Here is a 50,604-nt window from a genome sequence, read left to right as displayed (position 1 = left end):
TGCAGGGGGGACCCTGTGGGAGAGTAGGACACCGCCGAACAATTTTTGAGAAAACCCCCGTGCCATTCGGCACGGGGGTTTTCTGCGTTTAGGGTTCAGTTCTTTTCCTCGAGGGGCGCGATGCGCCCCCTTTTTCGTGGTTACAGGCGCCCCGCTGCTTTCAATGCCAGGTATGCGTCGGCCAGCGCTGGAGCCAGGTCGTCCGGCGTCGCGTCGACGACAGTCACTCCGTGGCGGCGTAGTTGTTCCGCCGTGCGACTGCGTTCCGTCTGGGCCTGGGCAGCGGCAGCGGCCTCGTAGATCGCATCGGTATTGCCGCGGGCCGCGGCCATGCGGGCAATGTGGGGATCCGCCACTGAGGCCAGAAGGACCGTGTGCCGTTGGGTGAGTTGAGGGAGTACGGGCAGCAGGCCCTCCTCGATGGGCGCGGCGTCGAGGCTGGTGAGCAGCACGACGAGGGAGCGGCGTGGGGCCGTACGCAGGGCTGTGGCCGTGAGACCACGTGCGTTCGTTTCGACGAGTTCGGGCTCGAGGGTGGCCATCGCGTTCACCAGCGAGGGGAGCAGGTCGTTGGCTGTTCGGCCTTGGACCAGGGCGCGTACTACGCGGTCGTATGCGAGGAGGTCCACGCGGTCGCCGGCGCGTGAGGCGAGGGCGGCCAGGAGCAGGGCCGCGTCCATGGAGGCGTCGAGGCGGGGGGCGTCGCCCACGCGTCCTGCCGAGGTGCGGCCGGTGTCGAGGACCACGAGGATGTGGCGGTCGCGTTCGGGGCGCCAGGTGCGTACGGCGACGGAGGTCTGGCGGGCGGTGGCTCGCCAGTCGATGGAACGGGTGTCGTCACCGGGGACGTATTCGCGCAGGCTGTCGAATTCGGTGCCTTCGCCGCGGGTGAGGACGCTGGTGCGGCCGTCGAGTTCGCGCAGGCGTGCGAGCTTCGAGGGGAGGTGCTTGCGGCTGGTGAACGGGGGCAGGACGCGCACCGTCCAGGGGACTTTGTGGGTGCCCTGGCGGGAGAAGAGCCGGAGGGGGCCGTAGGAGCGGATCGTCACTCGGTCTGCCTGACGGTCACCGCGGCGGGTGGGGCGTAGGCGGGTGGTGAGGCGTCGGCGTTCGCCCGCCGGGACCGTCAGGCGGTGGCGGGAGGCTTCCACTTCCGTGCCAGGGAGCCAGCTGCTGGGGGGCCAGGCGTCGCGGACGTGGGCGCGGAGCGGGCGGCCGGACGGGTTGGTGACGGTGAGGGTGACGTCGGCCGCCTCGCCCAGCCGGGCGGAGGTGTCGCCGGACCGGGTCAGGCCGAGCCGTCGTACGGGTGCCGCCAGGGCGAAGTCGCAGGCGCAGGCCACTGCCAGGGGGGCGTTGACCGCGAGGATGCCCGTCCAGCTGGGGTCCCAGATGCCTACGGGGAGGGAACCCAGGGCTGCGAGGAGCGCGGCGCGTCCGGTGAGGGCCATCAGCGGGGGACCGGTACGTGGGCGAGGATCGCGTTGATCACGGAGTCGGCCGTCACGCCCTCCATCTCGGCCTCCGGGCGCAGTTGTACGCGGTGGCGGAGGGTGGGGAGGGCCAGGGCCTTCACGTCGTCGGGGATGACGTAGTCGCGGCCGGTGAGCCACGCCCACGCGCGCGAGGTGGCCAGGAGGGCCGTGGCGCCGCGCGGGGAGACGCCGAGGGTGAGGGACGGGGACTCGCGGGTGGCGCGGCAGACGTCGACGACGTAGGCGGTGATCTCGGGGGAGACCGTGGTCTTGGCGACTGCTGCGCGCGCGGCTTCGAGGTCGGCGGGGCCTGCTACGGGGCGTAGGCCGGCGGCCTTGAGGTCGCGGGGGTTGAAGCCCTCGGCGTGGCGGGTGAGAACGTCGATCTCGTCCTGGCGGGAGGGGAGCGGGATCGTCAGCTTGAGGAGGAAACGGTCCAGCTGGGCTTCGGGCAGGGGATAGGTGCCCTCGTACTCCACCGGGTTCTGCGTCGCGGCGACCAGGAACGGGTCGGGGAGGAGGCGGGGGGTGCCGTCGACCGTGACCTGACGCTCCTCCATGGCCTCCAGGAGGGACGACTGGGTCTTGGGCGGGGTGCGGTTGATCTCGTCCGCCAGGAGGAGGTTGGTGAAGACCGGGCCGGGCTGGAAGGAGAACTCGGCGCTGCGGGTGTCGTAGACCAGGGAGCCCGTCACATCGCTAGGCATGAGGTCGGGGGTGAACTGGACGCGCTTGGTGTCGAGTTCCAGCGCGGATGCGAGGGCGCGGACGAGCAACGTTTTGGCGACCCCAGGGACTCCTTCAAGTAGTACGTGCCCGCGGCAGAGGAGGGCGACGACGAGACCGGTCACGGCGGGGTCCTGGCCGACCACGGCTTTGGCGATCTCGGCGCGCAGGGCTTCCAGGGAGGCCCGGGCGGTGTCCGGGCTCCCGGTGGTCCCGGCGTTGTCAGTGGTCGGGTCCATCATGAACGGCGTACCTCTCTTTCGAGGGCGTCGAGTTGGTCGGCTAGGGAGATGAGGGCTGCGTCGTCGCCGGGCGGCGGGCCGAAGAGCAGGGAGTGCAGGGACGGTCCGTCCCCGTTGCTGTGGAGATGGGCGGACAGGGCGGGCAGCAGTGCTTCGGGCGCGTGCGCCTGGGTGACGGGGACGCCTACGAGGGGGGCGAGGCGGGTGCGGGTCGTGGAGCGAAGAGCGGAGGCCGCGCGGTCGCGGGCGCCCGCCTTGCGGTAGAGGCGGGCGCGGCCTTCGACGGTCTCGGAGGCGCGGATCGCCACGGGGAGTTTTTCGGGCACCAGGGGGCCGAGTCGGCGTGCTCTCCACAGGGCGGCGAGCGCTGCCGCGAAGAAGAGCTGAAGTGTGCCCCAGAGCCAGCCCGAAGGGAGCAGGTCGAGGAAGCCCTTTTCCTCGCCCGGGTCGGTGGCGGAGGAGTCGGAGAGCGAGGGGAGGTACCAGACCAGATGGGGGCGGGAGCCGAGGAGTTGGAGGGCGAGCGAGGCGTTGCCCTGCTCGTCGAGGGTGTCGTTGTAGAGGATGTCCGGCGCGCCGAGCACGACGGTGTCACCGTCCCCGGAGGCCGCCGGGACACGCACCAGGGTGGGCAGGCGCTCGCTGCGGTAACACTCGTCGTTGCCGGGGTGGGTGACGGTGTACCGGATGCCGCCGGTGTCGGCCCTGCCCGCGCGATGGGCCGCCGGCAGGCCGCAGTCGGGGGAGAGCGTCGAGTCGAGGCTGGTGGCGGGGTCTGCGACGACGCCCGGCGCCAGCCGCTCCACGGACCAGCTGCCGGGGGCGACGAGGACGGTGCGGCCGTCGGAGTCGGCGGTCGCGGAGCGCAGTTCACTCTGCTGGCGGTGCGTCAGGAGGTCGGGTATGGCGACCAGGAGGGTGGTGTCGGGGCCGGCCGCGGCGCGTGCCTCGTCCAGGGTGGTGACCACGCGGGTGTCGACGCCTCGGTCGGCGAGGAGTTCGGCGACGGCGCGGCTGCCGTAGGGGTCTGGGGAGCGCGGGTCGAGGCTGCCGTGGCGTTCGGTGGAGCGGATCGCCGCGATCGCCACGGCCGCGACGAGGAGGAGCACGAAGGCGAGTACGACGCCTCGCGCGCGGGTCCACACCTGGCGGGCGGTGGGCGAGGCCGAAGTGGACGGGAGCGTGGCCTCGGTGGTCATCCGGCGGCTCCCTGGCGGGCGTTGGGGTCCGCGCTGTGGCTGCTGCTCGTGCTGTTCGCGAGCACTGGCTTGGTGCGTTCCAGGTCGCGGTCGAGTTCGGCGATGCGGTGGTACGACTGCTCGGTCGCGGCCCGGCCGCCGTACGTGACGTCGTCGAAGTCCCGGGCCGCGGAGCGCAGCCGGTCCGTGTGGGAGGGCAGGGCGTGGCCCGCTTCCGCGGCGGCCTCGTCCGCGGTGCGGCCGGGACGGACGTCGAGGAGGGCGCGTTCCTCCAGGGAACGGACGATCGCGCGCATGCGCTCCTGTACGGCCTGGTTCCAGTGGCCCTGGGCCGCGTGTGCCTCGGCGGCCGCGCGGTGGTCGGCGGCGCTGCGGGGGCGGTCGTCGAACAGGGTGGCGGAGGAGGCGGGCCCGCGGCGCGGGGTGCCCAGGCGCCACCACAGTGCGCCGACGATCAGGACGATCGCGGCGATGACGACGACCAGGCCGAGTGGTCCGCCCGGCGTCGCTGACGAGGCGGCGTTGAACAGCTTGTCGACCCAGTCCCAGAAAGCGTTGAGGGCGCGCTGGAACCAACTGGGGTCGTTCTCGTGGTACATGCGCTTGGACAGTTCGCGGCGGGCCGCCTCCCGCGCGGGGCCGCGCGGGATCGTCAGCGGCGGTTCGTCGGCGGACCGTGCCGGTGACAGCACGGAGGCGTCGACGGCGCGCAGCATGGTGAGCACTCCCCCCGGCAGGTTCACCGCATCAGCTCCCGGGAGTGGGGCCGGTGCCGTAGCCCTGGACGCCTGCCGCGCGGGCCAGTTCGAGGTCGAGGGCCTCGCGGCGGATGCGCTGGTCGATGTAGAGGAGCACGGTGACGCCCGCCGAGATCGGGAAGGTGATCATGGAGCCGATCACCGAGCCGATGCCGCTGATGATGAGGAACGTCCAGCCGAGGTCGCCGGTGCCGTGGACGAAGCCGCCGACGCCGTCGCCGCTGAGCGCCGCGGCGAGGAAGGTGAAGGGGATGACGACGATCGCCGCGACGATGTTCGCGATGATCCCGGCCAGCATCTGGATGCCGAGGACCCGCCACCAGGAACCGCGGACCAGCTTCGTGGAGCGGCTCATCGACTTCACGATGGTCTGCTTCTCCAGCATCAGCGCGGGCGAGGCCAGGGAGAAGCGGATCATCAGCCACAGAGCCACGACGCCGGCTCCGAGGACGCCCAGGACCACGAGGGCGATACCACCGCCTTCGGAGCCCGCTGCGGCCACGAGGATGCCGGGCAGTGCCCCTACGGCGAGCACGCCGAAGGTGATGAGCAGCAGCAGGAAGATCAGGCCGAACAGCCTGGGAACCTGCGGGCGGGCGTCGCGCCAGGCCTCACCGGTGGTGACGGGCCTGCCGAGTACGGCACGGCTGGTGACGGTCGTCAGCAGCGCGGTCGCGGCGACCGTGCCGATGAGGGAGATCAGGAAGACGACGGTGGAGCCGATCATGGTCTCGCCCAGGGCGTGGAGCAGCTCGTCGGCGCTGGCGCTGGGGTCGTTGAGGGCCTCGGTCCCCGCGCTGTCGTTCAGGACGAGGCCCTGGAGCAGGATGACGAGGACCTGGGTCACGACGGCGACGGTCAGCGAGATGCCGAGGACTGTGCGCCAGTAGGTGCGCATGGTGGAGACCGCGCCGTCGAGGATCTCGCCCACGCCGAGCGGGCGCAGGGGGATCACGCCGGGCTTGGCCGCGGGCGGGGGACCGCCCCAGCCGCCGTAGCCACCGCCCCAGCCGGGGGGAGGGCTGTATCCGCCGGGCGGGCCGGCGGGCGGCTGGGTTCCCCAGCCCTGGCCGGGTGGTGGGGGCGGCGGGGTCTGGCTGGGAGCGGCGGGGCCGGTGGGGGCGGACCACTGACCGGCCGGGGGCTGCTCCTGGGACCACTTCGAGCCGGCGTCCTGCGGGTTGTCCTCCGGTTGCTGCGCGGGCTTCGCAGTGTCGGGACCGGCGGCGGGACCGGACGTGCCGGGCTCGTGCCCGTCGGACGGGGCGGATCCGGGCGAGGCCCAGCCCGGAGTGTCGTTCATCGTCGCTCCTTCACGGTGCCCGTCCGCGGTCGCGGCGGCAGGTTGGCAGCCATCGTGCCATGGGGTGGTCGGCGCAGGACCAGCCGCGGTATGGGCTGCACACCTTCAATACTCCGGCGCACAAGGGGCAGACTGATCGCATGGCTGATCAGTACGTGCAATCCGGCGATGACAGCAAGCCCACCGAGATCCCGGCGATCCGCTGGGAGGAGCCACCCGAAGGCCCTGTGCTGGTGCTCCTCGACCAGACGAGGCTGCCGGCGGAGGAGGTCGAACTGGTCTGTACTGACGCGTCCGCGCTGGTGGAGGCGATCCGTTCGCTCGCCGTGCGGGGGGCGCCGTTGCTCGGCATCGCGGGGGCGTACGGGGTCGCGCTCGCCGCCGCGCGCGGGTTCGACGTGGACGAGGCGGCGGCCGTGCTGGCCGGCGCGCGTCCGACCGCGGTGAACCTCGCTGTCGGAGTGCGCAGAGCGGCGGCCGCTTACCAGGCAGAGCTCGGCAAGAGCGGTGACCAGGAGACGGCGGCCGGGGCGGCGCTGGCGGCGGCGCGCAGCCTGCACCGTGAGGACGCGGCGGCCAGTGCGGCGATGGCCGAGCGGGGGCTGGCGCTGCTGGACGAGCTGCTGCCGGGCGGCGGGCACCGGATCCTGACGCACTGCAACACCGGTTCGCTGGTGTCGGGCGGCGAGGGGACGGCGTTCGCGGTGGCGCTCGCGGCTCACCGCGTGGGGCGGCTGCGGCGGCTGTGGGTGGACGAGACGCGTCCGCTGCTCCAGGGCGCCCGGCTGACGGCGTACGAGGCGGCTCGCAGCGGGATGGCGTACACCTTGCTGACCGACAACGCGGCGGGTTCGCTGTTCGCGGCCGGGGAGGTGGACGCGGTGCTGATCGGGGCCGACCGGATCGCGGCCGACGGCTCGGTGGCGAACAAGGTGGGGAGCTATCCGCTGGCGGTGCTCGCGCGGTACCACCATGTGCCGTTCATCGTGGTGGCGCCGCTGACCACGGTGGATCCGGACACACCGGACGGGGCGTCGATCGAGGTGGAGCAGCGGGCCGGGCACGAGGTGACCGAGATCGTGGCGCCTCAGGCGCCGGTGGCGGGGGCCGAGGCGGGCGGCGGGATTCCGGTGGCGCCGCTCGGGACGCAGGCGTACAACCCGGCCTTCGACGTGACGCCGCCGGAGCTGGTGACGGCGATCGTGACGGAGGAGGGTGTGGTGTCGCCTGTGACGGCCGAGGCCCTTGCCGAGCTGTGTGCGAGGTCGCGGGAGGTGACGATCAGCTGATTTCGATGCGGTGGCCACGCATTCCGCCGACACCGGCGGCTCGCGTCCATGGCGGCGGTCGAGGCAGACAGTGACGGTCCAGTACGACTAAGGTCACTGGTCGGTGAGCTGTCTCACCACTGCCTTCACCACTGTTATGAGAATGGGATGATGTCGTTTATGAAGGGACGAGTCCTTGTCGTCGACGACGACACCGCACTTGCCGAGATGCTGGGCATTGTGCTGCGTGGTGAAGGTTTTGAGCCGTCTTTCGTAGCCGACGGTGACAAGGCGCTGGCCGCGTTCCGTGAGGCCAAGCCGGATCTGGTGCTGCTGGATCTGATGCTGCCCGGGCGGGACGGTATCGAGGTGTGCCGTCTGATCAGGGCGGAGTCCGGGGTGCCGATCGTGATGCTGACGGCCAAGAGCGACACCGTCGATGTCGTCGTGGGCCTGGAGTCCGGCGCCGACGACTACATCGTGAAGCCGTTCAAGCCGAAGGAGCTCGTGGCCCGGATCCGGGCGCGGCTTCGCAGGTCGGAGGAGCCGGCTCCCGAGCAGCTCGCCATCGGTGACCTGGTCATCGACGTGGCCGGCCACTCCGTGAAGCGGGAAGGGCAGTCGATCGCGCTGACGCCGCTGGAGTTCGACCTGCTGGTCGCGCTCGCGCGCAAGCCGTGGCAGGTGTTCACGCGTGAGGTGCTGCTCGAGCAGGTGTGGGGTTACCGCCACGCCGCCGACACCCGGCTCGTCAACGTGCATGTGCAGCGGCTGCGCTCCAAGGTCGAGAAGGACCCGGAGCGGCCCGAGATCGTGGTGACCGTCCGTGGTGTGGGTTACAAGGCAGGGCCCAGCTGACATGTCCGGAGACAGTGCCGCTTCGTCGCCCGGGCGGACCGGGGTGAGTGCGGAGCGGCCTGTCGGGCGGACGAAGGCCCGTTCCCGGTGGGGGCGGTTCCTGGAGGGCGGCCTGCTCCAGGGCGGAGTCCAGGGCAGCCCGGTCCTGAGGCTCTTCATGCGCTGGGTGCGCCGGCCGCTGCTGCCCGTGATGCGGCTGTGGCGGCGAAACATCCAGCTCAAGGTCGTCGCCACGACCCTGCTGATGTCGCTCGGCGTGGTCCTCCTACTGGGCTTCGTCGTCATCGGCCAGGTGCGCAACGGGCTGCTCGACGCCAAGGTGAAGGCCTCGCAGAGCCAGGCCACCGGCGGGTTCGCGGTGGCCAAGCAGAAGGCGGAGGAGGCCGATGCGGGGACCGACGACACGGCACCGGCCGACGGTCGGTCCGACCAGTTCGTCATCGAGTGGATGAGCAACCTCGTCTACTCGCTCTCCAGCGGCGGTCAGGGCGCCTTCGACGTGGTGACCCTGCCCGTGGGCGGCGACAGCGGAAGCGGGCGCGGGCCGCGTGCCTCGGGCGACGTCGACCCGACGGCCAGTGTCCCCGAGGCTCTGCGCGAGAAGATCGACGAGAACACGACGGCCGCTCAGAGCTACACCCGCATCGTCTACGACCCCTACCAGGAGCCCCAGCCGGCCCTGGTCATCGGCAAGCAGGTCAACGACCCCAACGGCGACCCGTACCAGCTGTACTACCTCTTCCCGCTCACCCAGGAGGAGAAGTCGCTCAGCCTGGTCAAGGGCACCCTGGCGACCGCCGGGCTCTTCGTCGTCGTACTCCTCGGAGCCATCGCGTGGCTCGTGGTGCGGCAGGTCGTCACGCCGGTACGGATGGCGGCCGGGATCGCCGAGCGGCTGTCCGCCGGGCGGCTGCAGGAGCGGATGAAGGTCACCGGCGAGGACGACATCGCGCGGCTCGGTGAGGCCTTCAACAAGATGGCGCAGAACCTTCAGCTGAAGATCCAGCAGCTCGAGGACCTGTCGCGGATGCAGCGGCGGTTCGTGTCGGACGTGTCGCACGAGCTTCGGACACCGCTGACGACCGTACGGATGGCCGCCGACGTCATCCATGACGCGCGCGAGGACTTCGATCCGATGACCGCGCGGTCGGCCGAACTGCTCGCCGACCAGCTGGACCGGTTCGAGACGCTGCTCGCGGACCTGCTGGAGATCAGCCGGTTCGACGCGGGTGCGGCGGCGCTGGAGGCCGAGCCGATAGACCTCAGGGAGGTCGTGCGGCGGGTCGTCAGCGGGGCCGAGCCACTGGCCGAGCGCAAGGGCACGACGGTCCGGATCGTGGGCGACCAGCAGCCCGTCGTCGCCGAGGCCGACGCCCGGCGGGTGGAGCGGGTGCTGCGCAATCTCGTCGTCAACGCCGTCGAGCACGGCGAGGGCAGGGACGTCGTGGTCAAGCTGGCGTCGGCGGGCGGGGCGGTCGCGATCGCGGTGCGCGACTACGGGGTCGGGCTCAAGCCCGGCGAGGCCACGCGCGTCTTCAGCCGCTTCTGGCGGGCCGACCCGGCACGCGCGCGTACCACCGGCGGTACCGGCCTCGGGCTGTCCATCGCCCTGGAGGACGCGCGGCTGCACGGCGGCTGGCTCCAGGCGTGGGGTGAGCCGGGCGGCGGCTCGCAGTTCCGGCTGACCTTGCCCAGGACGGCCGACGAGCCGTTGCGGGGCTCGCCGATACCCCTGGAGCCCAAGGATTCGCGGCGCAACCGTGGACTCGACGACGCCGGCCTGCCGCGCGGGGGCGGCGACAAGGCAGCCACCGTGCCTGTCCAGCCGAAGGGCGACAAGGCCACCGCGCGGGACCCGATATCGCCCCGGGCGGGCGCGGTGACCCCCACGGCCGATCCGACGGCGTTGCCCGGCAACGGCGCGCGCGTGGTCCCCCGGCCGACATCGAGTGCGCGACAGCCGGACGGTGCGTCGGCCGGCGACACGTCCGGCGGGGACGCCTCCGGCGGTGAGACCGTGAGCCGCCCGGACGCCGGGTCGCAGGAGTCGTACGAACAGCAGGGGGAGGCATCCCGTGGTCGCTGACCGCGAGGGGAGCGGCCGGCGCACGCCGGGGCGCGCGGCGGCGTACGCCGCCTGTGGTGTCGTACTGCTGGCGGGGTGTGCCTCGATGCCGGACAGCGGGGATCTGCGCGGGGTCGACTCCACGCCGCGGCAGGACACACCGGTGCGCGTCTTCGCGATGCCGCCGCAGGAGGACGCTGAGCCCACGGACATCGTGCAGGGCTTTCTCGAGGCGCTGACCAGCGACGATCCGAACTACGAGACGGCCCGCAAGTACCTGACGCCGAGCGCGGCGAAGCAGTGGCAGCCGGGGCTGTCCACCACGGTGCTCGACGACGGGCCCGGTGCCGACGTCGTACCGCCCGCGGACCGGCAGCAGACCGACGACAAGTCTTTCACGCTGGTCGGCACCAAAGTGGCCGTGGTGGACGCGCAGCAGTCGTATGCGCCGGCCTCGGGGGAGTACCGGGAGACCGTGCACCTCGTGCAGGACAAGAAGACCAAGCAGTGGCGGATCGACAGTCCTCCGCAGGGCGTCGTCATGGGGAAGTCGGACTTCCAGCGGAACTACGTGTCCGTCAACAAGTACTACTTCGCTTCGAACACCAGGGCGGCGACGGCTCCGCAGACCGTGGCGGTCGCCGACCCCGTCTATGTGCGTGAGCGCGTGGACCCCATGACGCAGTTGGTGCGGTCCCTGCTCAAGGGGCCGACGAGCTGGCTCGACCCCGTCGTCAGGACGAGTTTTCCCACCGGTACGGCCCTCAGGAGCGGCGTCTCCTCGCTGGCTCCCGACGACCGGAGCACGCTGACGGTCCCCCTCAACAACAAGGCCAGGAACGTCGGTTCGGACCAGTGCAAGGCGATGGCGGCCCAGCTGCTGTTCACCCTGCAGAATCTCACCCCTGCCGTGGATGACGTCGAACTGGAGGCGGGCGGCAAGCAGTTGTGCACCGCCGCGGAGAGAGACGCCGATGGGGAGGCCACGCGCGGTTCGGTCGAGAGCCCCGAGTTCCTGTACTTCGTCAACGGCGAGCACCGGCTGGTACGGGTCTCCGCCGAGGCGGACGGCAGCGGTACGAAGGCCGAGCCGGTACCGGTGCCCGGGGCGCTGGGCGAGGGTGACAAGGACCTGGGGTCGGTCGCCGTCTCCCGGGACGAGCACATGGCGGCCGGAGTCAGCCTCGACGGCACGGCGCTGTACGTCGGATCGATGGTGTCGGGCGGATCGCTCGGAGATCCGATGCTGGTCAGCAGCGGCAAGACGGCTGGGGACCGGCTGACCACGCCGAGCTGGGACACCGAGGGCGACCTGTGGGTGGCCGACCGGAACCCCGCCGATCCGCGGCTGTTGCTGTTCAAGGAGGGCGCGGGCAAGCCGCTGGTGGTGGAGACCCCCGGCCTGGACGGGCGCATCAAGGACCTGCGGGTGGGCGCCGACGGTGTGCGGATCGCGCTCGTCGTGGAGAAGGGCGGCAAACAGTCGCTGTTCATCGGGCGGATCGAGCGGGAGGGCAGGACCGGGGACCCGCAGAGCGTCTCGGTGCGGGAACTGCGCTCCACGACACCGGATCTGGAGGAAGTCACGACCATGTCCTGGGCCGGCGACAGCAGGCTCGTGGTGGTCGGGCGCGAGCAGGGCGGTGTGCAGCAGACGCGGTACGTCCAGGTCGACGGCTCCACTCCGGAGGGGCCGCCGCCGGCCGCGCTCACGGGTGTGAAGGAGATCGCTGCGTCCGAGGACGACGAGATGCCCTTGGTGGCCTACTCGGAGGACGGGATCGTACGGCTGCCGTCCGGGGCGCAGTGGCAGAAGGTGGACGCGGACGGGACGGCGCCGGTCTATCCGGGATGACGTGACGGGACCGCGCTGTCGGGAGCGGCCGCTTTTGCCGGGGTGAGGCCCTGGTGGGGGTGGCCGCTTTTCGTTTCTGGGGCCGGTGGGGGATTGGGGGCTGGGTGGGCGGGCCGGATTCGCCGGGTTGGAATGTCTTACGGGTGCGGATTCGCGGGCTGCGTTCGGCTGACCGATTAGCTGTATGGGGCCGACAATTCTTGGTGGGAACGGCTGTTCGTATCGGGGGCCGGAGTTTTCCACAGGTGGTTATCCACAGGGGTGGCCGGTCGGCTTCCGCGTTGGCACAGTGGTGGGCATGCGGGGGTGGTGGCAGGACCTCACTGATCTGGTGCTGCCGGCCGAGTGCGGAGGCTGCGGGAAGTCGCGAACGGTGCTCTGTCCGGAGTGCCGTGCCGCCCTGGACGGGGCCGCGCCGAGCCGGGTGCGACCGGCGCCGGAGCCGCCCGGCCTGCCGGTGGTGCACGCGGCGGCTCGGTACGTGGACTCGGTACGGGCGGTGTTGATCGCCCACAAGGAGAGGGGGGCGCTGGGCCTCGCGGGGCCGCTCGGTACGGCTCTGGCGGGGGCCGTGTGGGCGAGCGTGCGGGAGGTGTCTGAGCCGGGGGGTGGGGGATCGGCGTCAGGCTGGCTTCAGGGGGCCTGGGAGCGGGGCTGTGGGGCTTTGGACGGGCCCCTTGGGGAGTTGGATCGTGAGCCTCCTGGGCAGGCGCTGGTGGGCTTTGACGGGGCATGGACCGGTGGGCTTGGTGCGGGTGTGGGCCGGGCCGGTGGTGCGGGGGCGTGTGTGGGCCGGGCTGGTGATGCGGGCACGTCTGCGGGTTGGGCTGATGGTGCGCGGAGGTCTGGGGGTTGGGCTGGTGGTGCGGGGAGGTCTGGGGCCTCTGGCGGTGAGGCTGGGCGGGCGCGGGCGCGGGCGCGGGCGCGGGCGCGGGCGGTCGGCGGGACGGGTGAAGCGGCTTTGGCCTGGGGCGGGGACGCGGCGGGTGTAGAGGACCTTCGCGCGGGTGGGGGCGTGCCAGGTGCAGAGGTCTTGGACAGAGGGGGTGGTGCGTCGGATGCGGAGGTCTGGGGCCGAGGCGGCTGCGCGGCAGGGGTGGACGGTGTGGGCAGGGGTGGCCAGGCGGCAGGTGAAGACGCCCTGGACAGTGGCAGTGGCAATGGCAGCGGTGTGACGGGGGCAGGGGCCCCCGCCGCGGGTTGCGTGTCAGGTGGTGTGGCCCTGGTGGGAGGCGGGGTCTCGGGTGGTGCGGCCCTGGTCGGAAGCGGGGTGTCAGGTGGTGGGGCGCTGGCCGGAGCCGGTGGTCCGCAAGCGGGTGCGTTCGGTGGTGGCGGGTGGAGCGGGGAGGGGAGCGGTGTGCCGGTGCTGCTCGTTCCCGTGCCGTCCGCTCGGCGGGCGGTTCGGGCTCGGGGGCATGATCCGGCGCGGCGGATCGCGCTGGCGGCGGCGGGGGAGTTGCGGCGGGCGGGGATGCCGGCGCGGGTGGTGGCCGTACTGCGACAGCGGCGGGGGGTGGCCGACCAGTCGGGGCTCAACTCCAGGCAGCGGCTGGACAATCTCGCGAACGCGCTGACGGTGGTTCCCGGTGGCGGACGGCTCCTGGCCGAGGGGCTGGTCGTACTGGTCGACGACCTGATGACCACGGGTGCGTCCCTGACCGAGGCGGCGCGGGCCGTCCGGGAGGCGAGGGCCCGGGAGAGCGGGGAGGCGAAGGCTCGGGAGAACCGGGCGGTGCGCGCTCGGGAGAACATCGGGCACCGCGATGAACAGACGCTCACCCGACACCGTGATCAACGGCAACAGCACGGAGGAGAGCGAGGCGGTCGTCGGCAGCGGGAGACGGGTGCGTGGCCTGATGATCGACGGTCCGAAGCGGGTACACGGCAGGAGCATCGGCTGCCGGGGACAGCGGGACACTCTGCCCCCGGGCGGCGGCGCTCGGACGGACGTCATGGCGAACGGTGGCAGGACGGAGGCGGGAACCGCGGTGAACGAGAGGTGGCCGGATGTGGCGATGAACCGCCGGGCCTCGTGTACACCGCTGCAACTCGGGAAGGCATGGGGGAACGGATGATCGCAGTGACGGAGGAGGACGCGGGCCGGGAGCACTGCTTGGCGACACCGACGGGCGCCGGTCGCGTTCGTGACGTGATCTGCGCGGCAGTGGTCGCGGCCTCGCCGGACTCCTTCGAAATAAACCGGAACTGACTGCGAAGTTGCATCGTTGCAGGTTAAGAGAGAGTCAATTCACCTGAACGGAGGTACGTCGTAGTAGAGGGTGACGACATCCGTCCAGGCGAGATATGTTCGGTTGTGAGAGAAAGGCGCAGGCCACACCTCGCAAATCCGGATGCCGTGCCCGCGGGATTTCCACCATCACCCGCGACGGTGGAATGGAGATCTTGCCCGCGGGGGAGGAGGTGGAAGTCACCGAGTCCGAGGTTCCGGGGCTCACCGGAGCCTGGTGCAAAAGGGAGATGCTCCGCATCGAGGCGGAGCGATCCGGGAACGGAGTTCTGCGTGGACATCGTCGTCAAGGGCCGCAAGACCGAGGTGCCCGAGCGGTTCCGCAAGCACGTGGCCGAGAAGCTGAAGCTGGAGAAGATCCAGAAGCTCGATGGCAAGGTGATCAGCCTCGACGTCGAGGTGTCCAAGGAGCCGAACCCCCGACAGGCCGACCGCTGTGACCGAGTGGAGATCACGCTCCGCTCCCGCGGTCCGGTGATCCGGGCGGAAGCGGCAGCCAGCGACCCGTACGCGGCACTCGACCTGGCGGCGGAGAAGTTGGACGCCCGGCTGCGCAAGGAACACGACAAGCGCCACACACGCAGGGGCGCACGGCGGCTCACGGCTGCCGAGGTCGCCGACCACGTTCCGGACGCGGCGACGCTCAACGGCGACGGCCGCCCTGTCCACGATGACGAGTCGGACGGCGTGCCCACCAAGAAGATCGGCTCTCTGGAGATCCAGGGTGAAGGCCCCCTCGTGGTCCGTGAGAAGACCCACGTCGCCTCCCCGATGACCCTCGACCAGGCGCTCTACGAGATGGAACTGGTCGGGCACGACTTCTATCTGTTCGTCGACTCCGAGACGAAGGAACCGAGTGTCGTCTACCGGCGACACGCCTACGACTACGGCGTCATCCACCTGAGCACGGACCCGATGGTCGCCCAGGCGCACTCTCCCGCGGCCGGCGACACGACGGGCAGCTGACCCTCCCGGATGACAGCTGACCGGGTGCCCCTGGAGCGCGTGTGCGCCCCCAGGGGCACCCGCGTGCGACCACTTCGCGCCCCGCTCTGTCACCTCACTGTCGTCCGGGCATGAAATCATGGACCCACCGGCCCAACCGGTGGGTCGTTGCCTTGGGTTGGCGATGGCACAGGACCAGCCACAGCCTTCAGGGGAGGGAACGATGGCGGACAGCTTCGGACCGCTGCACGGCGACAACGCCGACGACGGCGTTGTCGGCATCGGCGCGGACACGGGCTCTCCACGCAAGGAGCCGATCCGGGTTCTCGTCGTGGACGACCACGCACTCTTCCGGCGCGGACTGGAGATCGTGCTCGCGGCCGAGGAGGACATCCAGGTCGTGGGGGAGGCGGGCGACGGCGCCGAGGCCGTCGACAAGGCCGCCGACCTGCTGCCGGACATCGTTCTGATGGACGTGCGGATGCCCAAGCGGGGCGGGATCGAGGCCTGTACCTCCATCAAGGAGGTGGCACCCAGCGCCAAGATCATCATGCTGACGATCAGCGATGAGGAAGCCGACCTCTACGACGCGATCAAGGCGGGCGCGACCGGCTATCTCCTCAAGGAGATCTCGACGGACGAGGTGGCCACCGCCATTCGCGCCGTGGCCGACGGACAGTCACAGATCAGCCCGTCCATGGCGTCGAAACTGCTCACCGAGTTCAAGTCGATGATCCAGCGGACGGACGAGCGCCGTCTCGTGCCGGCCCCGCGGCTGACCGACCGTGAGCTGGAAGTCCTCAAGCTCGTCGCCACCGGGATGAACAACCGCGATATCGCGAAGGAGTTGTTCATCTCCGAGAACACCGTGAAGAACCATGTGCGCAACATCCTGGAGAAGCTGCAGCTGCACTCCAGGATGGAGGCCGTGGTCTACGCGATGCGGGAGAAGATCCTAGAGATCCGCTAGCTCCTTCAGGAGGGGCTCGCGGAGTTCCGGGGCGTCCACCCGCTCCACGCGTACGTCCGTGCAGTCCACCCAGCTCGCCGCCTCGACCAGTGCCTGGGCCACCGCCGGGACCGCCTTCGGGCCGTCCAAGGTGACCTGCCTGGCCACCAGCGTGGCCCCCTCCCGGGCCGGGTCCACGCGCCCGACGAGACGGCCACCGGCGAGCACCGGCATCGCGAAGTAGCCGTGGATCCGCTTCGGCTTGGGGACGTACGCCTCCAGGCGGTGGGTGAAGCCGAAGATCCGCTCCGTGCGCGCGCGTTCCCAGATCAGGGAGTCGAACGGGGACAGCAGAGTGGTGCGGTGGCGACCGCGCGGGGGTGTCTCCAGGGCCGTGGGGTCCGCCCAGGCAGGCTTGCCCCAGCCTTCGACCGTGACCGGCACCAGGCCCGAGTCGGCGATCACCGCGTCGACCTGTTCGCCCTTGAGGCGGTGGTAGTCGGCGATGTCCGCGCGGGTGCCGACGCCCAGCGCCTGGCCGGCGAGACCGACCAGGCGGCGCAGGCACTCGGCGTCGTCCAGCTCGTCGTGGAGCAGGTCGGCTGGGACGGCGCGCTCGGCGAGGTCGTACACCCGCTTCCAGCCGCGGCGCTCCACGCAGACCACCTCGCCGTACATCAGGGCGCGCTCGACGGCGACCTTGGTGCCGGACCAGTCCCACCACTCGCTGGTCTTCTTCGCGCCGCCCAACTCCGTGGCGGTGAGGGGGCCCTCGGTGCGGAGCTGCTTGATGACCTGGTCGTAGGTGCCGTCCGGGAGCTGGTGGTTCCAGTGCGGGCGGCTGCGGTACGCGCGGCGGCGGAAGGCGAAGTGCGGCCATTCCTCGATGGGGAGGATGCACGCCGCGTGCGACCAGTACTCGAAGGCGTGGGGCCGTGCCGGAGACGCGCCGGGGGGAGCAGTGGTCCAGTAGGCGTCCTCCACTTTCTTGCGGCCCACCGCGCCGAGACGGGCGTACGGGATCAGCTCGTGGGAGCGGGCGAGGACCGAGATGGTGTCGAGCTGGACCGCGCCGAGGTGACGGAGGACGCCGCGGACTCCGGCCCGGCGGTCGGGGGTGCCGAGGAAGCCCTGGGCGCGCAGCGCGATGCGGCGGGCCTCGTCGGCCGAGAGGTCGGTGGTGGGAGACGGGGTCGTCATGGGTCCGAAGATAGGGCCCGGCACTGACAATGCGAGGTGATCCGCGGATCTACCGGGGGGCGGGGAGGTACTGCGCCGTCGACGGCGGGCCCAGGTCCGAGGGCAGCAGCGCGCCCACCCAGCAGTCGCGGCGTACGCCCTGGTGGGCGATGCCCGAGCGCAGAACGCCCTCGACGATGAAACCGGCGCGCTCCGCCACCGCGCGGGAGGGCTGGTTGCCCACTTCCGCGCGCCACTCCACGCGGTCGATCGACAGCTCGGTGAAGGCCCAGCGGGAGGCGGCGAGCGCGGCCTCGGTGACGTAGCCGTGGCCGCGGTGTTCCTTGGTGGCCCAGTAGCCGATCTCGGCCGTGCCCGGCGAGCGCATGGTCAGACCCAGCATGCCCACCAGGTCCTCCCCTTCGGGGAGGAAGAGGCCCCAGGTGAACATCGTGCCGTTCGCCCAGCCTGCCGGGGCCAGTTGCTCGGTGAAGCTCTGGGCGTGCTCCACCAGGTAGGGCGAGGGGATCGTGGTCCAGCGCAGGATGTCGGGGTCCTGCACGGCCGCGAGGACGGTCTCGGTGTCCCGCGGGGTGGGTGCGCGCAGCAGGAGACGGTCCGTGGTCAGCGTGACGGGTTCCATCGGCCGATTCTGCTCAGGTGTTCGGTGGAGACGCCATCGCCTTCGCTGTGGGTGATCGGGTGATCACAATTCGCGCAATTCGTGAGCGGGGCGCGGCACCATCGGCGTTCCCCGCCCGTTGTCCCCTTTGAAACAGATTTGAAGGAGCTGACAGTCGGCGTACCCGGCAGGCCTCCCGACGTGGTGGGGTCCTCGCATACGATGGCCGTTGCTCAGTAAGTCAAATGGAAACCGACCGTCCCAGGCCCGACCGGCAAGGAGACCAACCCCCGTGTCCGTCCTCTCGAAGATCATGCGTGCAGGCGAAGGCAAGATCCTGCGCAAGCTGCACCGCATCGCGGACCAGGTCAACTCCATCGAAGAGGACTTCATCGACCTCTCCGACGCCGAGCTGCGGGCCCTCACCGAGGAGTACAAGCAGCGGTACGCCGACGGTGAGAGCCTGGACGACCTGCTGCCCGAGGCGTTCGCCACCGTGCGCGAGGCCGCCAAGCGCGCGCTGGGCCAGCGCCACTACGACGTGCAGATCATGGGCGGCGCCGCCCTCCACCTCGGTTATGTGGCCGAGATGAAGACCGGTGAGGGCAAGACGCTCGTCGGCACGCTGCCCGCGTACCTGAACGCGCTGTCCGGCAAGGGCGTCCACCTGATCACGGTCAACGACTACCTGGCCGAGCGCGACTCCGAGATGATGGGCCGGGTCCACAAGTTCCTGGGCCTCGAGGTCGGTTGCATCCTCGCCAACATGACGCCGGCCCAGCGGCGCCAGCAGTACGCGTGCGACATCACCTACGGCACGAACAACGAGTTCGGGTTCGACTACCTGCGCGACAACATGGCGTGGTCCCAGGACGAACTCGTCCAGCGCGGCCACAACTTCGCCATCGTCGACGAGGTCGACTCCATCCTGGTCGACGAGGCCCGTACGCCGCTGATCATCTCCGGCCCGGCCGACCAGGCCACCAAGTGGTACGGCGACTTCGCCAAGCTGGTCACCCGCCTGAAGAAGGGCGAGGCCGGCAACCCCCTCAAGGGCATCGAGGAGACCGGCGACTACGAGGTCGACGAGAAGAAGCGCACGGTCGCCATCCACGAGTCCGGTGTCAGCAAGGTCGAGGACTGGCTGGGCATCGACAACCTCTACGAGTCGGTGAACACCCCTCTGGTGGGCTACCTGAACAACGCCATCAAGGCGAAGGAGCTCTTCAAGAAGGACAAGGACTACGTCGTCATGGACGGCGAAGTCATGATCGTCGACGAGCACACCGGCCGTATCCTCGCCGGCCGCCGCTACAACGAGGGTATGCACCAGGCGATCGAGGCGAAGGAAGGGGTGGACATCAAGGACGAGAACCAGACCCTCGCCACGATCACCCTCCAGAACTTCTTCCGCCTCTACAAGCGCCACGACCACAACGGCAAGGAACAGCCGGGCCTCTGTGGCATGACCGGTACGGCGATGACCGAGGCCGCCGAGTTCCACCAGATCTACAAGCTGGGCGTCGTCCCGATCCCGACCAACCGGCCCATGGTCCGGAAGGACCAGTCGGACCTGATCTACCGCACCGAGGTCGCGAAGTTCGAGGCGGTCGTCGACGACATCGTCGAGAAGCACGAGAAGGGCCAGCCGATCCTCGTCGGCACGACGTCGGTCGAGAAGTCCGAGTACCTCTCCCAGCAGCTCAGCAAGCGCGGCGTTCAGCACGAGGTGCTGAACGCCAAGCAGCACGACCGAGAGGCGACGATCGTCGCCCAGGCCGGCCGCAAGGGCGCCGTCACCGTCGCCACCAACATGGCCGGCCGTGGCACCGACATCAAGCTCGGCGGCAACCCCGAGGACCTCGCGGAGGCGGAGCTGCGCCAGCGCGGCCTCGACCCCGAGGAGCACATCGAGGAGTGGGCCGCGGCCCTGCCCGCCGCCCTGGAGAAGGCCGAGCAGGCGGTCAAGGCGGAGTTCGAGGAGGTCAAGGAGCTCGGCGGCCTCTACGTCCTCGGTACCGAGCGGCACGAGTCGCGCCGTATCGACAACCAGCTGCGCGGTCGTTCCGGCCGTCAGGGTGACCCGGGCGAGTCCCGCTTCTACCTCTCCCTCGGTGACGACCTGATGCGGCTGTTCAAGGCCCAGATGGTCGAGCGCGTGATGTCGATGGCGAACGTCCCGGACGACGTCCCGATCGAGAACAAGATGGTCACGCGCGCGATCGCGTCCGCGCAGTCGCAGGTCGAGCAGCAGAACTTCGAGACCCGTAAGAACGTCCTGAAGTACGACGAGGTCCTCAACCGGCAGCGCGAGGTCATCTACGGCGAGCGGCGCCGCGTCCTGGAGGGCGAGGACCTGCAGGAGCAGGTCGTGCACTTCATGGATGACACCATCGACGCGTACATCGCGGCGGAGACCGCCGAGGGCTTCGCGGAGGACTGGGACCTCGACCGGCTGTGGGGCGCGTTCAAGCAGCTCTACCCGGTGAAGATCACCGTCGAGGAGCTGGAGAACGCGGCCGGCGACCGCGCGGGTCTGACCGCCGAGTACATCTCCGAGTCCATCAAGGACGACATCCACGAGCAGTACGAGGCGCGCGAGGCGCAGCTCGGCTCCGAGATCATGCGTGAGCTGGAGCGCCGGGTCGTGCTGTCGGTCCTGGACCGTAAGTGGCGCGAGCACCTCTACGAGATGGACTACCTCCAGGAGGGCATCGGCCTGCGCGCGATGGCCCAGAAGGACCCGCTGGTCGAGTACCAGCGCGAGGGCTTCGACATGTTCACCGCCATGATGGAGGGCATCAAGGAGGAGTCCGTCGGCTACCTGTTCAACCTGGAGGTCCAGGTCGAGCAGCAGGTCGAGGAGGTCCCGGTCGAGGACGAGCGGCCGTCCCTCGCCAAGCAGGACTCCGTTCCCGCGCAGGCGGGCTCGCGTCCCGAGATCCGCGCAAAGGGCCTCGACGCCCCGCAGCGCCGGGACCTGCACTTCTCCGCGCCGACCGTGGACGGCGAGGGCGGTGTCATCGAGGGCGAGTTCTCCGACGAGGACGAGCCCGTGCGCTCCGAGGCGGACGGCCTCACGCGCGCGGAGCGGCGCAAGCAGTCCCGTGCCCGGGGGCGCCGCAAGAAGTAGTGCCGTGCCTACGGCGCGCTGGTCGCCGTAGCGGATGGATGTGACGGTGCCAGTGGCGCCGTGGCGTGGGAAGGGCCGGTCACCTCGGGGTGGCTGGCCCTTCTGCCTGTGAGGAACTCGCGGGCTTCGCCGGGCCGGTCAGTCGTCGTCCGGACGCGGAGCCCGGGGGCCGCCCAGTTCGACCGCGGTGCAGCGCCAGCGCAGATCCTGGCCCTGTTCCAGGCGGAAGGCCATGGCGCGCAGCTGGTCGCCGGCGCCGATGCGGGCGAAGGCCTCCACGGCGCCCCGTCGGGGGACGTAGTAGCCGATGTCCCGGACGACGGGACGGGCACCGCGGGTGCGCAGGGGGCCGCGTTCGGCGAGCCGGGCCAGCTCGTCGTAGGCGCGGCCCGCGGTGTGCCGGAGCATCGAGTGGACGGGGCGCTGACCGCTCAGCACGGCGAGGAGGAGATCGGCGAAGAGGTCGGTGGGGCGAGGCTGAGGGGCGAGGGGGCGCCGCGGAGTCTGGGGCGGGACGACCGCTGGGGTGGCTGCGGGGGCAGGGTGCGGCCGGGTGGCTGTGCCGCGGGCTGCGGTGCCCGAGGCGGGGGCGTATGGCGTGGTGGTGGTTGCGCCGGAGAGTGCTGCCGCGGTGCGGGTGAGGGCGGCGGCAGCGTTCGTCGCGTCCGAGGTGCGCGTGCCGGTGGGGGCGCTGTGCGTGCCGGTGGTCCTTGTGTCGGCCGCGGTGCCGCCCGTGCCGGTGGTCGTGGTGTCGACCGTCGTGCCGCCCGTGCTGGTCGGCGTAGTGCCGGCCCTGGTGCCGAGCCGCGAAGGTCCGGTGGTCGTCTCGGACCGGCCCGGGACGTTCTGCGGGCGGCTGTCCGCGGGGCCCGTACCGGCGCGGGGGCCGCCGCCGGGGGAGCCCGGTGGGCGGCCGTCGCCCGGGGCGGTGCGAGGCGTGCTGCCGCCGGGCGTGCGGGGCGGCGTGCCGCCCGGGCGGCGGGAGTCGCGGCGGGCCGGCGGGCGGCTGCCGGGGTGGTGCTGGGCCCTGGTCATGACCTTGTTCATGGGATCCCCGTTCTGCGAGCCCGGAAGTACCGAGCAGTAACTTCTGCTTGGGGATCTTGTACGGGGCCGTGGGCCGCGGCGGCAAGGAAGCGGCGGGCCGGGTCGGGCGGCCGGAATGTTCACCTATCAGGGTGATCGGAGGGCGCGAAAGGCCGTGAATCCGGGGGCGGGGCGGGTGAATTCCGGGCCCGGGGTGGACGCCTGCGGAGGTCTGGGCAGGGACTCGAAAGGGGACGCCCGCACGTATCCTGAAGGCCTTCGCGGAGCCCCTCCGATGATGTTCTCCGACCACGAAAGCGGCCAGTCATGCGCGTCTACGTCCCCCTGACCCTCTCCGGTCTCGCCGAGGCGTACAAGACGGGTGAGCTGGGGGCCGGACCGCTCCTCGCCTACGCCGTCACGCCCGCCCTGCGCGAGTGGTACCTCTCCGACGACATCGAGGAGCTGGAGTACGCGGCGCTGAACCGGGCCGCGCTGGCCTCGCTGCGGCTGCTCGCCGCGGACTCCGGGGCCGTGCGGCGCCGGGTCGTGGTGGCCGTCGACGTGGCCGACGGGACGGCGGTCGCCGATCCCGACCGGGCGCTGGATCCCGTGGCGCTCGGTGAGGTGCGAGTCGCGGGGGCGGTGAGGCTGGCCAAGGCGGCCGCGGTGCACGTCGACTCGGACGACGCGGTGGAGGACGTCACCGCCGCCGTGGACGCGCTGGCGGCGGCGGACGCGGGGGACGACGACGCGCAGTTCGTGGTGGACGGGGCCGAGGACCACGAGCTGCTCTGGTTCGCGACGCAGGAGATCCCGAACCTGGTGGGACTGGACGGCTGACCCCGTCTTCCGCCGTTCTCCGCTGTGCCGGGTCGCGGCTTTACCCGCTGTGACCTGCCGGCCTCTTGATTGTCAGTGGGGGCGGGTACTTTTTTGGCATGGGGAAGCTGACAGGGGCGCACATCGTCTGGGACTGGAACGGCACGCTGTTCCACGACAACGAAGCGATCATCGGGGCGACGAACGCGGCGTTCGGCGAGCTGGGGCTCGCGCCGATCACGTTGGAGCAGTACCGGGCGCTGTACTGCGTGCCGGTGCCGAAGTTCTACGAGCGACTGCTCGGCCGACTGCCCACGGACGCCGAGTGGGAGGTCATGGACGAGACCTTCCACCGGTACTACGCCGAGCATCGGGTGGGGTGCGGGCTCACCGAGGGGGCGGTGGAGCTGCTCATGGGGTGGCGGTCGGCCGGCCGCAGCCAGTCGATCCTCAGCATGTACGTGCACGACGAGCTGGTGCCGTTGGTGCGGGGGTTCGGGATCGAGGCGCACTTCCTGCGGGTGGACGGGCGCACGGGACCGTCCGGCGGGAGCAAGGCGGAGCACATGGAGCGGCATCTCGCCGCGCTGGGTGGAGTGGAAGCGGCTCGGACCGTGGTGATCGGGGACGCCGCGGACGACGCGGTGGCCGCGATGCGGGTGGGGGCGCGGGCTGTGCTGTACACCGGCGGGTCGCACAGCCGGGCCAGCCTCGAGGGGGTCGGGGCGCCGGTGGTGGACACCTTGGCGGAGGCGGTCGCGGAGGCCGAGCGCATAGCGGCGTGACCGGTTCACGCCGGTTCCGCGACCACGGCGGCATGCGGCACCCCGTCGGCTAGTTCACCGGTGCCTTCGCCCTGAGCACCCCCAGGAACTCCCGCATCCAGGCCGAGTGGTCCGGCCAGGCGCGGGAGGAGACCAGGGTGCCGTCGACGACCACCTCGGCGTCCTGGAAGGCAGCACCGGCGGACTGCATGGTCGGGCTCCAGAGCCGGATAGGCGGTGACGCGGCGGCCGCGGAGGCCGTCGATCGCGGCGGTGAGCAGCGGACCGTGGCAGATCTGCGCGACCGGCTTGTCCGCGTCGAAGAAGGACTTGAGGATCTTGCGGAGCTCGGGGTCGTTGCGCAGGTACTCGGGGGCGCGGCCGCCGGGGATCACGAGAGCGGCGTACTGACCGGCGTCGACCTCGGCGAAGGCCAGGTCGGCGGGCCAGGTGTAGCCGGGCTTCTCGGTGTAGGTGTCGAAGCCGGGTTCGAAGTCGTGGACGACGAAGCGGAGCTTCTTGCGGGCGGGGGCCGCGATATGGACGTCGTAGCCCTCCTCGCGGAGGCGCTGGTAGGGGTACAGGACCTCCAGTGACTCTGCTGCGTCACCGGTGACGATCAGGATTTTTGCGGTCATGTCGGCAAAGTGCACCGACGGGGCGTGCTTGCCAAGAGGGTGCGCGAAGAGAAGGGAAGATGGTCATGGCCGGGATGCGACGCGGGCACTGTGCAGAGTGTCAAAGTTCCACTCCCGGTTTTGTACACATACGGCTCATGACGACCCCCCTGTGATGAGCGATAGCCTTGTGGCGTGATCAGCGCGATAGTCCGCGGGGGCGCTGTGGCCCCCGCCCCGCGCCCGGTGCGCACGGAACACCTCCGTGGCCGGGCGGCGGCCGCTGGTCCTCGCGGGCGGGACGGGGCCGTAGGGGCCCCCATGACGCCGAGTACACCCTCGTCACCGGCGCGGCAGAGAGCAGCGTCACACCTGGCGGGCGTGTCGAGAATGGCTGATATACCCCCGCTCTTCTCACCTTGCGGCATAGCGTCGGAGCAGACCGGAGACCCCGGGCCGTGGCGTCGAGCCGCAGGGGAAGAAGCCGAACTTCCTTCTACGTCACGCAACGGCGCGCGACAGGAGTCAGAGGACAATGCAGACCAAGCTGGACGAAGCCAAGGCCGAGCTGCTCGAGAGGGCCGCACGGGTAGCTGAGAACAGCCCGGTCGGGGGGCACCTACCGACCGGGACGACGGACGACGACACCCCCCGCACCCCGGACACCCCGGACAGCGAGACCGTGCTCGCGTTCCTCCAGCGCTACTACCTGCACACGGCCCCGGAAGACCTCGCCGGCCGCGACCCGGTCGACATCTACGGCGCCGCTCTCTCCCACTTCCGGCTGGGCGAGACGCGCCCGCAGGGCACGGCCAACGTCCGGGTGCACACGCCCACGGTGGAGGAGAACGGCTGGACGTGCACCCACTCGGTCGTCGAGGTCGTCACCGACGACATGCCCTTCCTCGTCGACTCCGTCACCAACGAGCTGACCCGGCAGGGGCGCGGCATCCATGTCGTCATCCACCCCCAGGTCGTCGTCCGCCGCGACCTCACGGGCAGGCTGATCGAGGTCCTCACCGCCACGCCCTACGCCGCTGACCTTCCGCACGACGCGCACACCGAGTCCTGGATCCACGTCGAGATCGACCGCGAGACCGACCGCGGCGACCTGAAGCAGATCACCCACGACCTGCTGCGTGTCCTGTCCGACGTCCGGGAGGCCGTCGAGGACTGGGAGAAGATGCGGGACGCGGCCCTGCGGATGGCCGACGAACTGCCCGCCGAGCCCGTCGCCACCGACCTGCGCGACACGGAGATCGACGAGGCCCGCGAGCTGCTGCGCTGGCTGGCCGCCGACCACTTCACCTTCCTCGGCTACCGCGAGTACCAGCTCAGGCCGGACGACTCCCTCGCGGCCGTGCCGGGCACCGGTCTCGGCATCCTGCGCTCCGACCCGCACCACGCCGGCGAGGAGGGCCACCCGGTCAGCCCGTCCTTCGAGCGGCTGCCCGCCGACGCCCGCGCGAAGGCGCGTGAGCACAACCTCCTCGTGCTGACCAAGGCCAACAGCCGGGCGACGGTGCACAGGCCGTCGTACCTCGACTACATCGGGGTCAAGAAGTTCGACGCGGACGGCAACGTCGTCGGCGAGCGGCGTTTCCTCGGACTGTTCTCCTCCGCCGCCTACACCGAGTCGGTGCGCCGGGTTCCGGTCATTCGGCGCAAGGTGGACGAGGTGCTCGAAAGGGCCGGGTTCTCGCCCAACAGCCACGACGGCCGCGACCTGCTCCAGATCCTGGAGACCTACCCGCGCGACGAGCTCTTCCAGACCCCGGCCGACGAGCTGGAGTCCATCGCCACCTCCGTCCTGTACCTCCAGGAGCGGCGGCGGCTGCGCCTGTACCTGCGCCAGGACGAGTACGGCCGCTACTACTCGGCCCTCGTCTACCTGCCCCGCGACCGTTACACCACCGGCGTCCGCCTCCGGATCATCGACATCCTGAAGGAGGAACTCGACGGCATCAGTGTCGACTTCACCGCCTGGAACACCGAGTCGATCCTGTCCCGGCTGCACTTCGTGGTCCGCGTCCCGCAGGGCACCGAGCTGCCGCAGCTCAGCGACGGCGACAAGGAGCGCATCGAGGCCCGCCTGGTCGAGGCCGCCCGCTCCTGGGCCGACGGCTTCGCCGAGGCGCTCAACGCCGAGCTCGGCGAGGAGCGCGCGTCCGAACTCTCGCGCCGCTACGGCAGCGCCTTCCCCGAGGGCTACAAGGCCGACCACGGACCTCGCTCCGCGGTCGCCGACCTCGTCCACCTGGAGCGGCTCGGCGAGGAGAACGACTTCGCGCTCAGCCTCTACGAGCCGGTGGGCGCCGCCCCCGAGGAGCGCCGCTTCAAGATCTACCGCAAGGGCGACGCGATCTCCCTGTCCGCCGTCCTGCCGGTCCTCAACCGCCTCGGCGTCGAGGTCATGGACGAGCGGCCCTACGAACTGCGCTGCTCGGACCGCAGCATCGCCTGGATCTACGACTTCGGCCTGCGCATGCCCAAGTCGCAGAACGGCACCGGCGACTACCTCGGCGACGACGGCCGCGAGCGCTTCCAGCAGGCCTTCGCCGCCACCTGGACCGGCAAGGCCGAGAACGACGGCTTCAACGCCCTGGTGCTGAGCGCCGGCCTGAACTGGCGCCAGGCGATGGTGCTGCGGGCGTACGCCAAGTACCTGCGGCAGGCGGGCTCGACGTTCAGCCAGGACTACATGGAGGACACCCTCCGCCACAACGTCCACACGACCCGGCTGCTCGTCTCCCTGTTCGAGGCACGGATGTCGCCGGACCGCCAGCGCGCAGGACACGAACTCGTGGACGCCCTCCTGGAGGAGCTCGACGCGGCGCTCGACCAGGTGGCCTCGCTCGACGAGGACAGGATCCTCCGCTCCTTCCTGACCGTCATCAAGGCGACCCTGCGCACCAACTTCTTCCAGGAGGCCGCGGGCGGCAAGCCGCACGACTACGTCTCCATGAAGTTCGACCCGCAGGCCATCCCCGACCTGCCGGCCCCGCGCCCGGCGTTCGAGATCTGGGTCTACTCGCCGCGCGTCGAGGGCGTGCACCTGCGCTTCGGCAAGGTCGCGCGTGGCGGGCTGCGCTGGTCCGACCGGCGTGAGGACTTCCGCACCGAGATCCTCGGCCTGGTCAAGGCGCAGATGGTGAAGAACACCGTCATCGTGCCGGTCGGCGCCAAGGGCGGCTTCGTCGCCAAGCAGCTGCCCGACCCGTCCGTCGACCGGGACGCGTGGCTGGCCGAGGGCATCGCCAGCTACAAGATGTTCATCTCGGCGCTGCTCGACATCACCGACAACATGGTGGCCGGCGAGGTCGTGCCCCCGGCGGACGTCGTCCGGCACGACGAGGACGACACCTACCTGGTGGTCGCGGCCGACAAGGGCACCGCGACCTTCTCGGACATCGCCAACGGGGTCGCGGAGTCGTACAACTTCTGGCTCGGTGACGCCTTCGCCTCCGGCGGCTCGGCCGGCTACGACCACAAGGGCATGGGCATCACCGCCCGCGGCGCCTGGGAGTCCGTCAAGCGGCACTTCCGCGAACTGGACCTCGACACCCAGTCCGAAGACTTCACCGTCGTCGGCATCGGTGACATGTCCGGTGACGTGTTCGGCAACGGCATGCTGCTCTCCGAACACATCCGCCTGGTCGCCGCCTTCGACCACCGGCACATCTTCATCGACCCGAAGCCCGACGCGGCGACCTCCTACGCCGAGCGCCGCCGCATCTTCGACCTCCCGCGCTCCAGCTGGGCCGACTACAACACCGAGCTGATCTCCGCCGGCGGCGGCGTCTTCCCCCGTACCGCCAAGTCCATCCAGGTCAACGCCCATATCCGCGAGGTCCTCGGCATCGAGGACAAGGTCACCAAGATGACCCCGGCCGACCTGATGAAGGCGATTCTCAAGGCGCCGGTGGACCTGCTGTGGAACGGCGGCATCGGCACGTACGTGAAGGCGTCCACGGAGACCCACGCGGACGTCGGCGACAAGGCCAACGACCCGATCCGCGTCGACGGCGCCGACCTGCGCGTGCGGGTCGTCGGCGAGGGCGGCAACCTGGGCCTGACCCAGCTCGGCCGGATCGAGTTCGCGCTGCACGGCGGCAAGATCAACACCGACGCCATCGACAACAGCGCGGGCGTGGACACCTCCGACCACGAGGTGAACATCAAGATCCTGCTCAACGGCCTGGTCACCGAGGGCGACATGACGGTCAAGCAGCGCAACAAGCTGCTCGCCGAGATGACCGACGAGGTCGGCCGCCTCGTCCTGCGCAACAACTACGCGCAGAACACCGCGATCGCCAACGCGCTCGCCCAGTCCAAGGACATGCTCCACGCCCAGCAGCGCTTCATGCGCCACCTGGTGCGCGAGGGCCACCTCGACCGGGCCCTGGAGTTCCTGCCCACCGACCGCCAGATCCGCGAGCGGCTGAACACCGCGCAGGGCCTCACCAGCCCGGAGACGGCCGTCCTGCTGGCGTACACGAAGATCACGGTCGCCGAGGAACTGCTGCACACCTCGCTCCCCGACGACCCCTACCTGCACGGTCTGCTGCACACGTACTTCCCGGCCGCGCTGCGCGAGAAGTTCCCCGAGCACATCGACAACCACCCGCTGCACCGCGAGATCACCACGACCGTCCTGGTCAACGACACGGTCAACACCGGCGGTACGACCTATCTGCACCGCCTGCGCGAGGAGACCGGTGCCTCTCTCGAGGAGATCGTCCGGGCGCAGACCGTGGCCCGCGCGATCTTCCGCTCCGGGGTGGTGTGGGACGGGGTCGAGGCGCTCGACAACCAGGTCGAGGCCGCCGTACTGACCCGGATCCGCCTGCACTCGCGCCGCCTCGTCGAGCGCGGCACGCGCTGGCTGCTCAACAACCGGCCGCAGCCGCTCCAGCTTGCCGAGACCGTCGAGTTCTTCGGCGACCGCGTCGAACAGGTGTGGTCGCAGCTGCCGAAGCTGCTGCGGGGCGCCGACCTGGAGTGGTACCAGAAGATCTACGACGAGTTGAGCGGCTCCGGGGTCCCGGACGAACTCGCCACGCGCGTGGCCGGGTTCTCCTCGGCCTTCCCGACGCTGGACATCGTCTCGGTGGCCGACCGCATGGGCCGCGACCCGCTGGACGTCGCCGAGGTGTACTACGACCTCGCCGACCGTCTCCACATCACCCAGCTCATGGACCGCATCATCGAGCTGCCCCGCGCCGACCGCTGGCAGTCCATGGCCCGCGCCTCCATCCGCGAGGACCTCTACGCGGCCCACTCGGCGCTGACCGCGGACGTCCTGGCCGTCGGCAACGGCACCTCGACCCCCGAGCAGCGCTTCAAGGCCTGGGAGGAGAAGAACGCCCCGATCCTCGGCCGGGCGCGCACCACCCTGGAGGAGATCCAGAGCTCGGACGCGTTCGACCTGGCCAACCTGTCGGTGGCGATGCGCACCATGAGGACGCTGCTGCGGCAGCATTCGTAAGCGGTACGACGACGAGGGCGCCCCGGGCCATGCGGCTCGGGGCGCCCTCGCTCATCCGGTCAGCTGTCCGGGACGGAGCCTCAGGCGGCGGCCTTCGGCTGCGGCTTCGCCTTGTCCGGGCCGCCCGTGAAGTCCTCGTAGGCCGCAAGGACCTCGTCGGTGGGGCCGTCCATGCGCAGTTCGCCGCGCTCCAGCCACAGCACCCGGTCGCAGGTGTCGCGGATCGACTTGTTGCTGTGGCTGACCAGGAACACCGTGCCCGCGTGCTTGCGCAGTTCCCGGATGCGCTGCTCGGAGCGCTTCTGGAAGGAGCGGTCGCCGGTGGCGAGGGCCTCGTCGATGAGGAGGACGTCGTGGTCCTTGGCCGCGGCGATGGAGAAGCGCAGCCGGGCCGCCATGCCGGAGGAGTACGTCCGCATCGGAAGGGTGATGAAATCGCCCTTCTCGTTGATCCCGGAGAAGTCGACGATCTCCTGGTAGCGGTCCCTGACCTGCTCGCGGGACATGCCCATGGCGAGGCCGCCGAGGTGGACGTTGCGCTCGCCGGTGAGGTCGTTCATCAGGGCGGCGTTGACGCCGAGGAGGGAGGGCTGGCCGTCGGTGAAGATACGGCCGTTCTCCACCGGGAGCAGGCCCGCGACCGCCTTGAGCAGGGTCGACTTGCCGGAGCCGTTGGTGCCGATCAGCCCGATCGCCTCGCCCTTGTAGGCGACGAACGACACGTTCTTGACCGCGTGCACCTTGCGTACGCCCGCCGCCTTCTCCACCTGTCCCCGGCGCAGCATCCGGTTGAGGGCGGCGGTGGCGGAGCCCTTGCCCGCACCGGTGCCGTTGACGCGGTAGACGATGTCGACGCCGTCGACGACGACGGTGGGGATCTTGTCGTTCTCGATGTCAGCCACGGCCGTACGTCTCCTCAGCCTTCCAGAAGTAGATGAAGCCGCCGAGGCCGGCGACCAGCGCCCAGCCCACCGCGAGCGCCCACACGTGGTGCGGCAGCTGGCCGGCGTGGAAGCTGTCGATCAGGGCGTAGCGCATCAGGTCGATGTAGACGGCGGCCGGGTTGGCCTGGAGTACGGGCACCACCCAGGACGGCCAGTCGTGGTGGCCCTTGGCCAGCTTGTCGATGCTCCACATCACGCCGGAGACGTACATCCAGGTGCGCAGGACGAACGGCATCAGCTGTGCGATGTCCGGCGTCTTGGCGCCCATCCGCGCCATGATCATCGAGACGCCCGCGTTGAAGACTGACTGCAGCACCAGCGCCGGCACCGCCAGCAGCCAGGACGCGGCGACCGGGACACCGAAGCAGAGCAGGATCACGACCAGGGCGGCCATCGAGAAGAGCAGCTGCTGCAACTGCTGGAGGGCGAACGAGATCGGCAGCGCGGCTCGCGGGAAGTGCAGCGCCCGCACGAGGCCGAGGTTGCCGGAGATCGCCCGGGTGCCCGCCATGATCGAACTCTGGGTGAACGTCCAGATGAACACGCCCGTGACCAGGAACGGGACGTAGTCCGGCACGTTCCTCTTGGTGCCCAGCAGCACGCCGAAGATGAAGTAGTACACCGCCGCGTTCAGGAGCGGGGTCATCACCTGCCAGACCTGGCCCAGCTTCGCCTGGCTGTACTGCGCGGTGAGCTTGGCGGTCGAGAACGCGGTGATGAAGTGACGCCGTGCCCACAGCTGCCGGACGTAGTCCGGCAGGGAGGGGCGGGCGCCGCTGACCGCGAGGCCGTGCCGGGCGGCCAGGGCCGAGAGGTCGTCGTCGGCCGGGGACGCTGTCGGGGGCGGTGTGTCGAGGACCTGGCTCACATCCGCTGCTTTCGCTCGGAGGGTGGGGGTGGTGCGCGTGCGGCTGGCGCGCCCGTCATCCGACGTTTCCTTACGTGACTCTTCACGTTTTCTTACGTCGGGACGGGACCGTATCGTCGCAACGTGAGCGTAAGGCGAGTGAGCGTCGGAACGCAACCGTTTCGTCGTCACGGGTGACGTTGGAACGTAACCGTATCGTCGTGACGAGCTCCGTCGGGACGGCACCGTCCCGTCGCGACGACTCGCGTCGGAACGGGACCGTTTCGTCGCTACGCCCTATGCTGGTCCGCATGACGACCAACGCCGACGCGCCGCAGACCCGTACGCGCCGCCGTGCCCCGGCAGGAGCCGCCGTACTCCGTGAGGATGTGACGGAGGCCATCCGCGGCGCCGTCTTCGAGGAACTCGCGGCCGTCGGATACGCGCGGATGTCGATCGAGGGCATCGCGCGCCGCGCGGGCGTCGGCAAGACCGCGGTCTACCGCCGTTGGCGTTCCAAGCTGCACCTGGTCCTCGACGTCGTCTCGGAGATCGCGGTGATGGGCCTGCCGGTGCCGGACACGGGCTCGCTGGAGGACGATCTGCGGATGCTCTACGAGGTGACGTCGCGGGCGCTGCGGCACCCGGTGGCCTCGCAGATCATCCCGGACCTCCAGGCGGAGGCGGCCCGTAACCCCGAGATCGCCGAGGCCCTGCAGAACGCGTTGCAGAAGGGCCAGGAGGGTGTCGCCAGCAAGATCATCTCGGCGGCGGAGCGGCGCGGGGAGCTGCGCACGGGCTTCAACGACGAACTGGCCCTCGATCTCATCTCCGGCCCCCTGTACTGGCGCTCGGTGGTGATCCGGAGCCCGAAGCTCCCGAAGGGGTATCTCGCGGCGCTGGCCCGGGCGACGACGGAGGCGCTGAAGGCGCTCTGAGCCTCAGCGGTCGGCCCAGTGGCCGTGGCCGGAGTCCGGTGCCGTACGCAGGGCGAGGAGTTCCGGGGCGAACACCCGGATCCGGCCACCGCCGCTCTCCGTGGGCCCGATCAGCCCGTCCAGCCGGAGCCGGGACAGCGGGCGGGGACGTGGCCGTCCGCTCCCTCCTGGCTCACTCCGTCCAGGAGCCAGGCCGCCCGCGCGGCGAGCCGCACGTCGACACGCCGCCGTCTCACCTCAAAGCGCTTCCGTCAATCCGTGAGGAGTTGGGTGAGGGCTGCCAGGTCGGGCGTTCTCAGTACCCGGTCGGAGAAGCCCGGCAGCGGCACATGCAGGGGCGTCGTCCAGCGCTCCGGAATGGCCGTGACGCCGTACACCGCTCCCGCCAGGCCGCCCGTCACCGCTGCCACCGTGTCCGTGTCGCCGCCCAGGTCGATCGCGGCGCGTACGGCCGTCTCGTACGAGGTCGACGTACGCAGCGCCCAGACCGCGGAGCCCAGGCAGGGCCATACGGCGCCGTTGAACTCGGTGGCCTGGTCCGGGTGCCAGTCGGGGGCCAGGACGGTGGCGTAGCGCCGACGGTGGTCCCGGTGGACCGCGTCAAGGGTGGCTTCCACGGCGTCCAGCGGGTCGTGGCCGGCCAGGGCCACCCGAACCAGTTCGTGGAAGACGGCCGTGCCCTCCCAGGCCGCCCGGTCGCCGTGCGTGAGGGCGGCCAGGCGGCGGCCGGCGGTCATGGTGGCCTCGCGGCCATGGGCGGCGAAGTACACGGCGGACGGGGCGGCCCGCATCAACGCGCCGTTTCCCGCCGCCCGCTGGTTCACCTGGAAGTGGAGGGCGGCAGCGGTGTCCCACGGGTCACCGCTGCCCAGTACGGCCTCGGTCTGGAGGCCGATGTCCTTCGGCTCGGCGGCCGCCCAACGCTGGAACCGGCGGAAGACATCCGGGAGTTCGAGCCCGCCGCACTCCGCGAGGGACTCGGCTGTCAGGACCGCCATCTGCGTGTCGTCGGTCGCCTCGCCCGGATCCCAGCCGCCGCCCCCGCACATCTCGCCGCCGTGCCCCGGCTCCGGGAACCGGTCCGAGAAGGCGCCCTCCGGCCCGAACTCGAAGGGGGCGCCCAACGCGTCCCCCACGGCGGAACCGACGACAGCGCCCAGGGCGCGCTCTGCGCGAACGACCATTCACGCAGGCTAGCCCGGAGCAGTCACGCGCCTCCTGCGCGGACTGTCCGAGCTGCCGCTGTCCCGACCCCCGCAGGCCGGATCCCGGCCTACTCGATGACGAGCTCGACCTCGATGTTGCCGCGGGTGGCGTTGGAGTAGGGGCAGACCTGGTGGGCCTGCTCGACGAGCTTGCGGCCGGTCTCCGCGTCCACGGTGTCGGGGAGCTCGACGCGGAGGGCGACCTTGAGGCCGAAGCCCTCGCCCTGCTTGCCTATGCCGACCTCGGCGGTGACGGCGGCGTCGCTGACGTCGACCTTGGCCTGGCGGCCGACGAGACCGAGGGCGCTGCCGAAGCAGGCGGCGTAACCGGCTGCGAACAGCTGCTCCGGGTTGGTGCCCTGCCCGTTGCCGCCCAGCTCCACCGGCGGGGCCAGCGCGACGTCGATCTTGCCGTCGTTGGTGTAGGCCCGGCCGTCACGGCCGTGGGTGGCGGTGGCGACAGCGGTGTAGAGCGCGTCCATGGAAGACCATCCCTCTCGAAGTCTTGTCTCGGCGGCTCTTCTGCGGCCGCCTCACGACGACAAGTAGAGCACACAATTCAATTGCGCACAACTAAATCGCCGACAAGCGCTATCCTGGACGCATGGACACGTCCCCGACCGCCACTCCGACCGCCACCGACTGGCTCCGTCTCGACCAGCAGATCTGCTTCTCCCTGAACGCGGCCTCCCGCGCCTTCGGCAGCGTCTATCGCGTGGTCCTCAAGGACCTGGGGATCACCTACCCGCAATACCTGGTGATGCTGCTGCTGTGGGAGCACGGCGAGCTGCCCGTCAAGAAGCTCGGCGAGCACCTGCGGCTCGACTCGGGCACCCTGTCCCCGCTTCTCAAGCGGCTGGAGGCGGCGGGCCTGGTCCGGCGCGAGCGCAGTGCCCGCGACGAGCGCTCGGTGCAGGTGCGGCTCACCGAGGAGGGCGCCGCCCTGCGCGAGCGCGCGGAACAGGTGCCCCGCCAGATCTTCTCGGCGACCAGCCTCGACCTGGACGAGATCCGCGCTCTGCGGACCCGCCTCGACCAGCTCACGTCGGCACTGGACCAGGCCGTGCACGCCGAGCTGCCCGACGAGGACTGACGGAGGACCGAGCAAGGACTGGCTCAGGACGGGCTGAGGACTGGCAGTCACCGGAAAGGCGTCGATACCGCCTGGTTCACTGATACGCGGACACGGGTCAACCGAAGAGGGGACGGCCGTACATGACCTGGCTGATCACCGGCGGCGCCGGCTACATCGGGGCGCACGTCGTGAGGGCGATGACCGGGGCGGGCGAGCAGGCGGTCGTGTACGACGACCTGTCCGCCGGCGTCGCCGAGCGCGTGCCGGCCGACGTGCCGCTGGTGGTGGGTTCCACGCTGGACGCCGAGCGGGTCGCGCACACCCTGGCGGACCACGAGGTCACCGGTGTGGTCCACCTCGCGGCGAAGAAGCAGGTCGGCGAGTCGGTGGAGCTGCCGCTGCACTACTACCGGGAGAACGTCGAGGGTCTGCGCGTCCTGCTGGAGGCGGTGACCACGGCCGGCGTCCCCTCCTTCGTCTTCTCGTCCTCGGCGGCGGTGTACGGCATGCCGGACGTCCCGCTGGTGACGGAGCGGACCCCGTGCGCGCCGATGTCCCCGTACGGCGAGACCAAGCTGGCCGGGGAGTGGCTGGTCCGTGCCACGGGTCGCGCGACCGGTCTCTCCACCGCCTGCCTCCGCTACTTCAACGTGGCGGGCGCGGCGAGCCCCGAGCTGGCCGACACGGGCGTCTTCAACATCGTCCCGATGGTCTTCGAGAAGCTCACCGAGGACGCGGCCCCGCGCATCTTCGGCGACGACTACGACACCCCCGACGGCACCTGCGTCCGCGACTACATCCACGTCGCCGACCTGGCCGAGGCCCACGTGGCCGCCGCCCGCACCCTGCAGTCCGCCCCGGGACGCGGCCTCACCGTCAACATCGGCCGCGGCGAGGGCGTCTCCGTCCGCGAGATGATCGACCACATCAACGCGGTCACCGGCTACGACCGCCCCCCGACCGTCACGCCCCGCCGGCCCGGAGACCCGGCCCGGGTCGTCGCCTCCGCCGACGTGGCGGCCACAGAACTCGGCTGGAAGGCCAAGCACGACGTCCAGGACATGATCACGTCGGCGTGGGAGGGCTGGGTGCGGCTGCACCCGGAGGCGGCCCGGGGCTAGCGGCGGCCGTCCACCGTCCGCGCGGCAGGACGGCGGAGCCGGCGCCCCGGCCGTCCCACCGGGCGCCAGGTGGACGGGCGGGTCGGGGTGGGACGGGACGGACTGGACGGCACGGGCTCCTCCTAGCGGGTCTCGGTGACGGGCGTTTCCGTCGCGGGGCGGGGCACGGTGGCCAGCGGGGGACGGCCGAGCGCGGCCACCGCCGACGGCACCGGGTGACGCTCTGCGAGCGGGATCACCGGGGGCACCTCGGTCTCGCCCAGGACGACACGGCGTACGACCCGTTCGGCGGCGCGGCCGTCGTCGTACGGGCAGAAACGCTCGCGGAACGCCGAGCGCAACTGGGTGGAGCGGGAGCCGCGCCAGTGGCCGCTGGCGAAGATGTCAGTCAGTTCGTCCTCGCTGCGCGCGACCGCTCCCGGCGCGAAGGACCGCAGGTCGAAGTAGGTGCCGCGGGCCGCTTCGTACGCCGCCCGGTCGTCGGCGGAGGTATGGATCACGATCGGCCGGTCCAGGCCCGCGTAGTCGAACATCAGGGACGAGTAGTCGGTGACCAGGACGTCCGAGGCGAGGCACAGGGACTCGACGCTCGGGTGGTCCGTGACGTCGATGACCCGGCCGGTCGCGGGGGAGACGAGCGGGCCGCCGTGCCGGTGGTGGGCGCGGGCCAGCACCACGAAGCGGGGGCCCAGGCGGCGCAGGAGGCGGGCCAGGTCGAGGCCGGCCCGCTGGGTGCGGCGGTGGTCGCGGTAGGTGGGCGCGTACAGGATGGCGACCGAGCCCGCGGGGATGCCGAGGGACTCGCGCAGCCGTCGTACGTCCTCCGAGGTCGCCCGCTGGAACACGTCGTTGCGGGGCTGGCCGTAGGGGAGCGTGGTGTAGCCGCCGGGGTAGACCCGCTCCCAGGTCAGGGTGGTGTGGCGGTTGGCGGACAGGAGGTAGTCCCACTGGTCGACGCCGCGCAGCATCGCCTCGAAGTCCAAGTCCCCTGCTGCCGCCGGGCGTTCCTGGAGGTCGAGGCCCATGTGCTTGAGAGGCGTGCCGTGTTGGGTCTGGACGAGGATCTGTCCGGTCCGCTTGACCAGAAGGCGGTCGAAGTCGGTGTTGTTCACGAGGTACTTGGAGCGGGCGAGCGCCGTCCAGTAGGCGGCCGTGCCGGGTCGGATGCGGCGGGTCGCGGTCGGGATCGTGTGGTGGTGCTCCGGGCGGGCGATCCACGCGGTACGGATGTGCGGGGCGAAGGTGCGGAACGCCTCCTCCAGCGCGCCCGGGTTGCAGCCGTGGCCGCGGCCGCCGTACGCGGCGAAGACGGCACGGTCCCCGCACAGGGGGAGGCGGAGCTGGACGCGGTAGTGGAGTCGCAGGGCCGCCGCGTGCAGGGACCTGGCGAGGCGTACGGCAGGGCGGGCGGCCCCACGGCCGAAGCTCCGGGCCAGTTCCGCGAGCCGGTGGGCTCGGTACAGGCCCAGGCGGATCACGGTGTGGCGCGGCCGGGAGCGCGCCGGGACCGGGTGGCCCGGGGTGCGGTGGGCGCGGTAGTGGGCGCGGGCCCGGCGCAGGAACTCGGCACGGCTGCCGCGGGGGAGACGGTCCCGCTGAGCGAACACCGCCCAGAGGTCGTCCACCATGCGGAGGAACAACACGGGCCGCCAGCGGGCGAGTTCGCGGCGCGAGTCGACGTACGCGAAGGCCCTGTCGTACTGCTCGAACAGGTCGAAGTGGCCGGCCGCGACGAGGGGTTCGCCTCCGCGGTGCCGGCGATGGTGGACGCAGACCCGGTCCAGGGTGGCGATCGACTCGGCGGCCATCAGGGCCTGGCAGGTCCAGGGCAGGTCCGCGTGATGGCCGGGAGGGAAGGCGAAGCCCTCGCGCTCGACGAACTCCCTGCGGTACGCCTTGTTCCAGGCCACCGCCGGCACCCGCAGCAGCCCCGGGCGGTCCTCCAGCCCGAACGGCGCCGGGCCCTGCTCGGTGAGCCCGCCCGTAAAGCTGCCGCCGACGGTCTCGCCCGACCAGTGGACGAGCGCGTGGTCGTGGACCAGGACGTCCGGTTCGCCGGTCTCCTTCAGCCGGTCGGCGATCGCCCGCAGCGCGTGCGGCGTGAGGGTGTCGTCGCCGTCGAGGAACAGCAGGTAGTCGCCCGTCGCCTCGGCCACCCCGGCGTTGCGGGCCTGGCCGAGCCCCGAGTTGTTCGCCAGATGAACCGCCCGGACCCGGGGATCGCGGGCCGCGAACTCGTCGACGATCTCGCCGCACGCGTCCGGCGAGCGGTCGTCGACCGCGATCAGCTCCAGATCCTCGTACGACTGTGACAGCACCGACTCCAGGCATGCGGGCAGGTACGCCTGAACCTTGTACGCGGGGACGATGACACTGAACCTGGGCACGGCACACATCCATGGGTCGGCGCGGGCGGTCTGCCCGGCAACGCCCCACGTCGGCGCGGGGTTACGGTCCGTACGGCATTCGGGCGAACGCGAAGGGGCGGACCGGTGTCGGTCCGCCCCTTCGACTCGACTGCCCGTACGGGCTACTTGACCGCGCCCGCCATCACGCCGGACACGAACTGCCGCTGGAACGCGAAGAACACGAGCAGCGGGATCACCATCGAGATGAACGCGCCCGGCGCCAGGACGTCGACGTTGTCGGCGAAGGCACGCATCTGGGTCTGCAGGGCGACCGTGATCGGCTGGCTGTCGGCGTCCGTGAACACCAGGGCGATCAGCATGTCGTTCCACACCCACAGGAACTGGAAGATGCCCAGGCTCGCGATCGCGGGCCCGCCGAGAGGCAGCACCACCCTTGCGAACAGGCGCAGTTCACCCGCGCCGTCGAGCCTCGCCGCCTCCAGGAGCTCACGCGGGATCTCCGCGAAGAAGTTCCGCAGCAGGAACACGGCGAACGGCAGACCGAAGCCCACATGGAAGAGGATCACGCCGAAGATGTTGCCGAACAGGCCGATCTTGCCGAAGAGTTCGGCGATCGGGATCAGCGCCACCTGCACCGGAACCACCAGCAGACCGACCACGGCCATGAACCACCAGTCGCGGCCCGGGAACTCCATCCACGCGAACGCGTAACCCGCGAGCGCGCCGATGGCGATCACCAGGATCGTCGCCGGGACCGTGATCAGCACGGTGTTGACGATGGAGTTGGTGATGTCGCTGTTCTGGAGCAGCTTGTCGTAGCTGTCGAAGGTGAGCTGGGAGGGCTTGGTGAAGACCTTCCACCAGCCGGTCGCGGCCAGGTCCCCGGGGCTGCGCAACGAGGAGATCAGCAGCCCGATCGTCGGCACCAGCCAGAACAGGCCGACGACGACGAGGAACACACTCACCACGCCGCCGCTGACGCGCTCCACGAGCCGTGAGCCGAGCGATTGCTTCACCTTCGCACCCTCGGCGGGTGCCGTCTCGGGGAGCCTTTCGGCCTGGGTCGTCATCGCCGTACCTCCCGCCTGAGCCGACGAATGTTGAACCACATCACCGGGATCACCAGCAGCAGCAGGAACACCGAGATGGCGCTCGCGATGCCCGGCTGGTCCTCGGCGAAGCCCTTGCGGTACAGCTCAAGGGCGAGGACGTTCGCGTCGTCCTGCGAGGAGCCCGGCGGGATGATGAAGACCAGGTCGAAGATCTTGAGGACGTTGATCATCAGGGTCACCGTGACGACCGCGAGGACGGGCGCCAGGAGCGGGACCGTGACCCTGCGGAAGACCTGCCACTCGCTGGCGCCGTCGACCCGGGCCGCCTCCAGGAGTTCCCGGGGAATGCCCGCGAGCCCGGCCGCGATCAGCACCATCGCGAAACCGGCCCACATCCAGATGTACGACCCGATGATCGCCGGCGTCACCAGCGACGGGCCGAGCCAGTCGATCCCGTTGTAGGCCTCCTTGAAGTTGCTCGCCGGGAGCCGGAGTCGGGCTCCGTCGGCCTTCTCGGAGAAGGAGAACGTGCCGTCGTCACCGGCCTTCGCGGTTTCTACGACCTTGCCGTCCTTGACCGCCTCGATCTTCATGCCGGGGTAGCCGAGTTCGGTCGGGTCGACCCCGCCGAGCTTGCCGACGCCCTTGCCGCGCGTGAAGTCCTGCCAGGTCGTCCCGGTGATCCGGCCCGGGTCGGTCTGCGGCGCCACGGCCTTCTTCGCGTCGCCCGGCATCTGGTCCGGGGCGACACCGACCAGGGGCAGGGTGACCGTACCGCCGGTGTGGACGGCCGTCTTGGTGATGAAGCCACCCCCCTGTGCCACCAGCGGGGAGTTGCGGCCCGGGTGGGCCTTCGGGAACGCCGAGGACTGCGCGAACGTGTCGTGCACGCCCACCCACACCGCGTTCGCAAACCCCTTGTCCGGGTCCTGGTCGTAGACGAGCCGGAAGATGATGCCCGCCGCCAGCATCGAGATCGCCATCGGCATGAAGACGACCAGCTTGAACGCCGTTCCCCAGCGCACCCGTTCGGTCAGTACCGCGAAGATCAGACCGAGCGCGGTGGCGATCGTCGGCGCGAACACCGCCCAGATGATGTTGTTCTTCAGAGCCGTGCGGATGCCGTCGTCGGTGAACAGCGCCTTGTAGTTGTCGATTCCGGCGAACCCGTCACCGGACTGGTCGTAGAAGCTGCGGACCAGGGAGTACCCGATCGGGTAGACCACGAGCGCGCCCAGCAGCACGAGGGCGGGCAGCAGGAACAGCACTGCCACGGTCCTGCGCGTGCCGGTCACGCTCTTGCGCGACTTGGGGGAGGCAGGGGCCGGTGGGACCCCTGCCTCGGTGGCCGATGTCATCGCCTCAGTTCCCGTAGGCGGCCGCCGCGTCGGCCTCCAGCTTGGCCTGGGTGCCCGCGATGTTCGCCGGGTTCGTCAGGAAGTCCTGGAGCGCCTTCCACTCACCCTTGCCGGGAGTGCCGCCGAAGGCCTGCGGGGCCTGGTCGGACATGTCGAAGCGGAAGTCGTCGCCCGAGCCGATCAGCGCCTTGGCGATTTTCTGCTGCACCGGGTTCGGATACGACGAGATGTCCACGTTCTTGTTCGGCGAGAGATAGCCGCCCAGCTTCGCCTGGATCGTCGCCGCGTCCGGGGAGGCCAGGAAGGTGGCCAGCGCCTGCGCCCCCTTGGAGTCCTTGAGGATCACGGCCGCGTCGCCGCCGGAGACCACGGGGGCGGTGTCACCGACCTTCGGGAACGGGAACACCTTCGCGTCCGTGCCCACCTTCGCCTTGGCCGTCTGGATATTGACCTGCGCGAAGTCGCCCTCGTAGACCATCGCCGCCTTCGGCTGGTCGCCGCCGGTGAACGTCTGCGTCACCGAGGCCGGGAAGTCCGTCTGCAGCGCGCCCTTCGCGCCGCCCGCGACGTAGTCCTTCTTGCCCCAGACCTGGGCCAGCGTGGTCAGCGCGTCCTTCACGGACGGGTCCGTCCACTTGATCTCGTGCTTGGCGAGCTGGTCGTACTTCTCCGGGCCCGCCTGGGAGAGGTAGATGTTCTCGAACCAGTCCGTCAGGGTCCAGCCCTCGGCGCCGCCCACGGAGAACGGCGTCACGCCCGAGTCGTAGACCGTCTGGGCCGTGGTCAGCAACTCGTCCCAGGTCTTCGGCTCGGTGGCGCCCGCGTTCTCGAAGACCTTCGCGTTGTACCAGATCAGCGACTTGTTGGCGGCCTTGTAGTAGACGCCGTACTGGGTGCCACCGACCTTGCCGATGTCCTGCCAGCCCTGCGAGTAGTTCTTGGCGAGTTCCGCCTTGGCCTCCGCACCCAGCGGCTTCGCCCACTTCTTGTCCACGGCCTGCTTGATCGCGCCCGGCTGCGGAAGCATCGCGACGTCCGGCGGCTGGCCGCCCGCGACCTTCGAGCCGAGGAAGTTGACGATCGGGTCCTGGGCGGGCACGAAGGTCACCTTGGCGCCGGTGCGCTTCTCGAACTCCGCCAGGACCTTCTTGAAGTTGGCCTGCTCCGCGCCGCTCCAGACGGCGGCGACCTCCAGGCTCTGCCCGTTCAGCTTGGGGAGGGTGACCGTGGTGCCGGTCTCCTTGCCGCCTGTCGCGCCCGTGTCACTGCTCTTGTCGTCGTTCCCGCCGCATGCGGTGAGCGAGAGGGCGAGGGCCGCCGCGAGGGCGGCGGCCGCCGATTTCGCAGCCCTGTTCGCTGACTTGGGCTTCCGCTGTGTGCTGCTCGTGCTGCGCATCACGACCCCGTTCTTCGTTCCTCGTCGAACGTTCGAGGGCTGTCCCGTGCGCTCTGGTCTACGCCGGGTGGACGAGGGTCGGCAAGTGGGCGTCCGCTGTCAACCGGAAGATCGTGATGGCGTCGTGACCAGTGCCGGTGCGTCGTGGCGCGCGTCATTGGGGGCGGTGCCCCCGGACCCCTTCGCGTCTACAGCAGTGACGGGACCTCTGCCGCTGCGACTTCCCTCGCTGCCCGTTCCAATGCACTCGCCAGCAGGGCAAGATCCGTCGGGCCGTTGCCCAGTTCGCGGACCGGGCGGCGGGCCGGGGGGTCACCCATGCGTTCCCATTCCAGCGGGACGACCGTGGGGCGGAGAGTCGCCGTGCGGGGGATGCGGCCGGTGACCCGGCCGGCCTGGAAGGCCGTGACCCGGCCGTCGGACCAGGTCAACCGGCCGCGGCCGGGAGCGGGTTCGTCCTGGCCGGTGGCTGGGGTGTCCAGGGTGACGCGGAGGGTGGCCAGGCGGGCCGTCTCCGACTCGGCCGTACGACCGCCCGGGCCGGTCGCGGCCACCAGGTGGACGCCCAGGCGCTCGCCCTCACGGGACACCGCCTCGAGCGCGCGTATGACCGAGCCGGCGGCCGGCCGGCCCGGGGAGCCGAGGGGCGGGGAGACCAGGGCGTCCAGGTCGTCCACGATCACGACCAGACGGGGGAGCGGGGGAGCCGTCTCCGTCCGGCGGCGGGCCGCCCCGGGGCGCAGGCGGATCGTGGAGCTGGGCGGCGAGTCGAGGTCACCGGCGGCCGGGTCGCCGGGCGTGCCCGCGCTGCCTGCCGTGCTCCGGTGTGACGCCGTGCGCTGCGCGACCATACGGCCCGACAGCTCCCGGCCGGTGTGCCACTCCGCGAAGTCGGAGCGGCCCAGCAGCTCCGCGCGCCGCTTCAGCTCGGCGGTCAGGGACTGGGCGAACTCCCGCATGCGGACCGGGTCGTTGGCGAGGAGGTGGGTGGTCACGTGCGGTACGTCCGTGCACACGCGCAGGCCCTCGCCGTGACCGCTGCCGCCCACGCTGTCCCGGCCGTCCATCAGGACGATGCTGAGCCGGTCGGGCCGCTCGGCTGCGGCCAGCGAGGCGACGACCGCGCGCAGCAGTTCCGTACGGCCGCTGCCCGCGGGGCCCTCGATCAGCAGGTGCGGGCCCTCGGCCGCGAGGTCGGCGCAGACCGGGCCGCGCGGTCCGGCCCCCAGCACCGCCCAGGCCCGGCCGCCGAGTGACTCCGGGTCGTCGGCCGCGTCCGCCCAGCGTGTCATCAGCGACGGCGGGGTGGCCCGGGCCAGCCCCAACTCGTCCAGCAGCCGCGCCGACCGGGGCAGCGGCGCGGACACGCGCGCGTGCCCCGCACCGGCGGTCCCGTCCGTCCGCAGCGGCGCCAGCGCCCGCGCGAACCGCTCGGCCCAGGCCGCGGAGACGGCGTCCACCGCGGCGACCGTGCCGTGGCCGACGGGGACCGGGGCGGAGGCCGCGGTGAGGTGGACGGTGTCGGAGTCGGTGTGCGAGCCCGGGCCGGTGGTGCGGGCCTTGGCGCCGGTGCGGGGCGCGTCCGCGTGGCGGGTGTCGGCCGGGGGCGGGGTGGTGCCGGGGCGGGAGGTGTCGGAGCGACCGGGCTCGGGGACGCTGCGGTAAGCGTCGGTGCCGGTGCCTGACTGCGCGGGAACCCTCGTCCGCGCCACCCGCATCAGCCGCAGTGCCGTCGCCACGTCACCGCTGAGCAGGCCGACCGCCCCGCACTCGCGGAACGTCGGGGCCGCCGCGCACGCCGCCTCGTACGTGTCCGTCACCGGAGAGGCGGGCGAGGCCGGGGCCGTCTCGGCCAGGCACACGATGTGGATACCGGCCCGGGGGCCCTCCGCCGCGAGCCGCGCCACGGCCTTGCGCAGATCGGCGCCGCCGGGGTCGCCGTCCACGACGACCACGGTGTACGGCCCCGGGAAACCGCCGCCTGTCTCGTCCTCCGCGTCGTCCCTGGCCCAGGAGGGCCGTCGGGCGGTGTCCCGGGGGCGGTCCTGAGAGGCGGCCGAGCGGGCCGCCGGGACGGTCCTGCGGGCTGGTGCGAGCTCCTCGTCGGCCAGGTGGTCGTCCAGGCGCCGCAGGAGTTCGTCGGTGCGGGCCGCGGCCTGTTCGCGGTCGTGGGCGAGGAGGAGGCGGCAGTCCTGGCCGTGTCCCGGGCGGACATGGGGGAGCCAGCCGAGCCAGGACCACTCGGCGGTGCGCTCCTGCGCGGACCGGGAGCGGTCCGTGCTGATCAAGACGATCTCCAGGGTCTCCGGCGCGTGCAGGGCGGCGAGCTGGGCCACCACCGCGCGGGCCAGCCCGGCGAGGCGCGCGCGGGGACCGGCCAGGCCCAGTGCGCCGGCCTCGCGCAGATCCGCGGTGACCGGCACGGCCGGAAGCAGCCCCGAGCCGTCGGGAGCCGCCCGGTCGGCGGTGCCGAGCCGCACGGTGAGGGCCTCGGGATGCCCGGGCCCGCGCTCCCACAGGCGCGCTCCGGGACCCAGCGCCGTCAGCAGCAGGGCCGCCGGGTCGGGCCAGACCTCGGGCATCTGGGGCGCGGTGGCCGACGGCACCGCGGTGACGGGCGCGGCCGTCTCGCCGTACGCCTCGTCGCGCTCGGACGTCTCCTGCTCGCCCCGGCCCCCGGTCAGCCGCCGGGCCCACGCGGAGAGCCCGCCGCGCCGCCGCACGCCCTGCGGTACGTCGGTGCCGCGCAGGGGGGTGCCCTTGCGGCGGCCGGTCGCGGGGGCGTCGGGCGCGGAGGGGAGGTCCTGGCCGGCTGGAGGAGGCGAGGGGAGAGCGGTCGTGCGTGTCACTTCGAAGGAGCCGAGCCCGGCCCGGCCGCCGTGGGTGTCCCCGCCGGCAGCCCTGTCCGGTGCTTCGCCGGAGGAGAGCGCTCCGGCAGCACCCCGGGGGCCGGCTTCGGTGTCGCCCCGGCGCTCGATCCGGGGTGCACCGCCCTGCCCCGGCACGACCACCGACGGCTCGGTGGGCCCGTGACCCTGGGCTCCTGTGGTCTCGGGGCCGCCGCCCGACGCGCCCCAGCTCGCGGGGCCATAGGCGTGATGGGTCCGGTCGGCGGGCGGCCGAGGTGCGGCGTCGCCGCTGTCACGGCCACCACGCGCGGGTGTCGAGCCCTGCGCCGACTCCGCGCTCGCGGCGGACGCGGCCTCCGCGGCACGTGCCGACACCCTGCCGCGCGCGCGGGGCGAGCCCGCGGCTGGTGCGGAGGCCGAGCCGGACGCGTCTGCGCCGTTGTCGCGGGTTCCTGCCGCCCCACGCCCCTCGACAGCACCCGGCCGGTATCCGGCCGTGCCGGGTGCCGCTGCGTTCTCCGAAGCCCGGCGCGGCCCGGTCACGCTCGGTCCATGACCCGCGGTGCCCGGTTCCCGGGCCTCTGCCGAGCCACCGGGTGCAGGACTGCCGCCCCGCGGATGCCCGGCGCGGCCGGTCCGGGCATACGTGTCCGCGGGCCCGGCCGCGGACGAGGTCACGCGCACGTGTCCCTCGCCGTCCGGTTCCGTCCCGAGCCGGCGCCCCCCGCTCGGCGACAGCCGGAGCACCGACTCGCCGATCCTCAGGAGCGCCCCCGGAGGGAAGCGGACCGGGCGGGTGCCCACCCGGGTGCCGTCCAGGGTCGTGCCGTTCGTGGAGTCGAGGTCGGCCACCGAGACGCGGCCGTCGGGGGCGACCGTGACCGCGCAGTGCAGGCGGGAGACGTCGGGGTCGTCCAGGGGGACGTCGGCGTCGGCGGAGCGGCCGATGTGGATCTGGCCGCCGTGCAGCAGATGGACGCCGCCGGCGTCGGGGCCGGCGACCACGTGGAGCTGGGTGGGGGCGTCGTCGAGCTCGGGGTGGGGCTCGGGAGCCGCCGGGGCGCCCAGGGAGAGAACGGCGCCGTCGATCAGCGGCGGCTCGCCGAGGGTGGCGCGCTGGGTGTCCAGCCGCTCCCCGTCCGCGTACAGCACGACCGGGCCGCCGCCGCGCTCGGCCTCGCCCGCGCGGGAGGCGCCCCCGTCCCCGGGGACCGCCGAGGCGAGGGCCGTGGCCACCGCGGCCAGTGCCGTGCCGACGGGAGCGGTGACCAGCACGTCGCAGCTCGCGGCGCGGCCCCGGGTCCGGTCGGACGGGCCCAGCGGGTCTACGACGGTCAGCCGGATCTGCATCGCCGTCAGCGGTCCCTTCTGCGCGGACTGGTTCGCGGACAAGCACGCGCCCAAGTTCGTCGGCCTTGACGGTAGGCATCCTCGCACCTGCCACTGACAACGCGCCCGTCGCCCGAGGGCAAGTGATCTTGATTGGTCGGCTCTGCCCCCAAAAGTGCCTGACCAGTGCAACGCCGGCGATCACTTGAGATCGGTCACGTCAACGTCCGGCAACCGGGAGACCCGCACGGAGCGTCTTTCCTTCGAACGCGCTTGGCAACGCTTACCTGGTGCCGTGAGGAGCGGCACTACAGTGGGTCGGAACGACAGCAAGCAGCAGGGAGTGCAAAGTGCGGCCGGTAGGCAGCAAGTACTTCCTCGAGGAGCCGCTCGGACGCGGTGCCACGGGGACCGTGTGGCGGGCCCGCCAGCGGGAGACCGCGGGCGCCGAGGCCGCCGTACCGGGACAGCCCGGCGAGACCGTCGCGATCAAGGTCCTCAAGGAGGAGCTCGCGAGCGACCCGGACATCGTGATGCGGTTCCTGCGCGAGCGCTCCGTCCTGCTGCGGCTGACCCACCCGAACATCGTGCGGGTGCGTGACCTGGTCGTCGAAGGCGATCTGCTCGCCCTGGTCATGGACCTCGTCGAGGGACCGGACCTGCACCGCTACCTGCGCGAGAACGGCCCCTTCAGCCCCGTCGGCGCCGCCCTGATCACCGCCCAGATCGCCGACGCGCTCGCCGCCAGCCACGCCGACGGCGTGGTCCACCGCGACCTCAAGCCCGCCAACGTGCTGCTGCGGCAGTACGGCGGCCAGATGCACCCCCTGCTGACCGACTTCGGCATCGCGCGCCTCGCGGACTCCCCGGGCCTGACCCGGACGCAGGAATTCGTCGGCACGCCCGCGTACGTGGCGCCCGAGTCCGCCGAGGGCCGCCCGCAGACCTCCGCCGTCGACATCTACGGCGCCGGCATCCTGCTGTACGAGCTGGTCACCGGCCGTCCGCCGTTCGCCGGGGGCTCCGCCCTCGAAGTCCTGCACCAGCACCTGAGCGCCGAGCCGCGCCGCCCTTCCACGGTCCCCGACCCGCTGTGGACGGTCATAGAGCGCTGCCTGAGCAAGAACCCGGAGCGACGCCCCAGCGCCGAGAACCTCGCCCGCGGGCTGCGTGTCGTCGCCGAGGGCATCGGCGTGCACGCGAACTCCGCGCAGATCGCCGCGGCGGACAACGTCGGTGCCCTGCTGCTGCCCGACCCGGACCCGGCGGCCGTACCGGACACCCCCGGGGCCGCCGACCCGACGCAGGTGCTGCCGCACGGCGCGGGCGCCTACGACCCGAACGCCGCGACCAGCTTCCTGCCGCACACCGGCGCCGGGAACCCCGTCGGCGCCGCCGACCCCACCGCCGTACTCCCGCACCGCGGCGCGGCCGATCCGACCGCCGTCATGCCGCCGGTACCGCCCGGACAGCCGGGACAGCCGGGACAGGGGCAGTACGGGCAGCAGGGCCAGCAGCCCGGCGGGCCCGAGGACCCGCACCCCTGGCAGAACCAGCTGCGCGCGGCCCGGGACCGCAACGAACAGACGCAGGTCCAGTACCTCGACCCCGGCGAGGACCCGCTGCGCCGCCGCCCCCAGCGGCAGGTCGCCAGGCCGCAGCAACAGCAGCCGCCTCAGCGGCAGCAGCGGCCCCAGCAGCGGCCCCAGCAGCGGCCCCCGCAGGGCGGCTACGGCCGTCAGCCGCAGCAGCAGCCCCAGCAGTACGCCCCGCAGCAGCAACAGCCGCAGCGGTACGCGCCCCCGCCGCAGCCCGAGCGCCCCGCGCGCGAGCCCCGGCAGCCGCGGCAGCGCAGTGCCAACCCGATGAAGATCCCGGGTCTGGGCTGCCTCAAGGGCTGCCTGTTCACGATCGTCATCCTGTTCGTCGCGAGCTGGCTGATCTGGGAGCTGAGCCCGCTCCAGGAGTGGATCGGCACCGGCAAGAGCTACTGGCAGCAGATCGGCGACATCATCGACACCGTGAGCGGATGGATCGGGGATCTGGGCGGAAAGACCTCAGGTCAGCAGTAACTCTGGAGATTTGTCGACAACCAGCGGGTGATTTCCGTCTCCGCGGTGAAGGTTGGCTCTTCCGACGCGTAGTTTTGTCGGCAACACGCGTCTGTAGGAGCAGCCTTGGCACGGAAGATCGGCAGCCGGTACACCGCCAACCAGATCCTGGGGCGGGGCAGCGCCGGCACGGTGTGGCTGGGCGAGGGACCCGAGGGGCCCGTCGCCGTCAAGCTGCTGCGCGAGGATCTCGCGTCCGACCAGGAGCTCGTCGGCCGCTTCGTCCAGGAGCGCACGGCTCTGCTCGGCCTGGAGCACCCCCACGTGGTCTCCGTACGCGACCTCGTGGTCGACGGCAACGACCTCGCGCTCGTCATGGACCTGGTCCGGGGGACGGATCTGCGCACCCGGCTCGACCGGGAGAAGCGGCTCGCGCCCGAGGCGGCGGTGGCGATCGTGGCGGACGTCGCGGACGGGCTGGCCGCGGCGCACGCCAAGGGGGTCGTGCACCGGGACGTGAAGCCCGAGAACATCCTGCTCGACATGCAGGGACCGCTGGGCCCCGGGGGCTCGCACCCCGCGCTGCTGACCGACTTCGGTGTGGCCAAGCTGATCGACTCGCCGCGGCGGACCCGGGCCACGAAGATCATCGGAACCCCGGACTATCTGGCGCCGGAGATCGTCGAGGGACTGCCGCCGCGGGCGTCCGTCGACATCTACGCCCTCGCGACCGTCCTGTACGAACTGCTGGCCGGGTTCACGCCCTTCGGGGGCGGGCATCCCGGAGCGGTGCTGCGTCGGCACGTGACGGAGACGGTCGTCCCGCTCCCGGGGATTCCCGACGAGCTGTGGCAGCTGATCGTGCAGTGCCTGGCGAAGGCGCCGGCCTCCCGGCTGCGGGCGTCCGAGCTGGGGGCGCGGTTGCGGGAGCTGCTGCCGTTGCTGGCCGGGATGCCCCCGCTGGACGTGGACGAGCCGGACGGGGAGCAGGAGGAGGAGCAGGACGCGGAGGACGCGGCCGCGGACTCCTCCGGGGAACCGGTACGGTCCGGGCGGCCGGCGCGGCGGGGGGCGGTGCCGTTGGTGCCGGGGGCGAAACCCGCGGACTCCAATCGGGACACGCACACGTCGATGCGGGTGCCGGGCCCCGACGAGCTGGCCGGAGGCGCGCGGGGGACGGCCCGGGTGCCGAGGCCCGCCGGGGCGCCGCGGCCGGGATCCGCACGGCACCGGGCGACCACGCGGCGGCGCAGGCTGGTCGTGGGAGTCGCGGGGCTGGTGCTGGTCGCCGCGGCGGGCGTCGGGATATGGGCGGCCACATCGGACGACGCGGGAGCGTCACCGCAGGACACGAAGAACTCGGCGCCCGCCTCCCCCTGAGCGGGCGGCGGCCCGGGCGACGACCGAGGTCGGTTGCCACAGCCGTTAGGCTGGAGGGCGTGGCAGTCGTCGATGTATCCGAAGAGCTCAAGTCCCTCTCCTCGACCATGGAGTCGATCGAGGCCGTTCTGGACCTCGACAAGCTGAGGGCAGACATCGCCGTGCTCGAGGAGCAGGCGGCCGCGCCGTCCCTGTGGGACAACCCGGACGAGGCGCAGAAGATCACCAGCAAGCTGTCCCACCTCCAGGCGGAGGTCAGGAAGGCGGACGCGCTGCGCGGCCGCATCGACGACCTCTCCGTGCTGTTCGAGATGGCCGAGGAGGAGGACGACCCGGACACCCGCGCCGAGGCCGAGTCCGAGCTCGTCGCCGTCAAGAAGGCGCTCGACGAGATGGAGGTGCGGACCCTCCTCTCCGGCGAGTACGACTCCCGCGAGGCGCTCGTCAACATCCGAGCCGAGGCCGGTGGCGTCGACGCCGCCGACTTCGCCGAGAAGCTGCAGCGGATGTACCTGCGCTGGGCGGAGCAGAAGGGCTACAAGACCGAGGTCTACGAGACGTCGTACGCCGAAGAGGCCGGCATCAAGTCGACCACCTTCGCCGTGCAGGTGCCGTACGCCTACGGCACCCTGTCCGTCGAGCAGGGCACCCACCGGCTCGTGCGTATCTCGCCCTTCGACAACCAGGGGCGCCGGCAGACCTCCTTCGCGGGCGTGGAGATCCTTCCCGTGGTCGAGCAGACCGACCACATCGAGATCGACGAGTCCGAGCTGCGCGTGGACGTGTACCGGTCGTCCGGTCCCGGCGGTCAGGGCGTCAACACCACCGACTCCGCGGTCCGGCTGACTCACCTTCCCACCGGCATCGTGGTCTCCTGCCAGAACGAACGCTCGCAGATCCAGAACAAGGCGAGCGCGATGAACGTCCTCCAGGCCAAGCTGCTGGAGCGCCGCCGGCAGGAGGAGCAGGCCGCGATGGACGCCCTCAAGGGCGACGGCGGCAACTCCTGGGGCAACCAGATGCGTTCGTACGTGCTGCACCCGTACCAGATGGTCAAGGACCTGCGCACCGACTTCGAGGTCGGCAACCCCGAGGCTGTGTTCAACGGCGAGATCGACGGTTTCCTCGAGGCCGGAATTCGCTGGCGC

The 50,604-nt window shown here is 71.3% G+C and carries 34 protein-coding genes and 3 pseudogenes (1 of these 37 cut by a window edge); 18 read left to right on the top strand and 19 right to left on the bottom strand.

What is annotated here, in order from left to right; genetic code table 11:
- Window positions 1-140: 140 nt before the first annotated feature.
- Genes ABZT06_RS31705 through ABZT06_RS31685 form a run of 5 tightly spaced genes read right to left on the bottom strand, consistent with a single transcriptional unit; the run spans window position 141 to window position 5,703 of the window.
- A complete protein-coding gene (locus ABZT06_RS31705) occupies window positions 141-1,451 on the bottom strand; it encodes a DUF58 domain-containing protein (protein ID WP_355748557.1) in 1,311 nt (436 codons plus the stop codon).
- Complete coding sequence (locus tag ABZT06_RS31700) at window positions 1,451-2,440, bottom strand: MoxR family ATPase (protein WP_355748554.1); 990 nt, start codon at window positions 2,438-2,440, stop codon at window positions 1,451-1,453. Before ABZT06_RS31700 ends, ABZT06_RS31705 begins: the two co-directional genes overlap by 1 nt.
- The gene (locus ABZT06_RS31695; RefSeq protein ID WP_355748551.1) at window positions 2,440-3,642 is read right to left on the bottom strand and encodes a DUF4350 domain-containing protein; all 1,203 of its coding nucleotides are present in this window, start codon (window positions 3,640-3,642) and stop codon (window positions 2,440-2,442) included. The genes ABZT06_RS31700 and ABZT06_RS31695 overlap by 1 nt, the downstream gene beginning before the upstream one ends.
- Window positions 3,639-4,358, bottom strand: coding sequence for a DUF4129 domain-containing protein (locus ABZT06_RS31690; protein ID WP_355748582.1), 720 nt, complete (start codon window positions 4,356-4,358; stop codon window positions 3,639-3,641). Before ABZT06_RS31690 ends, ABZT06_RS31695 begins: the two co-directional genes overlap by 4 nt.
- Window positions 4,359-4,389: 31 nt before the next feature.
- Window positions 4,390-5,703 carry a hypothetical protein gene (locus tag ABZT06_RS31685; protein ID WP_355748548.1) on the bottom strand — a complete coding sequence of 438 codons (1,314 nt, stop codon included), beginning with the start codon at window positions 5,701-5,703 and terminating at the stop codon, window positions 4,390-4,392.
- Window positions 5,704-5,843: 140 nt separating this feature from the next.
- Between ABZT06_RS31685 and mtnA the strand changes: the two genes are divergently transcribed.
- From mtnA to ABZT06_RS31645, 8 genes and pseudogenes are all read left to right on the top strand, one after another.
- Window positions 5,844-6,992 (top strand): S-methyl-5-thioribose-1-phosphate isomerase, encoded by a 1,149-nt coding sequence (mtnA, locus tag ABZT06_RS31680; RefSeq protein ID WP_355748545.1) that lies wholly within the window; start codon window positions 5,844-5,846, stop codon window positions 6,990-6,992.
- Between the two features lie 147 nt (window positions 6,993-7,139).
- Entirely contained in the window at window positions 7,140-7,829 is a 690-nt protein-coding gene (mtrA, locus tag ABZT06_RS31675; protein WP_187281934.1) for a two-component system response regulator MtrA, read from the top strand.
- A 1-nt stretch (window position 7,830) separates the two neighbouring features.
- Window positions 7,831-9,915, top strand: a complete 2,085-nt coding sequence (gene mtrB / locus ABZT06_RS31670; RefSeq protein WP_355748542.1) for an MtrAB system histidine kinase MtrB — start codon at window positions 7,831-7,833, stop codon at window positions 9,913-9,915.
- Window positions 9,905-11,749 (top strand): LpqB family beta-propeller domain-containing protein, encoded by a 1,845-nt coding sequence (locus ABZT06_RS31665; RefSeq protein ID WP_355748539.1) that lies wholly within the window; start codon window positions 9,905-9,907, stop codon window positions 11,747-11,749. Before mtrB ends, ABZT06_RS31665 begins: the two co-directional genes overlap by 11 nt.
- Before the next feature lie 298 nt (window positions 11,750-12,047).
- Window positions 12,048-12,335, top strand: a pseudogene (locus tag ABZT06_RS31660) (ComF family protein); the annotation flags it as partial.
- A 636-nt stretch (window positions 12,336-12,971) separates the two neighbouring features.
- Window positions 12,972-13,436: pseudogene (locus ABZT06_RS31655) on the top strand (ComF family protein); the annotation flags it as partial.
- Window positions 13,437-14,270: 834 nt separating this feature from the next.
- Window positions 14,271-14,963, top strand: a complete 693-nt coding sequence (raiA, locus tag ABZT06_RS31650) for a ribosome-associated translation inhibitor RaiA (RefSeq protein WP_355748537.1) — start codon at window positions 14,271-14,273, stop codon at window positions 14,961-14,963.
- A 202-nt stretch (window positions 14,964-15,165) separates the two neighbouring features.
- Window positions 15,166-15,912: a response regulator transcription factor gene (locus tag ABZT06_RS31645; protein ID WP_355748534.1), complete on the top strand. Its 747-nt coding sequence runs from the start codon at window positions 15,166-15,168 to the stop codon at window positions 15,910-15,912.
- Here ABZT06_RS31645 and ABZT06_RS31640 read toward each other — a convergent pair.
- Window positions 15,898-17,091 (bottom strand): crosslink repair DNA glycosylase YcaQ family protein, encoded by a 1,194-nt coding sequence (locus ABZT06_RS31640; protein WP_355748531.1) that lies wholly within the window; start codon window positions 17,089-17,091, stop codon window positions 15,898-15,900. The two genes, ABZT06_RS31645 and ABZT06_RS31640, sit on opposite strands and share 15 nt — an antisense overlap.
- A 49-nt stretch (window positions 17,092-17,140) precedes the next feature.
- Window positions 17,141-17,713, bottom strand: coding sequence for a GNAT family N-acetyltransferase (locus ABZT06_RS31635; RefSeq protein WP_355748528.1), 573 nt, complete (start codon window positions 17,711-17,713; stop codon window positions 17,141-17,143).
- A gap of 271 nt (window positions 17,714-17,984) precedes the next feature.
- On the opposite strand from ABZT06_RS31635, the gene secA reads away from it, so the two are divergent.
- Entirely contained in the window at window positions 17,985-20,825 is a 2,841-nt protein-coding gene (gene secA / locus ABZT06_RS31630; RefSeq protein WP_355748525.1) for a preprotein translocase subunit SecA, read from the top strand.
- A gap of 138 nt (window positions 20,826-20,963) precedes the next feature.
- Here secA and ABZT06_RS31625 read toward each other — a convergent pair whose 3' ends face one another.
- On the bottom strand, window positions 20,964-21,872 hold the full coding sequence (locus ABZT06_RS31625; RefSeq protein ID WP_355748522.1) for an Rv3235 family protein: 909 nt from the start codon (window positions 21,870-21,872) through the stop codon (window positions 20,964-20,966).
- Between the two features lie 306 nt (window positions 21,873-22,178).
- Between ABZT06_RS31625 and ABZT06_RS31620 the strand changes: the two genes are divergently transcribed.
- A complete protein-coding gene (locus ABZT06_RS31620) occupies window positions 22,179-22,694 on the top strand; it encodes a hypothetical protein (protein WP_355748519.1) in 516 nt (171 codons plus the stop codon).
- 98 nt (window positions 22,695-22,792) lie between these two features.
- A complete protein-coding gene (locus ABZT06_RS31615) occupies window positions 22,793-23,458 on the top strand; it encodes an HAD hydrolase-like protein (RefSeq protein WP_355748515.1) in 666 nt (221 codons plus the stop codon).
- Between the two features lie 49 nt (window positions 23,459-23,507).
- On the opposite strand, the pseudogene ABZT06_RS31610 reads toward ABZT06_RS31615, so the two are convergent.
- Window positions 23,508-24,075: pseudogene (locus tag ABZT06_RS31610) on the bottom strand (DJ-1/PfpI family protein).
- Window positions 24,076-24,589: 514 nt separating this feature from the next.
- Between ABZT06_RS31610 and ABZT06_RS31605 the strand changes: the two are divergent.
- On the top strand, window positions 24,590-29,542 hold the full coding sequence (locus ABZT06_RS31605; RefSeq protein WP_355748512.1) for an NAD-glutamate dehydrogenase: 4,953 nt from the start codon (window positions 24,590-24,592) through the stop codon (window positions 29,540-29,542).
- Window positions 29,543-29,622: 80 nt separating this feature from the next.
- Here ABZT06_RS31605 and ABZT06_RS31600 read toward each other — a convergent pair whose 3' ends face one another.
- Both ABZT06_RS31600 and ABZT06_RS31595 read right to left on the bottom strand, forming a co-directional pair.
- Entirely contained in the window at window positions 29,623-30,444 is an 822-nt protein-coding gene (locus ABZT06_RS31600) for an ABC transporter ATP-binding protein (RefSeq protein ID WP_355748509.1), read from the bottom strand.
- Complete coding sequence (locus tag ABZT06_RS31595) at window positions 30,437-31,354, bottom strand: ABC transporter permease (protein ID WP_355748506.1); 918 nt, start codon at window positions 31,352-31,354, stop codon at window positions 30,437-30,439. The genes ABZT06_RS31600 and ABZT06_RS31595 overlap by 8 nt, the downstream gene beginning before the upstream one ends.
- Window positions 31,355-31,632: 278 nt before the next feature.
- On the opposite strand from ABZT06_RS31595, the gene ABZT06_RS31590 reads away from it, so the two are divergent.
- Window positions 31,633-32,271 (top strand): TetR/AcrR family transcriptional regulator, encoded by a 639-nt coding sequence (locus tag ABZT06_RS31590; RefSeq protein ID WP_355748503.1) that lies wholly within the window; start codon window positions 31,633-31,635, stop codon window positions 32,269-32,271.
- A gap of 110 nt (window positions 32,272-32,381) precedes the next feature.
- Here the strand turns inward: ABZT06_RS31590 and ABZT06_RS31585 are convergent, their stop codons facing one another.
- The 3 genes from ABZT06_RS31585 to ABZT06_RS31575 all read right to left on the bottom strand — a co-directional run bounded on the left by ABZT06_RS31585 (window position 32,382) and on the right by ABZT06_RS31575 (window position 33,958).
- Window positions 32,382-32,507, bottom strand: a complete 126-nt coding sequence (locus ABZT06_RS31585; protein WP_355748500.1) for a hypothetical protein — start codon at window positions 32,505-32,507, stop codon at window positions 32,382-32,384.
- Between the two features lie 15 nt (window positions 32,508-32,522).
- On the bottom strand, window positions 32,523-33,455 hold the full coding sequence (locus ABZT06_RS31580; protein ID WP_355748497.1) for an ADP-ribosylglycohydrolase family protein: 933 nt from the start codon (window positions 33,453-33,455) through the stop codon (window positions 32,523-32,525).
- Between the two features lie 89 nt (window positions 33,456-33,544).
- A complete protein-coding gene (locus ABZT06_RS31575; protein ID WP_053850338.1) occupies window positions 33,545-33,958 on the bottom strand; it encodes an organic hydroperoxide resistance protein in 414 nt (137 codons plus the stop codon).
- A 122-nt stretch (window positions 33,959-34,080) separates the two neighbouring features.
- Here ABZT06_RS31575 and ABZT06_RS31570 point away from each other — a divergent pair, with 122 nt between their 5' ends.
- Together ABZT06_RS31570 and galE are read left to right on the top strand one after the other, a co-directional pair.
- Entirely contained in the window at window positions 34,081-34,569 is a 489-nt protein-coding gene (locus ABZT06_RS31570; RefSeq protein WP_355748493.1) for a MarR family transcriptional regulator, read from the top strand.
- A gap of 122 nt (window positions 34,570-34,691) precedes the next feature.
- Window positions 34,692-35,672, top strand: a complete 981-nt coding sequence (galE, locus tag ABZT06_RS31565; protein WP_355748490.1) for a UDP-glucose 4-epimerase GalE — start codon at window positions 34,692-34,694, stop codon at window positions 35,670-35,672.
- Between the two features lie 122 nt (window positions 35,673-35,794).
- Here galE and ABZT06_RS31560 read toward each other — a convergent pair whose 3' ends face one another.
- From ABZT06_RS31560 to ABZT06_RS31540, 5 genes are all read right to left on the bottom strand, one after another.
- Window positions 35,795-38,059 (bottom strand): bifunctional glycosyltransferase family 2 protein/CDP-glycerol:glycerophosphate glycerophosphotransferase, encoded by a 2,265-nt coding sequence (locus ABZT06_RS31560; protein ID WP_355748487.1) that lies wholly within the window; start codon window positions 38,057-38,059, stop codon window positions 35,795-35,797.
- 143 nt (window positions 38,060-38,202) lie between these two features.
- Entirely contained in the window at window positions 38,203-39,111 is a 909-nt protein-coding gene (locus ABZT06_RS31555; RefSeq protein ID WP_355748484.1) for a carbohydrate ABC transporter permease, read from the bottom strand.
- Window positions 39,108-40,451, bottom strand: a complete 1,344-nt coding sequence (locus ABZT06_RS31550; protein WP_355748481.1) for a sugar ABC transporter permease — start codon at window positions 40,449-40,451, stop codon at window positions 39,108-39,110. Before ABZT06_RS31550 ends, ABZT06_RS31555 begins: the two co-directional genes overlap by 4 nt.
- Before the next feature lie 4 nt (window positions 40,452-40,455).
- Window positions 40,456-41,847 carry a carbohydrate ABC transporter substrate-binding protein gene (locus tag ABZT06_RS31545; protein ID WP_355748478.1) on the bottom strand — a complete coding sequence of 464 codons (1,392 nt, stop codon included), beginning with the start codon at window positions 41,845-41,847 and terminating at the stop codon, window positions 40,456-40,458.
- A gap of 188 nt (window positions 41,848-42,035) precedes the next feature.
- Window positions 42,036-46,046 carry an FHA domain-containing protein gene (locus tag ABZT06_RS31540; protein ID WP_355748579.1) on the bottom strand — a complete coding sequence of 1,337 codons (4,011 nt, stop codon included), beginning with the start codon at window positions 46,044-46,046 and terminating at the stop codon, window positions 42,036-42,038.
- Window positions 46,047-46,375: 329 nt separating this feature from the next.
- On the opposite strand from ABZT06_RS31540, the gene ABZT06_RS31535 reads away from it, so the two are divergent.
- The 3 genes from ABZT06_RS31535 to prfB all read left to right on the top strand — a co-directional run.
- Complete coding sequence (locus ABZT06_RS31535) at window positions 46,376-48,097, top strand: serine/threonine-protein kinase (protein WP_355748475.1); 1,722 nt, start codon at window positions 46,376-46,378, stop codon at window positions 48,095-48,097.
- A gap of 105 nt (window positions 48,098-48,202) precedes the next feature.
- A complete protein-coding gene (locus ABZT06_RS31530) occupies window positions 48,203-49,456 on the top strand; it encodes a serine/threonine-protein kinase (protein ID WP_355748472.1) in 1,254 nt (417 codons plus the stop codon).
- A 59-nt stretch (window positions 49,457-49,515) separates the two neighbouring features.
- Window positions 49,516-50,604: the 5' portion of a peptide chain release factor 2 gene (prfB, locus tag ABZT06_RS31525; protein ID WP_355748469.1), read on the top strand. It continues 18 nt past the right edge of the window; the window shows 1,089 of its 1,107 coding nt (coding positions 1-1,089); the start codon lies at window positions 49,516-49,518; the stop codon falls past the right edge of the window.

The organism is Streptomyces sp. NPDC005483, assembly GCF_040606035.1.
Classification (GTDB): domain Bacteria; phylum Actinomycetota; class Actinomycetes; order Streptomycetales; family Streptomycetaceae; genus Streptomyces.
Note: the sequence above shows the minus strand (reverse complement) of the source record. Positions and strands in the feature narration are given on the sequence as shown.

Excerpts from the sequence above, each read along its gene's own strand:
- ABZT06_RS31705 (WP_355748557.1), bottom strand. The coding sequence starts at position 1,451 with ATGGCCCTCACCGGACGCGCCGCGCTCCTCGCAGCCCTGGGTTCCCTC.
- ABZT06_RS31700 (WP_355748554.1), bottom strand. The coding sequence starts at position 2,440 with ATGGACCCGACCACTGACAACGCCGGGACCACCGGGAGCCCGGACACC.
- ABZT06_RS31695 (WP_355748551.1), bottom strand. The coding sequence starts at position 3,642 with ATGACCACCGAGGCCACGCTCCCGTCCACTTCGGCCTCGCCCACCGCC.
- ABZT06_RS31690 (WP_355748582.1), bottom strand. The coding sequence starts at position 4,358 with ATGCTGCGCGCCGTCGACGCCTCCGTGCTGTCACCGGCACGGTCCGCC.
- ABZT06_RS31685 (WP_355748548.1), bottom strand. The coding sequence starts at position 5,703 with ATGAACGACACTCCGGGCTGGGCCTCGCCCGGATCCGCCCCGTCCGAC.
- mtnA (WP_355748545.1), top strand. The coding sequence starts at position 5,844 with ATGGCTGATCAGTACGTGCAATCCGGCGATGACAGCAAGCCCACCGAG.
- mtrA (WP_187281934.1), top strand. The coding sequence starts at position 7,140 with ATGATGTCGTTTATGAAGGGACGAGTCCTTGTCGTCGACGACGACACC.
- mtrB (WP_355748542.1), top strand. The coding sequence starts at position 7,831 with ATGTCCGGAGACAGTGCCGCTTCGTCGCCCGGGCGGACCGGGGTGAGT.
- ABZT06_RS31645 (WP_355748534.1), top strand. The coding sequence starts at position 15,166 with ATGGCGGACAGCTTCGGACCGCTGCACGGCGACAACGCCGACGACGGC.
- ABZT06_RS31640 (WP_355748531.1), bottom strand. The coding sequence starts at position 17,091 with ATGACGACCCCGTCTCCCACCACCGACCTCTCGGCCGACGAGGCCCGC.
- ABZT06_RS31635 (WP_355748528.1), bottom strand. The coding sequence starts at position 17,713 with ATGGAACCCGTCACGCTGACCACGGACCGTCTCCTGCTGCGCGCACCC.
- ABZT06_RS31625 (WP_355748522.1), bottom strand. The coding sequence starts at position 21,872 with ATGAACAAGGTCATGACCAGGGCCCAGCACCACCCCGGCAGCCGCCCG.
- ABZT06_RS31620 (WP_355748519.1), top strand. The coding sequence starts at position 22,179 with ATGCGCGTCTACGTCCCCCTGACCCTCTCCGGTCTCGCCGAGGCGTAC.
- ABZT06_RS31615 (WP_355748515.1), top strand. The coding sequence starts at position 22,793 with ATGGGGAAGCTGACAGGGGCGCACATCGTCTGGGACTGGAACGGCACG.
- ABZT06_RS31605 (WP_355748512.1), top strand. The coding sequence starts at position 24,590 with ATGCAGACCAAGCTGGACGAAGCCAAGGCCGAGCTGCTCGAGAGGGCC.
- ABZT06_RS31590 (WP_355748503.1), top strand. The coding sequence starts at position 31,633 with ATGCTGGTCCGCATGACGACCAACGCCGACGCGCCGCAGACCCGTACG.
- ABZT06_RS31580 (WP_355748497.1), bottom strand. The coding sequence starts at position 33,455 with ATGGTCGTTCGCGCAGAGCGCGCCCTGGGCGCTGTCGTCGGTTCCGCC.
- ABZT06_RS31575 (WP_053850338.1), bottom strand. The coding sequence starts at position 33,958 with ATGGACGCGCTCTACACCGCTGTCGCCACCGCCACCCACGGCCGTGAC.
- ABZT06_RS31570 (WP_355748493.1), top strand. The coding sequence starts at position 34,081 with ATGGACACGTCCCCGACCGCCACTCCGACCGCCACCGACTGGCTCCGT.
- galE (WP_355748490.1), top strand. The coding sequence starts at position 34,692 with ATGACCTGGCTGATCACCGGCGGCGCCGGCTACATCGGGGCGCACGTC.
- ABZT06_RS31555 (WP_355748484.1), bottom strand. The coding sequence starts at position 39,111 with ATGACGACCCAGGCCGAAAGGCTCCCCGAGACGGCACCCGCCGAGGGT.
- ABZT06_RS31550 (WP_355748481.1), bottom strand. The coding sequence starts at position 40,451 with ATGACATCGGCCACCGAGGCAGGGGTCCCACCGGCCCCTGCCTCCCCC.
- ABZT06_RS31545 (WP_355748478.1), bottom strand. The coding sequence starts at position 41,847 with ATGCGCAGCACGAGCAGCACACAGCGGAAGCCCAAGTCAGCGAACAGG.
- ABZT06_RS31540 (WP_355748579.1), bottom strand. The coding sequence starts at position 46,046 with ATGCAGATCCGGCTGACCGTCGTAGACCCGCTGGGCCCGTCCGACCGG.